The sequence below is a fragment of the Psychrobacillus sp. MER TA 171 genome, assembly GCF_023713305.1.
GTDB lineage: Bacteria > Bacillota > Bacilli > Bacillales_A > Planococcaceae > Psychrobacillus.
This window is the reverse complement of record NZ_JAMAWN010000015.1, coordinates 1-57,671: the sequence shown is the minus strand read 5'-3', so window position 1 is coordinate 57,671 and position 57,671 is coordinate 1. Positions and strand designations below refer to the sequence as shown.

Sequence of the window (57,671 nt, the reverse complement as noted above, 5' to 3'; positions counted from 1 at the left end):
GATACAGTTCTTCGAAGAGCAGCATTTGAAGCTTTTTCATCTAAATTGAAGGAATATCAGCATACCACTGCAAAAACGTATGACATTGCGCTTCAACAAGAAAAAACAACTGCTGACCTGCGAGGATACGACTCGGTATTTGAATATTTATTGTTCGACCAAGAAGTCGATCGTTCTTTATATAACCGTCAAATAGATCTAATCACAAAAGAATTAGCACCACATATGAGGAAATATGCAAAATTACTTCAAAAGGTACATGGCTTAGATAAGATGACCTTCGCTGATTTAAAGATTGCCCTAGATCCAAACTATGAGCCGACTATTACAATAGAAGAATCCAAGAAGTATATTAATGAATCATTATTAGTAATGGGTGATAAGTATTTAGAAATGGTTGATCGCTCTTATAAGGAACGCTGGGTAGACTTTGCACAAAATGAAGGAAAATCCACGGGCGCTTTCTGTTCTAGTCCATATGGTAGTCACCCATACATTTTAATATCCTGGTCGAGTCGAATGAATGAAGTATTTGTTCTCGCTCACGAGCTTGGTCATGCGGGTCATTTCTATTTTGCACACCAAGAACAAAATCTATTTAATTCTCGTCCATCTTTATATTTTATCGAGGCGCCTTCTACAATGAATGAAATGTTAGTTGCCAATCATCTTTTGAAAAGTTCGGATGACCCTAAATTTAAACGTTGGGTAATATCTTCCATTGTTGCTAGAACCTATTATCATAACTTTGTTACTCATTTACTAGAAGCAGCTTATCAACGTAAAGTTTATGAGCGTGTAGATCAAGGGCAAAATGTAAATGCTGAAATTTTAAATGCATACAAGCGAGAGGTTTTAGAAGAATTCTGGGGAGATTCTGTGGAAATAACAGATGGAGCAGAGCTTACTTGGATGAGACAGCCACATTACTATATGGGATTATATCCATACACATATAGTGCAGGTTTAACCATCTCCACGCAGGTTGCTAAACGTATACTAAACGAAGGACAGCCGGCAGTAGACGAATGGTTAGAAGTATTAAAGGCTGGTGGAACTAAATCACCAGTAGAATTAGCTAAAATGGCTGGTGTGGACATTACAACTGATGAACCACTCCGAGATACAATTGCATATATTGGTTCACTTATTGATGAACTTGAAAGCTTAACAGAGGAAATTGACAGCAAGTAAGTTAAGAACGAACAAGCTAAACGATACTGCAAAAAAATTTAAAATGCCCCAGAAATTTTACCACTCGTAAAATTTCTGGGGCTTATTATTTCATTAGTGAGTATCAGTTATTTCTTAAACAGTATTTACTTGAGCAATTAAACTGTTAGCAAATTCATTAATTTGTTCCATCCTAACTATTAAACATAAGGCGGGTCCACATTCTGTTGCCATTCGATGATTCAGCTCACCTGCATCTAAAACAAAAATTAATCTATAACGTAAATCACTTTCCTTCTCAGGCACCAATAATCCATAGTTAGGATAGTAATAAGTACCAAACTGAGGAATATGATAAATACACAACCCTGGATCTTTATGTTCTAGCATACTTAAATATGTGTTATTTAGTCGTTTTAAATCACTTAACATTTCCAGGAAATCTTCTTTTAAACAGCGTATTGATTTTGAATGTACGGCAGGGAAACTGTGACCAGAACGGAAACAAATGTTGAATTTTACGCTCATATCATTTACTGATTCTATATTTAGTTCAACTTCACAAGTTGGTTGTTCTGTATAGTCTTTTAATATTGCCATTAATACATTCCCCTTAATCTATTATTTTTTTATCAAAATACATAAATTTATAGTTAACTATTAGCAACTTGTTTTATAGTAGTATTCCAACAAACCGTTGATACACCCTCCTTCCGCTTTTAAACTACTTCTATATTTAACGAACTTTGCTATAATTATACTAATTAAATAACCAATCCTGTCTAACCACTTTTTTAAAGATATAATCAAATAAGCCATAAAATATGACTTAACAAGGAGTAAATATGAAAAACAAAGTGATTGAGCAATACGAACAAGATGAGAATATGATGATTCAATTATTTGCACAATGGTGTATTAACCATGAAGTAGACCCTTTTGCACTTTATCAAACTGCCTATCCGGAACAAGCAACGAATGAAGCTTTAGCAAAAGCAGTAGAAGAAACAGAAATAAATGCTGTAGATGTAGACACTCAAAGCGTAATTCAAGTACTACAGTTGTTTGGCAATGACCCTCTAGCCTATGTTGTTTCCGAAATTTCAATTAAAATGAAATAAAGCTATTCACGGGGAATCCTCTCTCTTCCCACCATTATGGAACAAAAAAGAGTTGTAAAATTTCAGAAATTTTTACAAACTTTGTTACAAATCATGTACAATATTATCAGACGGGAAGGGGGAAAATGATGAAAAAGTTTACAAAGGAAGAAAATAGTTGGGCTCTCTACGACTGGGGTAGCTCCGCATATTCCATCATAATTACTACTGCAATTTTTCCTATTTTTTATAAAGGGTCAGCTACTGCTGCTGGCATTGATACAGCTGATTCAACGGTTTACCTTAGTTATACGATTGCGATTTTTACGTTTATATTAGCAATGATCGGACCAATCCTTGGTACCATCGCCGATTATAAAGGCTTTAAAAAGAAATTTTTCTATTTCTTTTTCTTTTTAGGAGTAACAGCAACTGCATTGCTTGCCTTTATCCCCTATGACAAATGGTATCTATTTTTAATATGCTATACTTTTGCTGCTCTTGGTGCAACTGGAGCCAATGTTTTCTATGATGGCTTCATTGTTGATGTCACTACGAACGAGCGAATGTCTCGAGTATCATCTAGAGGTTACGGTCTAGGATATATCGGTAGTGCTATCCCATTTTTAATCAGTATAGTCATCATTCTTTTGGCCAGCAATAATATCATTCCTATTTCAGATATCACAGCAAGCCGCATTGCTTTCCTAATCACCGCAGCTTGGTGGATCATATTCGCTATTCCGATGTTTAAAAATGTAAAACAGATTCATTATATCGAGCGAGAAAAAAATCCGATTACACAAAGTTTTAAACGACTTGGAAAGACGGTTAAGGAGATTCGTCAGTACCGGGCATTGTTTCTATTTTTAATAGCATATTTCTTTTACATTGACGGTGTAGGAACCATTATTTCAATGTCTACTGCCTATGGTACGGACCTAGGCTTAAAATCTACTGATTTAATCATTGTTCTATTTGTTACCCAGGTAGTCGCAGCTCCATTTGCAATTCTATATGGTAGGCTGGCGGTTAGATTTTCTGAAAAGAAAATGTTATATGTAGGGATTATCGTCTATACCATTGTATGTACGTATGCATTTTTCTTAGAGACTATCACTGATTTTTGGATTTTAGCTATGCTAGTAGCAACCTCTCAAGGTGGGATCCAAGCATTAAGTAGATCGTATTTCGGCAAGCTAATACCAAAAGAAAATTCTAACGAGTTTTTTGGGTTCTATAATATTTTCGGTAAATTTGCTTCCATAATGGGACCTTTATTAATTGGATTTACTACACAAGTTACAGGGAATTCCTCTTACGGTGTATTTAGCTTAATCATCTTATTTATTATCGGAATAATAGTATTGACACAAGTGCCAGAACCAGAAGAAGCACCGAAGCCAGTTCCAGTAGATGCAGTCTAGCATAAACTCAGCCGAAACTAGATAAGTAATCATATATTACACAGCTGTTCTATTAGTAGAGCTACATTGGGCAAGAATGTCGAAAAGCATTCTTGCCTTTTACAGCTAGCTGAGTGTGAAAGCACTTTCTTCAAGACTAACATTGAATTGATTACTGTCCATTACCGAAAAAACAATCCAATAAAACATTGGATTGTTCTGTTGCTACAAATATATTTGAAAGTAAATGATTTATAGCTTCTCCTTTTATTTTTAATCTGAATGGAGCTTATCTTTTATTAGCCTTCTCTTAGTCCAAACTAATGTAAACAATAAAAATAACTCAAAAGCGTTAGTTACTGCCCCACTATCTACATCTATAGGAACAGCACTCCCAATAGTCATTACGACTGCACCTATAAAAAATATGACCCATTTTGTTTTCTTCCAAAGAATTGCACTTGCAACGATCAATATTAAAGTCACAAGGAGAATCATGACTGGCGGACCAGAGGACTCTTCTGCAGAAACATACCTTAGGACTCCATATTCCTCTTCCGCTTTTAATGTTAGCTGAAAGGTTTCTAGCCAAATTTCAATTCCAATTAAAATGACCGTATAAATAATAGCTACTAGGGATACCCACTTTTTCTCTGCCCAAGCTATTCCACTTTCCTTCAAAGTACCTATAGCAAACAACACAAGTAACGGTGTTAAAAACGCATGAGTCCAAAAGCGCATTAAATTCAAGGTCTCTAATAAGGGACCTTCACCAATCCACTTCCCGATACCAATAATTCCATTGTCATAGATCAGCGCTAAAATAATTAGATAAATAAAACTTGTCCACTTGGGAATATCCTTTTTATTTATGCCTATTAAGCCCCAAATAAATAAGGCTATATACGCGCCTGTAAAAAACAAGTATAAGATAGTATCCATTTCTGTTTCCCCTCCTATTTTACTTATTTTCCTTCATAACGTTAAGTGATTGCAGGTGATATATGTATTTTAATTTTCCCTAAAAATACATTTTTAACTTTACTTAACTTATTTAATAAAGGAATACCCTAATTCATTCGTTTAAAGCTTCTTCCAGACCAATTAAGTCAAAAAGCAATACGAAAACAAGGATAATTATCAATATGTCATTATCAACTTCAAGCTCAGAAAATGTATAGGACATAACAGCTAAAATAACTGCTATCAGTTCTACTTTCATTTAAACCACCTCTATTTATATTAATATGAAAAAAAGTTGGAATTTGTTTGTACAAAAATCACAACCGTCATTTCTATTCTTAGCAAAAAAAGCAAAATAGATGCCTATCTTTAGAAACGATAATCGCAAAAAAACACAGGAAAAATAATCCTGTGTTTAGCATTCTATTTATTTATTTATTTGTAAATGTTGCAGGCATGACAACAGCAATTACTTCCCCTTTAGCACAAAGGACGTCTCCAGCAAATACCTCAGAAGTCACCTTCCACTTTTTCGGATGTATTTCTTCCACCGTACCGATAGCCTTAAGCTCAACCTTTTGAGGAGTCGGCTTTAAAAAATCTACGTGAAGAGAGCCTGTCACAAATCTTGGAGGCGCTTCGCCACTTCCAGGCTCAAAACCATTTTTTCGGTGAAGAGCAAGTGAAGCTGAACCGGTTCCGTGACAATCTACCAAAGCCCCTATTAATCCACCATATACAAACCCTGGAATCGCAGTATGTTCTTCTCTAGGTTGATAAATTGTTTCTGTTTGCTCTCCATTCCAATATGTCTTTAAATGATACCCCTCTTCATTTAAACGACCACATCCATAACACCAAGCAAAATCATCCGGATACTCATCCTGTATAGCAATTTTGTGTTCTGTCATTATTTCTCCCCCTTTAACAAACCATACAAAAAAGCAAACTATCAGTCAACTTAAATATAGAGTTTTCAAAAATAAATATTATTATTTATATAATGATTCTCTCCTATCTTGAAAGACTGGAATTCTACCTCTTACTTCTTCTACGAGATTTAAATCAATATCTACTAGACCGGTAGTTTCCTCCTCATTACCTAACCATACTATTTCTCCCCAAGGGGCAATCACCATAGAGTTACCATTGAATTGATTGTTTGGATCGTCGCCGACTCTGTTTACTGCCACTATATAGCATTGATTTTCGATTGCTCTTGCCTGCAGAAGAATTTTCCAATGATCAATCCGGGCTGCTGGCCACTGTGCAGGAACAAATATTACCTTGGCTCCTAGTAAAGAATGGGCACGAAACCATTCAGGAAAGCGAAGATCATAGCATATAACACCTGCCATCGTTATATTCTCGATTTCGAATAAGTTTTTCTTGTTTCCTGCTTTTAAATACAAATGTTCATCCATTAGCTTAAATAAGTGGGCCTTATCGTACTCCGTTATGATATCTCCAGAATCATTTACAATATACATCGTATTATAAAATTGGGAATCCTTCTTTGTAGAGACAGAGCCACCGATAATATGAATATGCAATTCCTTCGCTAGCTTGGTTAATAATTTCTTTGTGTCGTTCCCCTCTTTATCAGCTATTTCTTCTAATCTAGTCAAATCATACCCTGTGTTCCACATTTCGGGTAAAATAATTAGTTTAGCTTCTTGCTTTGCAGCCTCTCTAATCTTTCTTTCAACGGTTTCAAAATTTTCTTTAGGATTACCAAATGCTATATCTAACTGAACACAAGCAATTTTCATACCGACACCACCTCTAGACATAATACTAAAAAGGTTATAAGATTTGACTAATATATGCAACTATTTAGAAAAAGAGGTATTGCCCATGGAATTTTCTGATCGTTTAAAAAATCTTCCTCCCCAGTTTTTTGCAACATTAGTACAAAAAGTTGCAAAGGCTGTGGCAGAAGGAAGAGATGTAATAAATCTTGGACAAGGTAATCCCGACCAGCCTACACCGGATCATATTGTAAAAGCATTATCAAGTGCTGCTAAAAACCCTCAATCTCACAAATATTCTCCATTCAGAGGAATAAATGAGTTGAAGCAAGCAGCAGTAGATTTTTATGCACGCGAATACAACGTAAATTTGGATTCTAATACAGAAGTCGCTATTTTATTTGGAACTAAAATTGGTTTGGTTGAACTGCCTCTAGCTTTGATGAATGATAACGAGTTAATGCTTCTTCCAGATCCTGGTTATCCAGATTACTTATCAGGTATTGGGCTAGCCAATGTACAATTTGAAACAATGCCACTATTAGAGGAAAATGGCTTTCTTCCAGATTACGAGCAGCTTTCTACAAAACAAAAAGAAGCTGCGAAACTGATGTATTTGAATTATCCTAATAACCCAACTGGAGCTTCTGCCACTGCAGAATTTTTTCAAGAAACGGTAGATTTAGCGAAGGAAAATGATATAGCCGTTGTACATGATTTTGCGTATGGAGGTATTGGGTTTGATGGAAAGAAACCAGTTAGCTTTTTAGAAGCAAAAGGCGCAAAGGAAATCGGTATTGAAATGTATACACTCTCTAAAACCTACAATATGGCTGGATGGCGTGTAGGTTTTGCAGTCGGTAATTCTCAAATCATTGAAGCTATCAATATTATACAAGACCATCTTTTTGTCAGTCTCTTTCCCGCGGTTCAGTCTGCAGCAGCCGAAGCATTAAATGGCTCTCAAGAATGTGTGGACGAATTAGTAGCACTTTATGAAAAAAGAAGAAACATTTTCATAGAGGCATGTAGAAAAATTGGTTGGAACGTAAAAGCTCCAGAAGGCTCTTTCTTCGCTTGGCTTCCAGTTCCAAATGGCTATACGAGCGAGGAATTTGCAGACCTTCTTTTAGAAAAAGCTGATGTTGCAGTCGCTGCTGGAAACGGCTTCGGTAAGCATGGAGAAGGTTATGTAAGGGTGGGGTTATTAGTGGATGAGGATCGACTCGTCGAAGCTGTAGAAAGAATAGAAAAGCTACAGCTTTTTTAATAAATCAGTTTCTCCTTTTAAAATAACCAGTATTTTATTTTGAAAGTTTACTTAAAACTTCTTGCAAAAGTTATTTAAAATGAAAATGGCTATGTTAAAGGCAAAGGTAGATTTATGTAAAATGGTATTAAATAGTTTGTGAAAGAATGTATTTAAACTAACGCTCGAGGCTAGTTTAATGAACTCAAAGCCTATATATTAATTTATTTTAAAATATGAATGTAATTTATGTTACAATTGGTTAATTATTGTAGGAGGTAAAAAATGAAAAAAAATATTTTTATAGCGATTGTATTTACTTTAGTAGCGATGTTTTCCTTCACTATCACATCAGAAGCTTCATCAACACAAGTTATGTGGGGGAAAACGGAATTAAAAAAAGGTCAGATTGGTAAAGTAACACTTTACGCAGATGTGGCAACATATAAGGCGGATGGCTCTAGAGGAAAAGTGTTACCAGCAGGTGGAGAGTATCGTGTCTATACATTCCGTACAGATATATACGGAGGAGAATACGGTCTAGGGGACGGATTGTTTGTCAATATGTACAGTGCTTTGAAGTATGAAACGCCTTCTAAAGCAAAACTTGCATTATTAGTAGATTCTTCTACAAAAGTTATGTGGGGAAAAACGGAACTTAAAGCAGGTCAAATCGGAAAGGTTACAATCCTTAAGGAAACTACTTTATTTAAAGTAATTAATAGTGTTGATGGTGGCGAACCTGGTCTTGAACCTATCCGACAATTAATGCCTAACGAAGAATTCCGTGTGTATTCAGCTAAACAACCACTTGATGGATATGTTCCCATGTATGGTCTAGGTGGTGGGTATTATATTGTACAAAACAATACCATGTTAAATGGAGTTACTGTAAAGTATGAAACTCCATCTAGAGCAAAACTTGCATTACTGAATTAAAATAGTCACCGAAGAAGCTTTTTTTGTCGGGGCTTTAATAAAAAAATGCACATAAAAAGTGAGCTTGGAGATACATTTCCAGCTCACTTTTTTTGTATTTTTAAGCTTTGTTAAAGATATGGGTTCGTTTTGACTAACCATTCTTTTTTATAGTGACTGCATAAACAAAGGTACTTTCAAATGTCTGTTAAATATAAATAGATGATGAATTTGGGGTTGGTTACCATTTTGAAGCTTTGTTTATGCGAGTAAATTTTTTGCGATTTATCGATGATAAAGCTGTTCCATTTATTGATTGGAGCGCCAGTCGGCGACTCCTACGGGATGACATAGCTATCAAGTTAAGAAAAATTTACGTCATTCACTCTCATATGAACTGGTATTTTTGAAAATTAGACCATATGAAATTAACACTTTTTAGTTTAACCAAAAAATGTAAGTTTAATTTCTTTCTATACAGGGCATAGAATACTAACTGTAGTTTACACCGAGTATAATCAATGGATCCTTTTCAGGTGGCCCTTTTGTTTTCAATGCATGTTTACAAAGAGCATCATGAAACCTTTTCAGGACCCCATTGGTAAGCTTGGTGTATTTTTTTATGCTTTCAAACATCAAGCGAATAAAGCGTAGGGCAACTGAAATACCCTTTTGAATGCTTATCTCTATTCTAGATTGCTCTAGCAAGAATAAGCGTGCCTGATACGTTGTTGTAGCTGTGATTAGAAACAATAATAAATGGGCGAAAAAATGACATAGCACACGTTCTTCCTTTATCTGTTTATAAAAGGTGGTCGGGAAATTGGATTTCCATCCCTTAAACAATAACTCGATCTGCCAGCGCAATCGGTAAAGGTCCATCACTTTCTCAGCTGGGATGATATCCGGAAGGTTTGTCATAATAATCGTAGCCCCATCTAGCGCCCTTACGTGTTCTTTTGTTTGGTAACGTGAATGTTTACGTTTATACTGACCACTTTTATCTTGTTCCTCCGTATGCCGATACAAAATCAAACGGGTAGGGAATTTATAGTCATACCCGACAAAGACTTCCTCCCATTCCCTTATGGAGCCACGCTCCATTTGTTCCAGATGCTCTGCCAAAGATTCCTTCTGATAAAAAGAGGATTTGACGACCCTGCCATCGGCATGGTATCGAGGGTTTGGATTCCCTGTATAGATAGAACAATCTGGTCGAACTCTAGAGACGAAATAGCCCCCTGTCTCATCGATTTTTTTGAATGTAGGTAGATGAAAATAACCCAAGTCCTGTATAAACAAATCGCCAGGTGAGACCGTCTCTAATCGATACTTTCCGTATAGGGAATCGTTTTCTTTTCCGTTCCTCCAGTCAGCCAACAAGAACTGTCCTGTCAGGAATTCATACTCCAGTTGGCATTTTAATTCGGCTCGATAGACGCCAGGAAAAGTCTCCTTCAAATCCGAAGGAAGGGAATGGATGGTCGCATCTATTATACGGATCCTCTCACAAAATTTTTGTAGCTCGTCACTGATCGGCAACTGATAATTTAACTTCGTTTGTATAAAATGTTCCAAACACTTTTTTAGGAATACAATTAATTCTTTATTTAAACGTTGGTTTATTGCCTCTGGAGTCATAGAAATATGGCAGGTTTCTTCTAATGATAGGCTTAGCTCGCGTAGTGAACTGCCAGCCAGGTTTCCACAATGATAAAGAAGAATGTGGAGAAATGAATACGCATCAAGCTTTCGTTTTCGTTTGATCCATCCTGATTCTTTGGCCCAACTATCCAACATATCCGGGGAAAACAGTTTATACAATTGTTCCATTAAGAGTTTCCATTCGTCTAAATCAGTTCTTTTCATATGAAGCACCTCCTGTTGGTTAGTTTTCTATACCAACCTCGAGGGTTTTTATAAACTTCTTAACTTGATAGCTATGCTACGGGATGAGTGAGACAGACCAGACATCACAACCACGCGCGTAAGCGATGGGTGATGGCTTATCGCTCACCCCGAGGAAAGCGTCCGGCTGGGGCGGAAATCAATTCTACTCTATGCTTTAAGATTTCTTGCATCATAAATCAACCCTAACCTTTAACATAGCCTATTTTTAAATCTCTCCTTACCTTTAACATCTCCATTAACATAAAGCATATAGCTAAATGTAAACCTTTTAAATGCTCCCATCTTAGTATTTCCATATAAATCACTTTTGTATAATTATTTATATAATATTCTATTTGAATTTTTCTAAACAATTATAAAAATATAAAAATATATATTGACTTCAATAGAGCAGTGTAGTAAATTTTTTCTATAGTAAAAACGAAAAACTTAATAGAAATTATCTCTTATCAAGAGTAGCTGAGGGACTGGCCCGTTGAAGCTCGGCAACCATCTATACTAAAAAAGTATAGAAAGGTGCTAAATCCTGCAAAACATTTTTGTTTTGGAAGATAAGAGAGGACCATACATATTTGTGTGCCTCTCTTTCTTTTGAAAGAGAGGCTTTTATATTTATTCGTTTTTATTAATACATATTCAGGAGGAATTACAATGAAGAAATTTAGCTTAGTGTTATCAGGAGTTTTATTAACAGGGTTGCTCTCGGCTTGTGGTAATGATGCTACATCAGGACCATTAGATGAAAATAAATTAGTTGTTGGCGTTACGTCAGGTCCACATGAACAAGTTACTGAGGTTGTTGCTGAAATTGCAGCACGTGATGGACTAGAAATTGAGATTAAGGCTTTTTCAGATTTCGTACTTCCAAACACAGCACTTGATGAAGGCAGCTTGGACGCAAACAGTTATCAAACTCTACCTTTTCTTGACTCATTTAACGAAAATAATGATACAGAGCTAGTACCAGTCGCTGAGACTATTTTACTTCCAATGGGCGTTTATTCTGAAAAGTATTCATCCTTCGATGAACTACCAGATGGAGCTACCTTTGGACTACCGAATGATCCAACACAAGGTGCACGAGCTTTAGACATATTAGAAGTAAATGGTTTTATCAAAGTGAAAGAAGGTAAAAAAGGAAATGCTTCTATTCATGACATTGAAGAAAACCCTAAAAACCTTGAATTCGTTGAATTAGAGGCAGCGCAAATAGTAAAACAGCTTAGTGAGGTCGATGCTGCAGCAATCAATTCCAATTATGCTTTAGAAGCTGGTATTAACCCTGGAGAAGAATCAATTTTGTTAGAGTCAGCTGATTCCCCATACGTTAACCATATTGTTGTTCGTAAGGAAAACGAAAATGATCCTGTCATCCAAAAATTCATTAAAGCATACCATTCCGACGAAGTTAGAGAATTTATTGAAGAAGAATTCCAAGGCTCCGCACTAGCAGGTTGGTAAATTAGAAAAGCACAGGCGCCTATCCCTGCCCCGACAGGCAAATGGGAAAATGCGAGGAGGCAGATCCACAGCCACCGGAGTATTTTCCCATTTGATCCCGAGGGGCAAGGCGCCGAAGCTAGACATCAAGAAAAACGCAGGCTTCTAGCTCTGCCGGCGTTTCTTTAGAAAGGAAGATCATTCATGATAGTTTTAGAAAATATCACAAAAGAGTTCAGCAGTAAAAGTAGTACGGTAAAGGCTGTTAATAATGTAAGCATACACGTAAAAAAAGGTGAAATTCATGGGGTTATAGGCTATAGCGGTGCAGGGAAAAGCACACTCATTCGCTGTGTAAATCTATTAGAGAAACCAACATCTGGAAAAGTATACATAAACGGCAATAACATTACCCCCCTCCCCCCGGCGAAGCTACGTATGGTACGAAATAAAATAGGAATGATCTTTCAAGGATTTAATCTTCTAAAAACAGCAACTGTTTATGATAATATTGCCATTCCATTAAAGCTACTCGGCTATGATAAAACAGAAGTAAAAAATAGAGTAGAAAAGTACTTAGAAATAGTTGGTTTATCTGATAAGTATAAAAGCTACCCAAACCAGCTTTCAGGAGGGCAAAAACAACGCGTCGCAATAGCTAGAGCCCTTGCACAGGAACCCGAAGTACTATTAAGCGATGAAGCAACAAGTGCATTGGATCCTGAAACTACTGATTCCATTTTGGATTTGCTATTAAAAATAAATAAAGAGCTGGGTATCACTATTCTACTAATTACTCATGAGATGAATGTCATTCAAAAAATTTGTGATCATGTGTATGTAATGGAAAAAGGAGAAGTTGTCGAAGCAAACACTGCGATTAACCTTTTTACAAAGCCAAAGCATCCAACAACAAAGAAGTTTTTAAGCACAATCAGTCAACGAAATCTATCCCCGTCTCTAATTTCTCAGCTCCATGTAACAGGTGCTGTTACACGTTTAACTTTCGTTGGAGAGAGCACTGGTAAGCCCTTATTAGCAGAGGTTAGCCAAAGATTTGAAGTCCAGCCTAATATATTAACCGCCAATATCATCGAGTTGAAAAATGGAATTGTGGGTAATATCGTCATCCATTTAGTCGGAGATCCGGACCAAGTACAGTCTGCAATCCAATTTCTAAACGAACGCGGTGTAGAGACAGAAAACTTGGAGGTGCACTCATGAGTGGGATTGAACAATTTACCAATCAATGGCTCCCATTAATCGGAAAAGCCACCATAGAAACGTTCCAAATGGTAGGGATTTCTTTATTAATCTCCATCCTAATCGGTATTCCCTTAGGTATACTGATTGTTTTAACGAGACCTGGGCAAGCATTACAAAATGCAATCGTATACCAGTTAAGTAACCTTCTCATAAATGTTATTCGTTCTATACCATTTATCATTCTATTATTTTTTATCCTACCATTTACGAAATTCCTTGTAGGTACGACCATCGGTGTGAAAGGTGTTATCGTTCCGCTAGTTATTTATACTGCGCCCTACATCGCCCGTCTGATGGAGTCCGCCCTTTTGGAAGTTCAAAATGGAGTAATTGAAGCTTATACAGCCATGGGGATCAAAACACGGTTCATTATATGGCATGTGCTGCTGCGAGAGGCACGACCATCTATCATATTAGGATTAACAATTGCAACGGTGGGATTAATAGGAGCAACTGCTATGGCTGGCATGGTCGGCGCTGGTGGTTTAGGAGATTTAGCTTATCGTTATGGACATTTACGTTATGAAACGGACGTTATGTATGTCATAGTGGTTATCTTAATTATTTTAGTTCAAGGCATTCAGTCTCTCGGCAACCGATTAGCTGCCAGATTAAAAAAGGACTAATTATTAAATCCATTCCTATAAAGAAAGTTTTAAACTAGCACTCCATGAGAGGTGAAAACGTTGAGTAACGCTAAAAACAATGACCTACTATTAGGCAATATAGAGAATAATGAACAGTACCCAATTGACTTTAACGAATTGGAGAAGGCTGCAAAAGAAACATTAGAGGCTGGTCCCTTTGGTTATATTCGATCATCTGCTGGTGGAGAAGAAACCTATCGAAAAAATATAAATAGTTTTTCAAAGTACTCAATCGTTCCACGATTTTTAAATGATGTATCTACCCTAAATACCGAAGTAACAATACTTGGTAAAACGTATCCTCACCCCCTCTTCATCGCTCCAGTTGGAGTAAATAAAATTGCACATGAAGATGGAGAAATTGCTGTGGCAAAGGCTGCAGCTAATTATGAGTTTCCTTACATACAAAGTACTGTGTCAAGTTTTTCTATTGAAGAGATTGCTGCCGCAACTCCCGGAAGCTCTAAATGGTTCCAGCTATACTGGTCATCTAACAAAGAGATAGCGTTTAGTATGGCTAAACGTGCAGAAGCTGCCGGCTATGAAGCAATTGTCCTGACAGTAGACACGGTGATGCTCGGTTGGCGAGAAGAAGATATTCGCAACCAGTTCTCTCCTTTAAAGCGCGGCTTTGGCCAAGGTAATTATGCTTCAGACCCTGTTTTTATGGCTGCTTTACCAGAGCATTCTCAGGAGGCTATCGTTGATAGTATTTTAGAGAATATATATCATCCTACCTTGAACTGGAATGATATTGCTGAGCTAAGGAACCACGTTTCCCTCCCAATTTTGATTAAAGGGCTCCTCCATCCAGAGGATGCCAAGCTAGCAGTTGAACAAGGAATAGACGGCATCATTGTCTCTAACCACGGTGGACGGCAACTGGATGGCGTTATTGCCAGTATTGATGCACTTCCTGGTATTGTAGAAGCTATTGATGGAAGAATTCCTGTTTTATTTGACAGTGGTATTAGACGAGGCTCTGATGCTGTAAAGGCTCTAGCTCTTGGTGCCTCTGCTGTATGTATCGGTCGCCCCTTCGTTTGGGGGCTAGCTGCTGGAGGACAACTAGGTGTAGAAAGAGTCCTAGAGAATCTCCTGCAAGAGACAAAGGTTTCTATCTCCTTGGCTGGTGTTCGTAATATGAAAGAGCTCCAGCACATGATGGTTACGAAAGAATAACGAGATTAGATGAACAATCAAACAAATAATGAAAACCCCCGTTCTATGAAAATGGGGGTTTTTGTGTCTATCAAATGATCGGTACATGGTACAAACACATTTAGGAAAAAATTAGTATTTATTTATTTTTATATAATGTTTGTTCCAGTTTTGTTCGACATACCGGTATGCTCAAGGTAGAATGCCGATACAATGTATGACACCCTTTAGCCATTTGTTTTTCTGAAGCATCCTTATTCCCTAACTGTATGTCAGTTTACATTTTAGACATTAATCGTTTGGCAATGGCTTGGAATTCCTCTGGACCGATACCAGGAGCGAATTCTTCCGGGAGAGATTCTAATTCAGGAATTTTATAGCCTTTAGGACTACCTTCCTTCACAATTAATTGGTCCCCACTTGTAGGATTCTTACCCTTCCAGATTTTATCAATGTCTTTATAATCGCCTACGTTGTTCCATGTAAAAAGTACATTCCCATATCCTAAATCCTCGTATTTTCGTGCCTGATCAAACGCACGATTATCAAGGTTAGGGATTGGCAACATTTTAGTTACATCTACACCTGTAGCTATTTCAAGGGCTTTTGCATAAGCGATAATATGCGTCCCTCCGCGAACTAATAAATATCCGATCATTTCCCTAGCAGTTGGGTGATCAGTCATTTCATATACTCTCATTTTATGGGTTCTTGCACCACATTCCAAAAAGAAATTATGCAAAAGATCTAATACTAGGTTACCACTCGAAAATACATAATCTCCTCTCCAAGGATTCCCCATGGAATCTCCGGCTAAGGAGGTTTGAGCATTGGCTATAAAAGCATAAGTGTTTCGCATATTTTTGGCATCTTGTAGTGGTGCCACATCTGGTTCTCCACTGAAGCTAGTTCCTTTATATAATAGATTTATCGTATTGGAGACGAGCTCCACATGACCAAATTCCTCCGCTGTTATACTGGCTACCAAATCATAGAATGGTTTTAGCTTAGTTTTGCCACGAAAGTTAAAGGATTGATACATATAGTTGTTAAGTGTCGACATTTCACCAAATTTTCCACCTAAGAGCTCCTGCACAGCGGAAGCCGCATTTGCATCTCCATATTCTAAATTGGGCAATTCAATCAACAATTTATCTACTCTATTAAACAATCAACCATCCTTTCATTTAGATATGTTCGGAGAAATCCAAACGATAGCTTGTATACGTACATAAAAAGGAACTCCACCTACATTTACGACAAGATGATCTGGAGCGACTGCTGTCAATTTTCCTTGAAGGATATTTTTAGTCGTTTGCACTGCAATATTAGTGCCTATTAAACTTTCTGCTGCTTGGAATACATAACCATCAAATGGACTTACAAACTCCACGCTACTTCTTTCATTCAACTTCCATCATCCCTTCTTTGCATTCATATTAGTTTATGAGAAAATGTAGTATATGGTCACATTACTCAATAACTTAAGAAAAGGAAGAGAAAATGATTAAAAGACTTTTGGTAACTGGGTATAAAGCCCATGAATTAGGGATATTTAATGATAGCCATCCTGGAATTCCTATTATAAAAAAAGCGATTGAGAATCAAATGCGTGCTCTCCTAGATGAAGGACTGGAATGGGTTATTCTTAGTGGACAGCTAGGTGTGGAGACATGGGCAGCAGAGCTAGTAGTGGAGCTAAAAAAGGAATTTCCCCAGTTAAAATATTCTATTATTACACCATTCCTGGAACAAGAGAAAAATTGGAATGAGCAAAAGCAGGAAAACTATCATAGGCTTATTGCACTTGCTGATTTTCATACGAGCGTGACAAAAAAGCCTTATGAAGCGCCGTGGCAATTTATCGAAAAAAATAAATTTCTCATTAGAAATACGGATGCCATGTTAATCATTTATGATGACGAAAATGAAGGTTCACCAAAATTTATAAAAAAACTTGCTCAAAGTTATGCAGAAAATAATAACTACCCTATAATTAGTATTGACGCATACGACTTACAAGTAATTGCAGATGAAGAAAGGAACGATTATATATGATAAAAAAGAAACTAACTCAAAAAATCACGGAAATTGCAGGAGAACATATCTCACTGACAAAAGAAGAGCATGACTATGCTCTAACTAATGAACTTTTATCGGAAACTGCCAGTATATCCATAATAGAAAGCGACAAACTATTTGAAAATGCCATCATTGAAAGATTCGTTAAAGAAACAGAGGAATTAATCTCAAAAGAATCTAACGCCTTTTTAAAAACTCCTATTACTCATTTTAAAGAAAAAATGAACGAGTTTATGTACTTAGAGACTCCTCATTTCGAAACATTAAGTGTAGACGCTATCGCCTTTGAGTACGATGAAGTATTTGAAGTATATACAGCTATGTTCGGACTATCCCTTCAAAAAAAATATGGAGATGCAGTAAAAGCATATTTGAATGAACATTTTGATGGAAAAGCAATGAATTACAGTGTCATGTTCTCTGCTGGAGATGGCTTGTGGGAAGTCAATCTACCTTTAAATTATATTGACGATTTTGACACAAATTATACAATAGAAGAAACATACCAGTTTTTATATCGTTTCCTGTTCTCATTAGTAGCTTCGACCGAAAACTAAATGCATGCATAATCGTGATCCTTAAAAATCACGGTTATTTTATTTCAAAAGTGTTACAGGTGCCTGGCACCTGTAACACTTTCTTTTAACTTAGCGTGCATACATATTTTTGTTTGTTCTGTTCACACTAATTTAGATGTTTCAATACATCTTAATGGAGGAGGAGAATAGATTGGATAACACATACAGTCAAAATCACAGTGAAACGATGAATGGGCAAACGGTTGTACCTCATTTTAATCATGGTGCGCACGAATTAATGGATGTACATGAGGTATTGTCTGCAGCAATCGGTGCATTAAACTTGAGCACCATTTTACGTCCACACGTGAAGGATCAGGAATTATTAAGCATTCTAGACCGTCAGTATGCTTTTGCTTTAGACGAGTATAATATGCTGGTGGAATGCTTTAAAACTGGGAAAGACCCTTCACATCGCACTGCATCTTATAAGATGGCCACGCAAAATGATTTTACTTATGGTCTAAAACCGTCATCACAACCTAAAAAACCTATCCAAAGTGCTTCAGAGATAAATGACGAAATGATATCCGGTTATTTGTTAAGCTCTGCTAAAGCTGGAGCTGCTGGTAAGGTTCCTGCAGCGCTAGAAGCTACTAACCCAGTTGTGCGAAGAGTCCTTCAGGATTCAATCCCTAACTGTATTGAGATGGCTTACGAGCTTTCCATTTATCAAAACAAGCATGGGTATTATCAAGTACCTCGCTTCGAAGAACAAACTATGGAGCAAATCTTAAACGCGTACGGTACTGCTCAAGGTCCAATGTACAAAATGCAATAGTAACCTAAATAGGCGCTTTCTGTTCCCCTTAAGGACAGAAAGCGTTTATTTCTTAATAGTATTTTGTCTTTCCTCACCCTTTTCCAGTATAATAAAATAAAGCTATTAATGAAAAGGTGAAGATAGATATGCAAGTTGCTATTTTTGATTTTGATGGAACGTTATATGAGGAAGAGACTTTCAAGCTGCTAATGAATCACTTAAAGGTGCACCCGACCTATCATCCGCAATATAAACGTTTTTATAGATCCATCGTCCCGCCTTATATTGCCAATAAACTTAAGCTTTATCCAACTACTAGTATGAGAAAACGGTCCATGCAATTATATCTAGAGGCTTTTGAAGGAAGAACACAAGATGAGATGTATCAATACTTTGACGAATTAAAAGAGCAAATGCAGCAAAGCTTCAATAAAAAGGTTTTAGAAAAATTGAATGCTCACCAGCAAGAAAATGTACATATTTATCTAGTCTCAGGTGCTTACACCCAATTTTTAGAACGTGTCACAGAAGGAATTACATTTACCGATATCATCGGAACGGAAATCATATATAAAGATAACTATGTGTATACAAAGTCTCCACTAGAGCATGTAAATGGCGTGATGAAGACGAAAAAGCTACTAGAAAGACTAGAAGGACAAGAAATAGATTGGGAAAACAGCTATGCATACGGAGATAGCTATTCAGATCTACCCGTCCTTGAATTAGTCGGCAATCCTGTCGCTGTAAAGCCTGAAGAAAAACTATTAAGTGTCGCACAACAACGCGGCTGGGAGATACTGAGATAGACAAGCTTCATACAACTCCAATTTATAAAAGCTATCTGACCCCATAGGGTTAGATAGCTTTTTATTGGATGAGAACCGTCCGATTATGTGGGAAAACCGTCCGATTATTGTTTGGAACCGACCGATTATACCTGGTTATCGACCGATTTTCTTTAAGAACCGACCGATTGTCAAATTTATACCAATCTAACGATATGAATATATCAAAAAAACCTGCTGAGATTTCTCTCCAGCAGGTAATCACCATTTACATTCTCACATTAATTTTCTTTTCATGTAGATAATCTTTAATCTCCGAAATAGTATAGTCTCCATAGTGGATCATCGAGGCTACTAAAGCTGCATCTGCTTTTCCATCTTTAAACACTTCTTCGATATGATCTAAAGTACCAGCTCCACCAGAAGCAATAATTGGCACATTCACTTTTTCAGATAGCAGCTTAATAAGCTCCACATCATAGCCATTTTTCATACCGTCCTTATGAATACTTGTACAAATAATCTCTCCTGCTCCAAGTTCAGTTGCTTGCTGTGCCCACTCTACTACGTCCATTCCCGTTTTCTCGTGTCCGGAATGTGTATATACTTCCCATCTGATAATTTCATTGTTATCATTATAAATTGGCATGGCATCAAGCCCTAGCACCACACATTGCTTACCGAATATATCTGCCGCTTCTCTTAAAAGCTCTGGTCGCTGTACAGCAGCGGAGTTGACCCCTACCTTATCTGCTCCAGCGCGAAGCAACCTTTTAAAGTCATCTATCGTTCTAACACCGCCAATTACCGAAAAAGGTATGTAAACTTGCTCTGCGACTCGACGAATCCAATCTATCTTTAAGTCTTGGTTTTTTAACGAAGCAGTAGTATCCAGATAGATCAACTCATCCGCGCCATCCTCTGAATATTTCTTCCCTAGCTCTGCTGGGTCACCAATTATCGTAGGATTTCTAAATTGAACATATTTTACTGCTTTATCTCCTAAAACATCTATTGCAGGAACAATTCGTTTTCTAAGCATGCTCGTCAACTCCTTGCTTGCAGTAATTGTCTAGCAATTGAATGCCGTGTTTACCGCTTTTTTCTGGATGGAATTGTACACCCATCACCTGGGAATTTCCTATCGCACATGCAAAGTCAGGTCCATAATTTGTCACACCGATTATGTGATCCTCTATGCTAGGCTGTGCATAATAGGAATGAACAAAATAGAAGTCCGCGTTATCTGGAATATCTTGAAACAAGAAATGTTTTTGCACATCCTGCACTTGATTCCAACCCATATGTGGAACTTTTTGCGCCTCTTCACCAAACAAAGGGACTGTTCCTGGTAGAAACCCTAAGCACGGAACATTACCTTCCTCACTCGTTTCTAAAAGAAGCTGCATTCCTAAGCAAATTCCTAAAAGAGGTGTCCCCTTATCAACTTCTGCCCGCAAATAGTCACTTAAGCCTGTCTCATTTAAAACATCCATGGCCACCTTGGCATTTCCCACACCAGGTAGGATTAGCTTTTCTATTTCATCATCGTGCTCGCTAGGTTTGGTGATAAGCTTAATCTGATAACCAAGGCGAGTAATTGCCTTAACCACACTATGTAAATTCCCTGCTCCATAATCTATTATGCCAATCATGCTGTTCCCCCTCTTCTATCTCTTACTTTTTATTATGCCATCAGTTGACAGAAAATAAAAGAAAAACTTTAGTATGCTAATACGATAGCACAATAGAATAAAGAAAAAACGAGAGATCTATCAAGTAGTCTCTCGCCCAATAATTAGTTTACAAACGATTTATTTATAACGAAATCATTTACTCTTTTAGCAACCTCTTGCCCTTCTTTAATCGCCCAGACAATCAAGCTTTGACCCTTCCTAGCGTCTCCTGCTGCAAATACACCTTTCACATTCGTTGTATAATCTTTAGCCGAGGCAACGATACGTTTGTTTAACACCTTTACACCAAACTGGTCCGCCAAAGGAGTTTCTGGACCTTCAAAGCCTATCGCAACAAAAACAAATTGTGCAGGCCATACTTTCTCAGATCCTGGAACTTCTTTAAAAAAGTAGAAACCATCTTCCCCTAATATTTTTTCCATTTGAACGGTATGAAGCTCTTTCAGCTTGCCATCTTTATCTTTGATCATCTTTTTTGTTTGAATTAAGTACTCCCGTGGATCCTTGCCGTATTTTGCATTGGCTTCCTCATATGCATATTCCAATTTATAAATATTTGGGTCTGTAGGCCATTGGTTATCCGCTGCTCGCACTGCAGGTAGCTGTGGATGCTTACCGAATTGTACGACACTTCTACAATTTTGACGTATAGCTGTTGCCACACAGTCTGCTCCAGTGTCACCACCACCAATCACAATGACGTCCTTCCCCTTTGTATTAATAAACTGACCGTCTGCGAAGTTTGAATCTAATAAACTTTTGGTTGTGGAAGTCAAATAGTCCATCGCCATATAAACTCCATCTGCATCACTTCCATCCATGTGGAGGGCGCGCTGTTTCTGTGCACCAATACATAAGATAATTGCGTCGTATTGAAGCTTTAGCTCATCTGCAGTGATATCCTTACCGACCTCTGTGTTTAATACGAAGTCGATACCCTCCTGCTGAAGCAGGTGAACTCTTCTCTCAACTATTTCTTTTTCCAGCTTCATATTTGGAATGCCATACATGAGGAGACCTCCTGCACGATCAGCTCTTTCATACACAGTAACCGAGTGCCCTGCTTGATTTAAATTATCTGCACTTGCCAAACCTGCTGGACCGGAACCAATAATAGCTATTTTTTTACCAGTTCGAACAGAAGGAATTCGAGGTGTAATCCATCCATTTTCAAACCCTTTGTCTATAATTGTTCTTTCTATATTCTTGATAGAAACTGCTGGATCTGTAATAGCTAACGTACACGATCCTTCACAAGGGGCTGGACAAACACGTCCAGTAAACTCCGGAAAGTTATTGGTCATTAATAATCGCTCTAAAGCTTCCTGCCACTTCCCTCGATAAACTAAATCGTTCCATTCTGGTATTAGGTTATTAATTGGGCACCCAGCTGTCGCACCTCTTATCTCAATACCCATATGGCAAAATGGAGTTCCGCAATCCATACATCTTGCACCTTGTTTACGAAGAGATTCGTCCGAAAGTTTGGATGCATATTCCTCCCAGTTTTTTATACGCTTAAGAGGAGCTACTTCCTTGGCTTTTTCTCGTTTATATTCTATAAACCCAGTTGGTTTACCCATATTGAAACTCCTCCTTTCCTTAAAATGGCTCTTATTTTTCTCCACAGGAGCAAATGTTTTATAGACTATTATCACTTCAGAAGCGTAGGTTTCTTTTCTACTTTTTTTGTAGATGTTGATAGGAATGCCTTCATCGCTGCCTCGTCTGTCGTCAGTCCTTCATTTTTAAATGTTGCAATTCTTTCTAGCATCTTTTTATAGTCGTTAGGTACAACCTTTACGAATTTGTGAACTGTATCTTCCCATTTGTCCAAGATATTCATAGCCTTTGTGCTTCTTGTATAATAATAATGATCCATGATTAGCTGCCTTACACTATGAATCTCTTCTTTAGACTGAAGTTTCTCAAAACCAATCATTTCCATATTACATTTAAACTTGAATCCTTCTATATCATCCACTAGCACGTAGGCAATACCACCAGACATACCTGCTCCAAAATTTTTGCCTACATCACCTAGAATAACTGCTCTACCACCTGTCATGTATTCACAGCCATGATCTCCGATTCCTTCAACGACAACATCGGCTCCACTATTTCTCACTGCAAAACGTTCTCCAGCACGACCGTTAATGAATACGGAACCATTAGTTGCTCCGTATAATGCAACGTTACCAGCTATAACATTTTGTTCTGCTGTTCCCGATAACGGAGAAGTAACTACAAGCTTCCCGCCTGAAATTCCTTTACCAAAATAGTCATTTACATCCCCGTTCACAAACATTGTCATTCCTTGTGGGATATATGCTCCAAAGCTTTGACCTGCCGCACCTTTAAAGCGTAGAGTAATCGAGTCATCAGGTAAGCCGCTTGCTCCGTATTTCTTAGAGATTTCACTCCCTATAATAGTTCCTACAACTCGATCAGTATTAGCAATGGTGTAGTTTAAATCTACCTTCGTTTTATGAATGATAGCTTTTTCTACTTGTGGCAGTAACTCTCTGATATCAAATGACTTTTCAAGCTGATGGTCTTGAGCTTGTTTGCAAGTACGGTCCCCACTCACTTGATAAAGCAATACAGATAGATCTAATTGCTGCGCTTTCCAATGAGCCTTCGCTCGCTCGCTAACTTCTAATAGATCCGTTCTACCAACCAATTCATCTACAGTTCGAATACCCAGTAAAGCCATATACTCTCTTACTTCCTCTGCTACAAACTTCATGAAGTTTACAACATAGTCCGCAGACCCACTAAACTTATCTCTTAGCTCTGGATTTTGTGTTGCAATTCCAACCGGACATGTATCCATATGGCAAGCACGCATCATTACACATCCAAGTACAATTAGGGGAGCTGTTGCAAAACCAAATTCTTCTGCTCCTAACAAGGCAGCCATAACGACATCCTTACCAGTCATGAGTTTGCCATCTGTTTCAAGTACTACTTTATTTCGCAGCCCATTTAGCATTAATGTTTGATGAGCTTCCGCAAGGCCTAACTCCCAAGGTAATCCTGTATGTTTAATACTTGTTTTCGGAGACGCTCCCGTTCCACCATCGTACCCACTTACTACAATTACATCCGCTGCACCTTTAGCAACACCCGCAGCAATTGTTCCTACGCCAGATTTTGCAACTAGCTTAACACTAATCCTAGCTGAGCGATTTGCATTTTTTAAGTCATGAATGAGTTGGGCCATATCCTCAATGGAATAGATATCATGATGGGGAGGTGGAGATATTAAACCTACCCCTGTCGTCGAGCCTCTGACATCTGCTACCCATGGGTATACTTTATTGCCTGGAAGCTGACCGCCTTCACCCGGCTTTGCTCCTTGAGCCATTTTAATCTGAAGCTCATCGGCTTCAACCAAGTAGTGGCTGTTTACTCCAAAACGGCCGGAAGCAATTTGTTTAATAGAGCTGCGACGATTATCTCCATTGGTATCTAACACATATCGATTCGGATCTTCTCCGCCCTCTCCACTGTTACTTTTCCCTCCAAGACGATTCATCGCGATCGCTAGCGTTTCATGAGCTTCTTGGCTTAATGAACCAAATGACATCGCACCTGTCTTAAATCTCTTTACAATGGAATCCACTGATTCTACTTCATCTAGTGGAATCTTTTTCGACCCTTTTTTAAAAGTAAGAAGATTTCTTAAAAAGCCGATTCTCTCTTCATTTGCCATTTCTGCATACTGACGATAAAGTCCATAGTCTCCTCGTCGCGTTGCCCATTGAAGGGTATGAATTGTTTTAGGATTAAACGCATGGTGCTCTCCTGTACTTCTCCATTGGAAATCACTGCCCGAATCTAAAGCATCGACAGTAGATTCTACTGCTAAAAGATGTCTTCGAATCGCTTCTTCGCGAATCGTTTCCAGGCCGATTCCACCAAGCTGGGAAATTGTGCCTGTGAAATAGTTTTCAATGACATCATGGCCAATACCTATCGCTTCAAATATTTGTGCTCCACGATAGCTTTGTACTGTGGATATTCCCATTTTAGACATTACCTTAACGACGCCTTCTGCTACACCTTTGCTATACTTAGCAACTGAATCGTCATAGGTACTTTCTAAATGGCCATCATGGATTGCCTCCGCTATAGTTGCATATGCAAGATAAGGATTAATCGCGTCCACCCCATATCCGATGAGAGCAGCAAACTGATGGACCTCTCTTGCTTCCCCGGATTCAACGATTATACTCACCTTCGTACGGTTTCCTGTTCGGAGCAAGTGCTGATGCAGGTTACTGGCTGCCAACAGAACAGGTATAGTCGGTTGTGACACATTTAATGATCTATCTGACAAAATGATAAGCGATACGTTCTTATCTATTAGCTCATCTGCTTCTTTAGAGATCCTCTCTAAATCTTTTTCCAAATCTTCAAACATATTAATATATATAGTGCCACTTCGGAAACTTTCATCCTTCAAATCCTTTATGGATTGAAGCTGTCCATTCGTTAAAACAGGTGTTTCCAAATAGATTCGACGAGCATTGAGCTCTCCAGGGTTAAGTAAGTCACCTTCTGCACCAAGCAACGTCATCGTCGAGGTAACAATATGTTCCCGGATAGAATCGATTGGTGGATTAGTTACTTGCGCAAATAACTGTTTAAAATAATTGAAAAGAGATTGCGGTCTATCGGATAGAACAGCTAACGGAGTATCGTTCCCCATTGAACCAATAGGGTCTTTTCCTTCTATAGCAATTGGCAGAATGTATTTGTGTATATCCTCATACGTATAACCAAATGCCTTTTGACGGAACAATAGGTCCTCTACATTTTCCTGTATATCTTCCTCAGCTATTACCTTGTATTGATGATCATTTAACCACTGCTGATATGGTTGTGCTCTTGCCATTTCAGATTTTATTTCCTCGTCTGAAATAATTCTTTGTTGCTCCAAATCAATTAACAGCATTCTTCCTGGGCTTAAACGTTCCTTATAAAGAATATTTTCTTCCTCAATATCAACTACTCCAACCTCAGAAGAAAAAATAATATAGTCATCTTTTGTGACATAATAACGTGCCGGCCGTAAACCATTGCGGTCTAAAATAGCCCCAATTTGCTTTCCATTTGTAAATGAAATAGCTGTTGGACCATCCCACGGTTCCATTAAAGAGCTGTGGTAAGCATAAAATGCTTTTTTCTCTTGTGAAATGTGTGGATTCTCTGTCCACGGCTCTGGGATTAGCATCATCGCCGTATGCGCTGGTGACCTGCCAGCTAAAACAAAAAATTCAAATGCATTATCGAGCATAGATGAATCACTTCCATTAGGATCAATTACAGGAAGTAGCTTTTCTAAATCATCACCAAAGGCATCCGAAACGAATTGTTGCTCACGGGCCTTCATCCAGTTGACATTACCTCGAAGCGTATTTATCTCCCCGTTATGAACGATGTAGCGATTTGGATGAGCACGCTCCCAGCTAGGAAATGTGTTTGTACTATAACGAGAATGTACTAAAGAAAATGCAGAAGTAAAAAGTTCATCTTGTAAATCTACATAAAACTCGTCTACTTCTTTAGGAGTTAACATTCCTTTAAAAACGATTGTCTGACTAGAAAGACTTGGACAGTAGAATTTTTTTGCTTCCTGCTGTGCCCAATGCTCTACTAGTTTTCTGATGACATATAGCTTGCGCTCGAACGCTAGCGAGTCTTGAAAGTCTTTAGCCTTGATGAATACTTGTCGCACTACAGGTGCAGTTTCACTAGCGGATTCACTTAACTGACTCTTATCAGTAGGAACTGTCCTCCAACCAATTAGCTCTTGACCTTCAGCAATAATCGTCTCATTTATTTTTAGTTCTATCGCCTGTCTTTCCTCATCATCCTGAGTAAAAAACAACATTCCTACTCCATATTGTCCTTTTTCTGGAAGGTCCCATTGACTGCAAACAACCCGAAAAAAAACATCAGGTATTTGCACCATGAGTCCTGCTCCATCTCCAGTTTGGCCATCACTGCCTTTTCCTGCACGATGGTCTAACCGGCATAACATTTCTAAGCCTTTTTTTACTATATCGTGTGTTGGTAAGCCTTTTATATTAGCATATAAACCTATCCCACAGGCGTCATGCTCTAATTCAGGATTATACATGCCCTGCGCTCCAGGTAATTGGTGAAATGTCATGCAATCGACCTCCATTTTCCAAAAAAGTGTGTTAGGAACATTGTATGTTTTCAAAATAATATAAACAATATATAATTTGGATATAAACAATCTACTTTTGAGATAGGTTAGGAGAAAACTATGGAAATCAGGCAATTAAGGTACTTTAAAGAAGTAGCCGAAAGAGAACATATTTCGGATGCAGCTATTCATTTACACGTCGCACAGTCTGCAGTTAGTAGACAAATCGCTAATCTAGAAAGTGAACTGGGTGTGGAATTATTCGAACGTATTGGGCGAAATGTAAAATTAACGCCAATAGGTAAGATTTTTTTAGAGCATTGCCTGTCTGCACTACAAGCAATCGATTTTGCCAAAAAACAAATTGATGAGTATCTAGATCCAGAAAAAGGAACTATTAAAATCGGTTTCCCAACTAGTTTGGCTGGCCATTTACTCCCCACGGTTATTTCTGCCTTTAAAAAGGAGCATCCTAACGTAGCATTTCAATTGAGACAAGGCTCTTATAATCATTTAATCGAGGCAGTCAAAAAACGAGATATTAATATAGCTTTTTTAGGTCCACTTCCTCCAAAGGATAATACTATTAATACCACCATTTTGTTTTCGGAAAACTTTTCTGTACTAGTACCTACGAACCATCGTTTTGCAAAAAGAGAAAAGATTCCCTTAATTGACATGAGAGAAGAAGACTTTGTTCTATTTCCAAAAGGATATATATTGCATAAACTTGTTTATGATGCTTGTCATTCCGTAGGGTTTACGCCTAAAAGTTCATCTGTTGGAGAAGATATGGTTGCCATAAAAGGTCTAGTTGCTGCCGGTGTAGGAATCACGATACTACCAGACAGTACTTTCTATGACTCTATCCCTAGATTTACAACTAAGGTTCCTCTCATATCTCCACCACTCCGAAGGACAGTAGGTATGATTAGTCCGGTGACGAGGGATTTGTCTCCATCAGAAAAGGTATTCCACGACTTTACCATACAGTTCTTCAAGCTATTGAATCAATATCAGTAAGGCCATTTAATAGGCCATTATTGCTATATTGTGGTAAAATAAATGGAAGAGAATGTAGAAATGTGAGGTAGGAAATTTGAAAACAAAGAATGAAAAAAACGAATTGCGGGAATGGGTCGGAGCAATTGGAGTTGCTGTTTTGCTTGCCTTTGGAATACGCTTCTTTTTGTTTATACCTATAGAAGTGGAAGGTGCTTCTATGCTTCCTACCTTTGAAAATGGAGATAAGGTGATGGTCAATAAAATCGGTCCTAAATTTAATGACTACGAGCGATTTGATATTATTGTTTTTAAGGTTAATAAGGAAACTAATTACATCAAGCGAGTTATAGGTTTACCAGGCGACCATATTACCTATAAAGATGATGAGCTTTTAATAAATGGAAAAAAATATGATGAGCCTTATTTAGATGAATTGAAAAAGGAATTAATTGATCATGGCACGCTAACCCAGGACTTTACCCTTGAAGAATACTTAGGTGAATTAGTAGTACCGGAGGGTTCGTTATTTGTACTTGGAGACAATAGACGCTTTAGTAATGACAGCCGAGAGCCTAGTGTTGGGTTCATATCTATGGATATAGTACTCGGTACCGTGAACATGACGTATTATCCCTTAAATAACTTCGGTTTTATTAAGTAGTATAGGCTGCGTTAGAATAAACTAGTAGTTCTTTAATTTTTAATTTTGTTAGCATAAGACTAGTTCCCATTCAGATTAATTAAGTGATATAATATTCCATTCTTAAGACTATCCCTTCTTATTAGTAGAGATCCACAAATCCATTATAAATATTAAAAGCTTCGGAAATTTACATTTGTAAAATTTCGAAGCTTTTTTGTATATAATTCTTATGGAGAAAAAGCAACCTCTACATGGTGCATTTTTTATTCTATGTCTAATTTAAACTGTATACTATCATCATTATATAAGGAACATTTACAAACTATTGTAGAATAACACAAATATTATTTTAATATTTTCTATATATTTGTCTAGTATATTACAGGTGCCAGGCACCTGTAATATACCAAAATAATCATTGATCTTTAATAATGTCTCTTTCCTTCGTCTCCCCCTTTAATAACGTAGATTTCCTTTGAAAAATGTCTTCTTCCTCTTTGGAAATAGTGCTATCTGTGATAATACCTGTAATTGAGTCAAAATCAGCTATTTTGGAAAAGGCTTTTTTGCCAAATTTATGAGCATCAACGATTAAGTAGACAGCCTCACTGATGTGAAGCATCGCTCTTTTTATGGACGCTTTCTCAAAGCTTGCAGATGTTACACCGTGAACAGCATCTACTGCATCAGCGCTAAGAAATAAAATATCTACAAACATATTTTCCAACATATTTTCTGCAAAAGACCCTACTATAACACCGTCTTCAGTCTGTACCTTACCACCAAGTAGAATTACTTCTAATTTTGAATTAGTTAATTCTGTAGCGATTTTTATATCATTCGTAACTATCGTTAGATTGCAACGTACTTTTAAAATTTTAGCAATCTCTAATGTAGTAGTACCAGAATCTAAAAGAACACTCATTCCGTCTTGTACTAATGTAACAGCAATTTTGGCGATTTCTTTTTTCCTCAGATCTGTTTCCGAAAGATTTTGTTCAAATAATTGCTCTCTTCCGATAACCTGCGGGAGTGCCGCTCCACCATGAGTTCTAATTAATTTTTTGTTTTTTTCTAGTTCGTCTAGGTCTCTCCTTATAGTCATTGCAGAAACATCTAAAAGATCTACAAGCTCTAGTATTTCAACCTTACCCTTAATAGAAAGCTCATCCATTATTATCTTTTTTCTGTTATCAGGAAGCAAATTTATCTCCTCCATATAGCATATTGTTAGCTTTGAACATATTATGTTCTAAATTAACAGAAAAATCAAAAATCTTTGAGCGTAATTAACAATGATCGAAATATTACATTGTTTTGAATTATCAAAAATATATTAGGGGTTTACTGCTGTAGTGTGTTAAAATATACGAATAATTAAAATTAGGAGGGTCATCTAATGCAACTGGCGGAGACAAAATTACTTCAAATTGAAGATGTGTTAAGAGCGCATCAATTTTTAAAAGAGGTTGTGTTACATACACCTTTACAAAAAAACGACTATCTGTCGGAGAAATACGAGGCTAATATATATTTTAAACGTGAAGATCTTCAACATGTTCGCTCATTTAAACTAAGAGGAGCTTACTATAAAATAAAAACTATTGAAGAGGCTGCCTGTAAAAAAGGAGTGGTCTGTGCAAGTGCAGGAAATCATGCCCAAGGAGTGGCTTATGCCTGTGCCCATTTAGGAATATCCGCAAAAATATTTATGCCATTGACTACTCCGAGTCAAAAAATTGAACAGGTAAGAATGTTTGGACGTGAGTTTGTCGAAATTATTCTAGCTGGTGATACTTTTGATGATTCAGCTAGCAGTGCCGTTGCCTACGCAAATGAGAATGATCGACTCTTTATCCACCCTTTTGACGATTTAGATATCATTGCAGGTCAAGGTACAGTCGCAGTTGAAATTATGAATGATATTGATGAAAAGCTAGATTATGTTTTTAGTAGCATTGGTGGAGGTGGTCTAGTGTCAGGCGTTTCTTCCTATATAAAGAATCTATCTCCTAGCACACAAATTATTGGTGTAGAGCCTGCTGGAGCAGCAAGTATGAAGGCAGCAATAGCAAACAGCGGGCCAATCGTACTTGAAACGATAGATAAATTTGTAGATGGGGCAGCGGTTAAGTGCGTCGGAAAGCTAACGCATCAAGTGGTAGCCAAATACGTGGATGATATTACACTTGTTCCAGAAGGAAAGGTATGTACTACCATTTTAGACCTGTACAATAAACACGCTATTATCGCAGAGCCTGCTGGAGCATTATCAGTAGCAGCGCTTGACTCTTATAAGGAACAAATTAAAGGAAAATCTGTAGTTTGTATTATTAGTGGTGGTAACAATGATATTGGAAGAATGCAAGAAATTAAAGAAAAGTCATTGATTCATGAAGGTCTACTCTACTACTTTATCGTGAGCTTCCCACAAAGAGCTGGAGCTTTACGACAATTCCTAGATAAAGTACTCGGTCCGAATGATGACATTACAACCTTTGAATATACGAAAAAAAACAATAAAGAAAGCGGACCTGCATTAGTAGGTATTGAATTGAAAACTAGTAATGATTATTCAGGACTCTTAATGAGAATGAATGAAAATGGATTTTCTTATAAGGAAGTGAATAAAGATAGCACGCTTTTTGAGTTATTAATATAGAAGAATAGCTTTATATCAACATTTATATTAGTTTAATGGCGCCAAAAATTGTTCACAAACTATGTACAGATAAAAATTATTATAATCTAATTCTAGCATTATCACTTTCCCTTTGATATAATAATTCTTGTATTATAAAGATTCTAATCTAGGGGGAAATTAAATGTCTGAAAATCAAAACAACAAAATGACAACTGCAGCTGGAGCACCAGTAGTAGATAACCAAAACTCACAATCAGCTGGTCGAAGAGGTCCTCTTCTACTTCAAGACGTTTGGTTATTAGAGAAACTAGCACACTTTGATAGAGAAGTAATTCCAGAGCGTCGTATGCATGCGAAAGGCTCAGGTGCTTACGGTAAATTTACTGTAACTCATGATATTACTCAATATACTTGCGCTAGTCTATTCTCAGAAATCGGAAAAGAAACAGAAATGTTCGTACGTTTCTCAACTGTTGCTGGAGAACGTGGTGCAGCGGATGCTGAGCGTGATATTCGTGGATTTGCAATGCGTTTCTATACAGAACAAGGTAACTGGGATTTAGTTGGGAACAACACACCAGTATTCTTCTTCCGTGATCCACTAAAATTCCCAGATTTAAACCATGCCATTAAGCGTGACCCACGCACAAATATGCGTAGCGCTAATAGCAACTGGGATTTCTGGACTTCTCTTCCGGAAGCACTTCACCAAATTACTATCGTAATGAGTGAGCGTGGATTACCAAAATCCTACCGTACGATGGACGGGTTTGGAAGCCATACATTCTCAATGATCAACGCGGAAGGCCAACGTGTTTGGGTTAAATTCCACATGAAATCAGTGCAAGGAATTGAAAACCTTACTGACCAAGAAGCTGTTGACATCGTAGGTGTAGACCGCGAAAGTCACCAACGTGACCTAATGGAAGCAATTGATGCAGGTAACTTCCCTAAATGGAAAATGTATATCCAAGTAATGACGGAAGAACAAGCTAACAATATGCCTTACAATCCATTTGATTTAACAAAAGTTTGGTATAAAAAAGATTTCCCACTAATTCCAGTTGGAGAATTCGAATTAAACCGCAACCCAGATAACTATTTTGCAGAAGTAGAGCAAGCTGCATTTACACCAGCTAACGTAGTACCTGGTATCAGCTTCTCTCCAGATAGAATGCTACAAGGTCGCCTATTCTCTTATGGAGATGCAGCACGTTACCGTTTAGGTGTTAACCATCATCAAATTCCAGTTAACCAACCTAAATGCCCATTCCACTCTTACCACCGCGATGGTGCTATGCGTGTAGATGGCAATAAAGGAAGCACCATGACTTACGAGCCAAACAGCTATGGTCAATGGAAAGATCAACCTCAATATAAAGAACCTGCTTTATCTCTTGATGGGGCAGCAACTCAATGGGATTTCCGTGAAGATGACGACAACTACTTTGAGCAACCAGGTAAATTGTTCAATCTTATGAACCCTGAGCAACAGCAAGTCCTTTTTGAAAATACTGCTCGTAATATGAATGGCGTAGAAGATTTCATTAAAATCCGTCACATCATTCACTGCTACAAAGCAGACCCTGCTTATGGTCAAGGCGTTGCTGCGGCAATGGAACTTCCATGGGAAAGAATTGAAGAAGTTATGAACGTAACTGCAACTGTATAAGTTTAGTAAGGCTATCCTCTTGAAGAGGATAGCCTTTTTATGAGCTTCCATATCTCGCTTTTCCTATATAAGTTGCCACTTTTTAGACTCAGATTGACTAAAGCCATTTGTGCTATGATGTAACTATAATGCGTGAATTAGGAGGATATCTTTTTATGGGTACTGTCATAATAAAAGTATTATTATATTCGTCATAGTTCTAGCTTTAACGATTTTCACTATTAACAAGGGCTATGCTTATAAGCATACGATTGATGAACATCCTGACAAAATGGATAAGAAACAAAAAACGCATCCGCCTGAATGAGGCAGATGCGTTTTCTAATATATTATTTTGTTCCCGCTTTTTCTTTTTTAATTTGTTTACTACGTAATTGACCACAGGCTGCATCGATATCAGTACCCTGTTCCATACGTACTCCACAGTTTATTCCTTTATTCTTTAATGTTTGGAAGAAAGCACTAATGGATTTTTCAGTACTACGTTGGTACTGTCCATGCTCATCTACCGGATTATAAGGAATTAGGTTAACATATGAAAGATGACGCTTATTTTCCAATAGCTTAGCCAACTGCTGAGCTTCTTCCACATGATCATTAACGTCTTTAAGTAGGATATACTCAAATGTAATACGACGGTTTGTTTTTTCTAAATAATAGTCAACAGCAGCCATTACTTTCTCAATTGGGAAGGCTTTATTGATAACCATGATTTGAGAACGAAGCTCGTCATTTGGAGCATGTAAAGAAACAGCAAGATTTACTTGAATATTTTCATTAGCAAAGTCAATAATTTTCTTAGCTAGCCCACTTGTAGAAACAGTGATATGACGTGCACCAATTGCAAGTCCTTTTTGATCATTAACTGTTCTTAAGAAGTTCATAAGGTTTTTGTAGTTGTCAAATGGCTCGCCAATACCCATTACTACGATATGACTTACACGTTCGTCTTTTTGAAGCTGATCTAAATGCTCTTGAACCTTCATAATTTGTCCAACTATCTCTCCAGCATCTAAGTCACGACTCTTCTTTAAAAGACCACTTGCACAAAAGCTACAGCCGATATTACAGCCAACTTGAGTTGTTACACATACGGACAGACCGTATTTAAAACGCATTAATACTGTTTCGATTAAATTTCCATCTTGCATTTCAAAAAGGAATTTAATCGTTCCATCTGCAGACTCCTGTTTTACACTTTCTTTTAGCGTTTGGATAACGAAATTTTCTTCTAAAAGATCCAAACAGTCTTTGTTTACATTTTTCATTTCCGCAAAGCTTTGTACTCGTTTAATATATAACCAATCCCATACTTGTTCCGCACGGAATTTCTTTTGACCATGTTCCATTAACCATTCTATTAATTGGTCTCTAGTTAGACCATAAATTGATTTTTTCATTATTTAGCCCCTCTTTTCTTACACATACAATTCGCCTATTATACACCAAATTCTCTTGCACGACAATTAATTATAAAGGAAAAATATTTAAAAAGATATCATTTAGTCTTTCCAATACTAACTTAAATACACTGGAAATTAAAGATATTAGTCCTATTTCCTTTTACTGACGATAATATCATTCATTGAAAGGAATTATGATGAATAAGCTAATAGAACGTGTATAAAAGATTGGAGATATCGATTATGAAGTTTATGAAAAGAAAAAGAGCATTTTTCCATCCTGGTAAAGCATTTTTAAAAGTAATTGTATTCATTACTTGTTTTGCAGCATTTCTACCTACAGGGATTACCAATACGCAGATGAATGATACTTTTTTAGGGAATACAATTAATACTTTTCAACACTCGATTGATAATCTCATGGTTGTCTCATATGAGGTTAATGATACGATCATAGATGAAAATACGGGTCAAGCTGAATATTCCGTGATTACTGCTTATACTCTATTTGGTATTCCATATGCTGAAGTAATTGCTACTGAAGAAAGCAGCTATATTAATAAGAAGTATCTTTTTGTACGTTAAGAAAAGCGCAAGCGCCTATGTCTGCCCCGACAGGCAAATGAAGAAAAGCGAGGAGGCAGTTCCTCAGCCACCGGAGCTTTTATCCATTTGACCCCGAGGGGCAAGGCGATGAAGCTAGACATCAAGAAAAGCATAATCGCCTGTCACTGCCCCGGCAGGCAAATGAAGAAAAGCGAGGAGGCAGTTCCTCAGCCACCGGAGCTTTTATCCATTTGACCCCGAGGGGCAAGGCGATGAAGCTAGACATCAATTTACCCACAGGTTCAGAATTTCATAATTTCCTAAACATTAAAAAAACCGTGAAATCGGCAACTTGATTTCACGGTTTTTTAAGACATTTCTCCATTTTAGTTGTTAGCAGACCCCTCAGAAAGCGTCCGCTGTATCGGAAAACAACTCTAGGTGATTAGAATAGAATCCTCGGAATCTTACCAGGTAGTAAAATTTTTAAGGTTTATAATTGGCAGCCTAGCCTCATATTTATTTTTATATTAGTTATATAGATGTTTCTATTTCGTTCTCGCGAATCCAGTCACTATAGCTACCAACATATAATTTAACATCTTCATATCCTGCTTCTTTTAAGGTTGCATATAATGGAGCTGCAGTTACCCCACTTCCGCAGTACGCGATAACTGGCTTCTTTTTGTTCGTTAGCTCACTTAGCTTTGCAGTTAATGAATCTTTGTCTAAAAAAGTACTACCCTGCTTTAATTGTTCCCAGTCAAAGTTAATTGCTGTGGGGATATGACCCGCTATCGGATCAATTGGCTCTATCTCGCCTCTGAATCGAGCAGCTGCACGTGCATCGATTAACTGACCTTTCTTGTTCCCTTTTACAACCTCACGGACATCGTCCATATTTAACAATATATTATCATTCCAACTTGGAACTACTCTCGTCTTGTCATAATAGGTTACATTTTTAGAAATGGGAAGAGCTTTCTTTATTTCTTCAAAACCTTGACGTAAAACTTTAACATTCTTAAAGCCTGCCCACTCTAGTAAAAAATATGCTCTTAAAGAAAAAGGTACTGCTCCTTGATCGTATATAACTATTTGGTCATCCAATGATAGTCCTGCGCTCTGTATGAGTTCTGTCATTTTCTCTTTCGAAATCATTGGATGTCTACCATGAACATCCTCCATATTAGAAAGATCTTTTTCTAAGTCCCAGTAAACCGCACCTTCTACATGCCCATCTTGAAACAAAACAAATCCAGCCTTAGAATCAGCTAGGTTAAAGCGTGTATCGATAAACCTTGTAGTATTAGCATCAATATCAGTTAGATCGATAAAAACCTTAGTCACTAAGCATTACCTCCACCCTGAATTTTTTGATAAATATCTTTCCAGCGGTTCAACGTCTCTTCTTGCTCCAACAGTTTTCGCTCAGCAGCAAGCTGTTGTAATGATTCGTTCAGCCATTTTATACGAGCTCGCTCTATTTCTTGCTCAGCATAATGGATGAGCCATTCAACCAGTCTTTGTTTCTCTTGTTCGATATAGGCTGTTGCTTCTACTTTTGTTTCCTCAGATAGAGTATCCCTTAACTTTTCTTTTTCATTTTTCTCGAAGAAGGACTTAGCATTTTTAAAGTATGATTTTACGTGACTATATTTATCTTTGTCTTGGAAAGGACCTACAAACTCTAATAATTCATAGTCCTCACTTTCATGAGGGCTAAAAGTTAAGCTTCCATTCCAATCCTTTAAGATTCTCATTTCTTCCTTATCCAGCTGGGTTATTTGTCTCTGGATAAATTGAAGAACTCGGAAGTTGGTTACACGTAACTCCTGCTCCAAATCAAAACGAATCATTTGAAGAATATCTTTTAGAGCGATGTCTAAAGCAACGGAAGCGCTGTGATTAGAAAACAGGGAAGGATTATAAGCTTCCTTGAAAAATTCATTAAAGCGATAATACACACGTTGTAAAACATAAAAAAGTAGTGACTCTAATTCTTGCGTCGTATCCTTTGTTAAGGATATAGCGTTGTACTGTGTGTATCGTTCTCTTATTTTTTCTTCTTGATTAGTAAGCTCCGTCAGTCTTTCTTCTTTTCGAGCTAGATTAGCCTCGGTTTGTTGGATGAGAGATAACAATTTATTTTTCTGGCGATTCGATTCCTCTTCTAAAGCAATGACAGCAATTTGCTTAAGATCCTGCTCTAAGAATTGATGGAATGATTTTTCAAACTGCTCCATACCTTTATGCAGCTGCATCTTATTTTCTTTTTCTTGCAAAGCTTGAAGACTAGAGACACCAAACACTCGAGGGAAACGAATACCAAAACGCTGTAGCTCGTCCTTGACATATTGCTTTACTAAATCTGCCTCTTCCTCATTACTTGCAAGGTCAATTGCATTCACTACAAAGAACATCTTGTCTAGCTCAAAAGAGTCCTTCACACGGCCAAGCTGAATTAGGAATTCTCTATCTGCTTTAGCAAAAGCATGGTTAAAGTACGTCACAAATAATACTGCATCTGCGTTTCTAATGTAGTCGAAAGCGACTCCTGTGTGTCTAGCATTTATGGAGTCTGCTCCCGGAGTATCAACTAAAGTTACTCCTAATCTTGTTAACTCACAATCAAAATAGAAATCAATAAAATCTACGAAGCAGCTTTTAGATTCCTGTGCGACAAAAAGAGAAAATTCCTTTTCATCTACATTTAAAACTTCTCCCAGCTTGTCCTTTACAGCAGGGTATCCGATATAAAATGCGTTAATAAAGGATTTATGAACTTCCTCAGTAGAGTTCTCTTTTACTGCAGCTGGAGCTTTTTCGAAGGCTTCTTCTAAAGAAGTAATAGTAATTCCTAACTGTTCAAAGGCAAACTTAACATCCTCCAAAAGCTGCTCTTTCGTCTTCAAGCTAACATCAGCGGTATTATGCAAGTGAGTATCTGTTACGGGATGTATTTTATTTATGGTTGCCGTAGTAGGGTTTGGGGATACAGGCAACACATTAGCTCCCATCAGTGCATTAGAAAAACTGGATTTTCCGGCACTAAAAGCTCCAAAAAGCGCAATAGTGAATTGTTGGTTTTCTACCCGCATTGCTTTCTTCTTAATAACGGAAGCAGCTTCCTGAAAGTCAGGGAGCTCTTTTAAAATCTCTCCAATCTTATTTGCACGGTGAATAATTTCATCAAATGCTAATATTGGAGCTTCCTCAGATCTCTCCTCTTCAGTAGCGACAGCATTAACTGCCTCTTCTTCCTCTTCAGTTGTCTCTACATATTCCACAATAGAACGTTCGAACAATTGACGTTCTTCGTTCCACTCACTTAAAAGATCGACACTATCCTTTCGAATTTGAAGAGTAGGAGCTATTACTAACTTGCTAAGATCCTCTACCCTTTTCTCTATTTCTGTCACTTTTAAAATAGCTTCTTGTTTTTCTCTTAAAGTATCCGTTTTCTTATTAAACTGCTCGTCTTCAGTAGAAGAATGCTCTTCAATATATTGAATATTTTCTTCTTTCCAAGCTTCCGTTTCTTTTACAAAGTATCGGCTAACTGCATCGTTTACACGATTTGCGTAATTTAATATCGCATCACCTGTTGTACTAGCCCCATTATGCATCGTATCTACGATAATTTCGGATGGCAATGAAAATGACATATTATTTATTTCACTTGTCTTACTGTCATTTAATAAACCAACATCTTTTAGCATCCGCTTCATTAAGTTTTTAATATGTGCCGTAATATGAGTGGAAACAATTGTCTCTAGTAGCTCAATTGTCTCTGTTAACCTATTATTTCTTTCTTGTTCCGTCTTTTTCTTACTCGATAAGAAGCCAACTTTGAAGTTATCCTGCCTGCTTTCCGCATAACTCTTTAGCTTCTCCCGAATTTCATACGTCATTATCGAGGCATTGCTTAAAATTTCTTTTCTGTTAGATTCAAATACCTTTTTCCAAGCGTCGCTTTCTTGAAGCTTTTTTTGTTTCTCAGAGACTTCAAACTGTTCCAAGATTTCTTCGACATTAATCCAATCTTCCTCGGTTAATAAATAACTTAGCTCATGCTGTAGACCTTTTTTTTCCTCTTCTAAAAATTCCAGATGCTCATCTTTTAGTTTTTCTAATGTAGCTGTAGCTGAAAGTAAAAAAAGTTCTTCTTTATGAAGGATGGAATCATTTACAATTTGTTTTACTTGCTCAAAGTCATTATGTAGCATCTCTCTGTTTTTTAAAGAGGTATAGTAAATATCCTTTGGAATTACATTCCACGCGGTAAAAGCAGATGACACAGATTCTTTATAAGCAGTAAAAGACAACTCTTCTTCTCGGTGCTTATCAATCTGGTTAACGATTAAGTATATGTTTTCATTGTAATGCAGCAATTGTTTTGTAAACTGAAAGTTCAATTCAGACTGTACATGGTTATAGTCCATCACATAAAATACGATGTCTGCGAGATGGAGCGCCGACTCTGTTGACACTCGGTGAGCGTCATCTGTAGAATCAACACCAGGCGTATCCATAACGGTAATACCTTTTGGAAGCCCAGATGTTTTATGACCAATTTCTATTTGAGAAACCTTACTACCATCCTTTGAATATTTTTTTACATGCTGTATATCATATTCTCCTGAGAATTTAACAGGAGACTGATCCACAAAGTGGACAATCGCATAATTTTCATCTGCTTTATTTACCGTTACAATATTAGCCGACGTAGGTATGGGACTAGTCGGTAGCAGTTGTTCATTTACGAGTGCATTAATCATACTAGATTTACCTGCTGAGAAGTGACCAGCAAAAGCAATGGTAAATGTTTGTTTTTCTAATTTATCTGCAAATAGCTTTGACTTGGCATATCTTTCATTATCCTTATTTTGCTTAAAGATAGCTGCAAGCAAAGCGTTTTTCTGTTTAATATTCTGTAGTTCTTCTAATTGATCCATTTGAAATTTTTCCCCTTTTTATCTAATAAACAATATGTATATCATATCAGAAAATATAAAAAAAGATGACTTTATTGTCATAAAGTCATCACATAAATAATTCTTATTTTGAATGAGGTGTTATTGAACTTAATACATGCTTTGTAACTACGCTATAAATAACAACTGTTGAGCCAATTAAAATATATAACATGACTATCTCCCTCTCAACTGAACTTGATATTCATTCTCATTTAAATGATAACATAACAATTCACAAATGACTATAAAATATATTCTTTTTGACTAGATATTATGCTAAAATTGATTCAACTTTACTACTTGGAGGAAAAAGATGACTCTTTCTAGGAACATACAAACTATATTGAATGGGACGATTCAATCTATAAAAGCAGTCATCCCTTTAAACCTTAGTTATACCCCACCTACTCTCTTGTCTCAACCATATGAGGTAGTGGAAATGGCTGTACTGATCGGTATTGTAGGCGATATGAAAGCAAGAATTATAATAGATGCATCTTCTCATTATTTTTCATCTGTTGGTGCCTCTATGTTTGGTATGCCTTTAGAGGGAGAAATGCTTGAATCTTTTACAGGCGAACTAGGAAACATGATTGCAGGTAATTTATGTACGGTTGTTGCACAACAAGGATTAGAAATAGATATAACCCCTCCTACTGTAATTGTAGGACAAAGTAAGTTATATGGTTTCCAACAGGCTTTCTTTCTACCCGTTGAAGTTACAGACATAGGTCCCATGGCTATTATTCTGACTGTTGATGAAGATTAGATAGTTATACATAATTCTTAATACTTTGTACGCATCGAAGAGAATGGAAAAAAATCCTCCTTTAAGTTAAAAGTCCTGAAATTTTACAAATCGTAAAATTTTCAGGGCTTTTTTTGTTACATCATAGCAGTTGTTCAAGCGGATAGAGACAATAGTCTTTCTAATAATTATCCCTTAAAAATCGCTGTCATGCCCCATGATATAAGTGTTGCCCTCATTATCAAATTTTCTAAAATATAAAAGCTATATTTATGCGAATAAATTTATTAGCGCTTTATCGATGCTAAAGCTGTTCCCATTTATTGATTGGAGCGCCAGACGGCGACTCCTACGGGATGAGTGAGACAGATAAGACATCACAACCACGCGCGTAAGCGATGGGTGGTGGCTTATCGCTCACCCCGAGGAAAGCGTCCGGCTGGGGCGGAAATCAATTCTACTCTCTGATTTAAAGTTTGCTTTGCTTCATAAAATTAACCTTACTCTTTAACAAAGCCAACATAAAAATGCGTTAATCCTTCCATACACTTATATTTCCCCACTAAAAATTAATATATAACTTTTATAACAATTCCTATTTACTTTTTTGTTACTTTCAAATTATTTCACAGTATCTTCACATATAACCTTTGTATGTGTGATAAATATCACATCAACTTTGTTTTTTTAAATTTATGATGTACCTATAGAAAAAGAAGGAAAGTTTTGGAGGTGTAAGACAGATGTCCAAAAAACAAAATAAAGAACCAGAACTAAAAGGGACGCTTATATCAGTTAGCGTTGTCGGTATATTTATTTTAGTCACTTGGTTTTTCGCATTCTATTTATTTATTGACAGATTTTAAACTAATGGAGGTTAAAGGTTATGCATATTCACAAGTATGAAAAATGGTGGATAACATTTGGTGTTAGTTCACTAGTTTTATTTTTAATAATAGTTGGTTTTAGCGCCTTCCACTATGGTTCACATCCACCAAGTGCAAAAGTATATATTGATCATGAGCGAGTAGACGAGATTGCTCCATTCAATAACCCAGGAGTTCACAAAGTAGAAGGTAAAGAATGGGATTATGAGATAGTAGTAGTTGCATCCGCATTCTTCTATAACCCACAAGAATTTGAAGTTCCACTAGGTTCTACGGTTAAATTTATAGCTACAACGAAAGACGTTATACATGGCTTTCAGATAGTAGATACAAATATTAATATGATGCTTGAACCAGGTTACGTTTCAGAATATGTAACAACTGTAGATAAAGCTGGAGAGTATTTAGTTTTATGTAACGAATATTGCGGTGTAGGACACACGTCTATGACATCGAAGTTAAAGGTGGTTGAGTAACATGGCAACAATAACAGAAAAAGCCCAAAGCTTTGTGAAAGTTGACCGTCGTGATGGCAAGCTTGCAATGGCTCATATTCATGTAGCTTTTATTGCACTATTAATTGGAGGACTTTGCGGACTCTTACAAACCCTTGTACGTTCTGGGCAATTCACCCTTCCTTGGGGTATAGGTTACTATCAATTATTAACTGTTCATGGTGTTTTATTAGGACTTATTTTAACTACTTACTTTATATTTGGTTTTCAAATTGCTGCTGTTAGCCGTACTTCCGGCACATTAACAGATAAACAGAGAACACTAGGTTGGATTGGTTTTTGGACAATGACAACCGGGACTACTGCTGCTGCAGTAATGGTTTTATTAAACGAAGCATCTGTGTTGTATACTTTTTATGCACCACTTCAAGCGCATTGGATTTTTTATGTTGGGATGGCATTAGTTGTAGTAGGCTCATGGATTGGCGGAGCTGGCTTGATCATGAAATATATGGAATGGCGTAAAGCAAATCCAAAGCAACCTAGCCCATTATTAACTTTTATGGTTATTGTAAATTTAACTATGTGGATTATTTGTTCACTTGGTGTAGCAGTCGAGGTAGTATTCCAATTAATCCCATGGTCTTTAGGCTGGGTAGATAAAATCGATGTTTTACTCTCTCGTACACTTTTCTGGTATTTCGGTCACCCATTAGTATACTTCTGGTTATTGCCAGCTTATATGGTATGGTATGTGATCATCCCGAAAATTATTGGAGGTAAAATTTATTCGGACGCACTAGCAAGATTATCCTTTATGCTGTTCTTAATCTTCTCTATCCCAGTTGGATTCCATCATCAATTGACAGAGCCAGGTATTGATTCATTTTGGAAGTACTTGCAAGTTGTTTTAACAATGATGGTAGTTATACCTTCCCTTCTGACTGCTTTCTCTATGTTTGCTTCATTTGAGATTCGTGGAAGACAGCTTGGAGGAAAAGGCGTATTTGGATGGTTTAAAAAGCTACCTTGGAAGGATGCGCGATTCCTAGTACCATTTATCGGAATGGCTGCCTTCATCCCTGCTGGGGCTGGTGGTATTATCAATGCATCTAACCAAATGAACCAAGTAGTACATAATACTATCTGGGTTACAGGTCATTTCCATCTTACTTTAGCAACAACTGTCGTTTTAACATTCTTTGGAGCAGCCTATTGGTTAATCCCTCACCTTACTGGGAGAGTGTTGACTAAACAAATGAATAAGCTAGCTATTATACAAGGTATTGTTTGGGCAGTAGGTATGTCCATCATGTCTGGGGCAATGCATATTGCTGGATTATTGGGAGCCCCCCGCCGATCAGATTTCTCAACCTATGGTGAATCTGCCCAGGCAGCCGAGTGGGTTCCGTACCAAATCGCACAAGCAGTTGGCGGTACAATTTTATTCATCGGTATCATCTTAGTCTTATATATAGTAGCTCAATTAGTATGGTTTGCTCCTAAAGGTGATACAGAATTTCCAATTGGAGAAGTATCCGAAAATGCAGAAAAAACACCGATGGCACTCGAAAACTGGAAAATATGGTTAACGATTTGTATTTTCTTAATTTTATTTGCTTATACGGTTCCGGTGTTTGATATGATTCAAAATGCTCCTCCAGGTTCAAAAGGTTATAAATTCTGGTAACTATCATTCTTTTAAATATATACGATGGAAGAGAGACTATTCATATAAACAGTCTCTCTTTTTGTTTTTATAATCTTGCACTTGTTAATCATCTCGCCGTTTACAAACTTTAGTAGTTTCTATGTATGGACAAGGCGTTAGAGGGACTACCCGTAAAAGCCAAATTTCTGACTTTTAGAGCACTCCCTTTTAAAAATGTATTTATCATTATACATATTTAAGCACACGCCCACCCAAATAGGGCTTTGCCTATTTAAATTTTTACCCCTCTGACCGTACTCTTACTTGTCTAATTTGTAGTACTTTTAAAGTTAGATCTACTACCATTTTCTCTGTAAGCGTATCAAAAGTATCGCGCATATCCACTAAGCACGGAGAGTAGTCAAGCTCGAAAAACTCAGCTCTCACCAATTCACAATAAGGCTGCTCATTATAGAAAGTACTGTTCTCAAAGAAATACTTATCTAAACGAGGCATTTCACTGTTTTTCGGATTAATGAAACGGGATTGACTTTCAGAAGACTTAGTAATGATAGGGTATAGAATAAAATCAGACCCATTTAGGTCAGCAAAGCCTGTGAAAGGTACGGAAGCAATACGATCGTAAATTACACCGTTACAATCATCAGTTGCGTATTCGATGTCCTTTCTAATAAATCCTTCAACAAATAATTTAGCTCTAGTAACTCTGCGAGAGCCATCGCAAGAATCCATCGGATCAAACCTTACCGGTACAAGCTTACATTGTGTTAAGAATACATCCTTGTGTACTCTTTTGATTTCGCTTGCAGGTGGATCTAATGATATATCCGCTTCTACTACTATTTGAATTGTAGTTTCCGCTAATACAGCTGGCACCTTAATAATCGGGTAAAAATTATCGGGTACTACGCAAGGATCAACAGGATCATCCTGTAATTGTGGTAGAGACCTTGCATTATCTACCGGACATGGGTAAACATTGGACAAATCGCCATTGTTTAAACCGTTCTCTTCATTCATTTAAAATTTCCTCCATTCATTTTTTGCGAAATTAATTCATTTCTGTTTTAAGTTATGTAAAATCACCGATGGATGTATAAGCAATAGACACAGAAACGTAAATTATGTCGATATTATTTATCTATTTCACTGTTTAAATAACTCTTTTGTGTAATATAGCTTAGAGATTTCCTCTAACTATTCACAACCACTAATTTAAATTTTACTAGCTCTATGGAATTCATGATCACCATTCTCTTGAAGGAGCTAGGAACCGTGTATAGCATTGATCCCACTGGACTCGTCGCCTACTGCTTAAAAGATTTATATAAATAATGAGCAATTAAATAAGCCATCACCAACGAACTCATTCGTTAGAGATGGCTACATTAAAAAAGATACTTGCACTAACAAAATTACAGTACAAGTGGAGTTTATTTTTTTGTAGATGGATAATACACTTTCTGAACTTGTAAAAGCTGCAAAACTAATTCAATTACAGCATTTTGTTGCACTTTAGGCGATTCAGACGGTAAATCTTTTTTCCTTAGCTTTTCCTCGCTTTCCGACAACACGGTATATTCAATTCTTTGTATAATAGTCCCTTCTATTAACAGCTTTCCTCTCGTTGCCTGTTGGACACCTTCTTCGTTGGATTGCTCGAAAGAGGAAGGTATGAATTTACAAGAAGCCAATTGAATATCCTTTGATAGTTCTTTAATATTAACTACTCTTTCTTCTAAATCTAAGGCTCTTTTTAAGCTTATTTCAACATCATACTCCCCTATAATTACAGGTACTTTAATATGCACCGCTAACGGGAGCTTATTTTCCTTTTGCCCTGAATTATGTCTAACTTTAACTTGGGACTTATATAGGTTATTTTCTGCTACAGATAGTTTTTGTGAGTCATTGTTATGAGCAGAAAAGAGAATTTCATGCACTTTATAACCTAACAGATGGCAATAGAGTTCTTCTTGAAAAAAGTACATACTATCAAAAAATACTGTATCTAAAAGTGGAAAATGATCGTTGTTTGTAGGTAAAAAATTATACCCTTCCTGCTTTGCACTACCATAAAGTGCAGGGTTCATAAAATCTTCAATATCTACGTAGGTAGAAAACGGAATATATATGGTTTTTATTTTTATATTAGAAGTGGGTCCCTTTACTCTATAAATTACTTCCTCTAAATTTTGAGAATTTTCTTCTGCAACTAAGTTAGTGAGTAATATTTCCTCTTCCTCTATAAGAGATTCTTTTACTATAGTAGGTATGTTTTCCTCTTGATGATGAGTATTATCTGGTAAAGTGTTGAAGTCATCACTTTCACCCGCTTCTTTACTAGCAATAATTTTTTTCAGACTACTAATCATTTCAGACAAATACGTGTCTCGAAGACTTTCTTCCATAAATCTTATATTATCTTCATTTTTAATTTCTAATTCTTTAGTTATGGAATCTAATGGATCTATTTCATGAGCAATTTCTATGGAAGAATAATCTACATCATTTCCTAAAACTAACATTTCCTCTTTACTGTCGTAGGAAGGTATTGTAGGCATGTTTGTTTCTTCTATAGATTCCCCTTGTTTTGAATCTTCTTGTAGGGAAGGGATCTCGATTGCTTGCGCCTCAATAAAGAAGGAAGAATCCTGGAGCGGTGTTTGTTCTGTGGCATTCCATTCTGTTGGTTCTTCTTCTGACTCAATGTAAGCCATCACTTCTAATTCATGATTATAATCTGCATTTTCATACTCTAATACAGGATTTATTTTACGTCTCGGTTTTGGCAAATAAGCCCTAATATATTTTAGTTGATTAGGCTGTTTAATATTCTTTTTATTATTTGATAGCAGATAGTATGGCTTAAGTGAATTTTTTTCTTCCCTTAAAAAATTGAATAAACTATTTTCCTTTGTATTTTCTTGAGGGCCATTTATCATAATGTTATCTTCAGATGGTACTGTGGCTATAAATCGTCTGCGCCGTTTTCTTTTGAAAGTACGTCTGTTTACTTTTTTAATATCAGACGCATATACTTCTTCTATCTCAGTTAAGCTATCATCTTCAAATACTTCTTCATCACTTTTCACTTCAGCCGATTCAAATAGTTGTGAAACTGAAAAACATATACATTTCTTTTGATTGTTATTAATTTCAACGAACGCACCATAATCAAACCATGGAACAGTCAATTTTCCCTCTGAATTGTTATAGTGAAAGTCACTAGCAATACTAAATGTCACAGCCTCTTCTTTCGTAAAGACAACTCCATCCTCTATATTTTGTATGATTAACCCCACCTTTCTCTTATTACTTGAGACGTTTGCCCTGTATTATTTATATTATTCAGTTAGAAGGAATTCGTTCAAAAAAAAACCTTTTACTTCAAAGATCGTCATATGACTTCACAAATTCCTTATAATTAGGAGGAATTCGAGGAATTTAATGGCGATTCTATAAAGTAAAAGGTTAAATTTTAGTATTATTCATTTGAAATGGTGGTAGGTAAGACACGCGCAAAACGATCTTCTATTAATGCTTCTGACTCATTTAGAAGAAGGTGAATTTCACCGTGATCCTCAGACGTACGGATAAGACGACCTATTCCCTGTTGAAGTCGAAGAAGCATAAACGGTAATTCTACTTCTTCAAAGGGATTGTTAGAAAACGAACGTTTTGCATCGAATAATGGATCTACTGGTGGGAATGGCAGATCATAGATAATTACTCGAGTTAAAGCTTCTTTAGGCAAGTCTAAGCCTTCCCACAAATGATAAGAACAAAGGGTAGAGAATTCTCCATTTTGAAATTCCTTCACAATTGTTGAAAGCTCACGATCCCCTTCAAAAGCAATGTCCTTAGCTTGAGTCGATGCTCTAAAATGATCCATCGCAGCTTTAGACTTAAACAAAATGAGTGTTTGACTAGTAGATTCCAATATCTTATCGGTTTCATGAACTTTTTCTACTTGACTAACATGATGAGCTGTTACTTTCATAACCTCATCATAGTCGAATGGTGATGGTACAGAAAATGATTGATACTTCTCAATTCCTAAAGAATCTGCCAAATAAGTAAAATCTTTTTCTATGGATAAAGTTGCAGAAGAAAAAATGACAGGCAGTTTAGTACTAAATAGCTTTTCATTTAAAATATCCGTTACTAGCATTGGCATAATAATAAGTGTTTCATAGCCATCGATTATTTCTAGCCATTCAACGCCATCACCTTTTTCTGTAAACAGCCTTAGCGAGAATGAATACTGCTCTAAAAATTCTTCTACCATTCTTAGCTCATATTCTGGAATTGTAAACAGTTCCGATTCAAATACAAATTCCTCAAGCAAGTCGTCTGTAATTTTAATCGCCTGCTTACATAGCTGCATTAGTTGAGGTGATTTATCAATTTTCATACGTTCGGTTTCCTCAGTAACACTACCAACTCTTAAAACACTAAAAATCTTCTCATGTGTATTTTGAAGTATTTCCATAAGATTTAACGTTTTTTCTCGGACACCGTCAACCATCACCCGTTCTAGTAAACGGATCAGTGTTTCACTCTGCACTTCATATGTAAGTGCTTTTTGAGCTGCAAATTCTAATAGATGTCCTTCATCCAGTACAATCATAGAGACTTCAGGTAAAAAAGGTAGCTGCCCTTCACGAATGCGAGAGTCTTTTGTCCAAAGATGCTCCATTAAAAAGTCATGTGAGCAGATGATTAAATCAGATGATTCCCGGTAATGTTGACGGTGAATAGTTTGCCCACATCGATTGCGCAAATCACAAACTGTACATTGTTGAGTAGGATGGAAGTTAACTTTTTGCCAATCTACATCCGAAACTCCAGGAAACTGGCTTCTTTCACCAAAAGGAAATATGCTTTGTAGAGAAGCAGAACCATAAACGAAATCAGGAACACCATCTTCAATTTCTTCTATGAAGAAGTCATTCTCTCCACTTTTTTGAGCCTCTTCTAGTCTTTTTAGACACAAATACTGATTGCGTGATTTAGCTAATCTCACATCTATTTTTATATCTAAATAATTTTGTAACTTAAAAATATCACCAGCCTCTTTTACTAGCTGCTCTATTAGTGTTTCATCAGCGCAGGCGATAAGTGCTGGTTTTCCAGTATATCTCGCATAAGAAATAGCAGGTAGCAGATAAGCTATCGTCTTTCCTGTACCTACTCCAGCCTCTGCAAACAAGACATTTTTCTCTTTTAAAGCTTTTTCAATTTGATAAGCCATGAAAATTTGCTCATCACGACATTCAAATCCTTTTTCGGGTAATTCATCGTATAAAACGTCTCCCATCCAGTCTCCTAATGATTCAAAGAAAGAACGGTCCTTAGATAATTTAAATGGTAAAGCTTGCTTCATTTTCTAACTCCCTTAAATATAATATAACAGCAAGGGAGAGCTTAATCTCCCCTACTGTTATGAACGTTTACCCCAAAACTGATAGTAATCTGTTCTTATAAACCCATTGAACAATTTACGTTTCTTCGTTGCTCTACGACCATACAGATTTTCAAAATTCTCCATGGAAGATAACATATAAACTGACCAAGAAGGATATTTTTCCATCATATGCCCTAAGTCACTAATAGCTTTCTCAATTTCTTCAATTTCACCTATACGCTCTCCGTACGGTGGATTACCAATCATTACGCCATCCATTAAGTCCGTAGAGAAGTCGCTTGCTTGCATTTGTTTAAAGCTGATTAAATCAGCAAAGCCTGATTCAAAAGAGTTCTGCTCTGCAATTTGAATCATTTTATGATCAATATCTGAACCAATTATTTCTAAAGGTTGGTCATAGTCGGCTAAATCTTCAGCTTCATTTCTTACATCATCCCAAATTTTTTGAGGCATCCAAGCCCAAGCCTCACTATGAAAATCACGGTTAAATCCTGGAGCAATATTTTGCCCAATCATGGCTGCCTCAATTGGAATTGTACCGGAACCACAAAAAGGATCAACAAAAGGTCTATTGGGACTCCATTTAGAGATTTTTACTAAAGCTGCTGCTAAGGTTTCTTTTAAAGGTGCTTCCCCTTGACCATGTCGGTAACCGCGCTTGTGCAGTCCAGCTCCGCTAGTATCAATGGTAATAGTCGCTACATCCTTCAATATACTAATTTCTATCTTGTATGTAGCCCCTGACTCATCTAAAAACCCAATTCGTTTATAGGCTAGCTTTAATCTTTCTACAATCGCTTTTTTAACAATAGCCTGACAATCAGGAACACTAAATAATGTTGATTTGACTGATTTGCCTTGTACAGGAAAAGCAGCATCTACAGGGAGGAACTTCTCCCATTGAATCGCTTTAGTATTCTCAAACAGTTGATCAAAGGTTCTGGCAGGAAACTGAGCAGCTACAATCTTTACACGGTCTGCAACTCGTAGCCATGTATTAGCTCTTGCAATTGCTCTTTCATCTCCTTCAAAATATACCTTTCCGTTTTCAGTTGTTGTTTCATATCCTAGTGCTTTTACTTCTTCTGCAACGATTGCCTCTAGCCCCATTGCAGCAGTAGCTACTAATTTAAATGTTGTCATTATACCTTCCCTTCTTGCTTATGGATCTCCCATAACTCTAAGAAATCCATTAGCCCTTTACTTGGAACTGGCTTGCTATAATAGTATCCTTGGATAATATCGCAATTCATTTCCCTTAGAATTTCTACTTGTTCCTTAGTTTCTACACCTTCAGCTACAACCTTAATATTCAAACGATGTGACATTAAAATAATAGATTCCACTATTGCTTGTTTATCCTTTAAGGTAGTTATGTGCTGAATAAAGCTTCTATCAATTTTTAAATAGTTTATAGGAAATTGGTTTAAATAACTCAAGGACGAGTATCCTGTCCCAAAATCATCAATAGAAATTTTAAATCCATTACTTTTAAGCTTTATAAGCTTAGAGATAATATTATTCGAATCCTTCATAATAGTGCGCTCAGTTAATTCTAATTCAAGCTGCTGTGGACTACAATTATATTGCATTACCAAGTTGTTTATTCTTTCAATAAAATTATCTTGTTGAAAATGTATAGATGCAATATTAATGGATACTGAAATATTACTAATATCAAGTGTTCTCCATTCAAGGATATCTAAACATACTTTTTTAATAATTAACTCACTTAATGGGATGATTAGGCCAGTTTCTTCAGCAAGCGGGATAAACTCTGCTGGAGATACAGTACCTACCTGATCATTTTCCCACCTTACTAAAGCCTCTACTCCAATAATGGTTTTTGTTTCCAAGGAAACTTTAGGCTGGTAATGGACCGAGAAATCATTTGCTTGTATCGCCTTTCTCAGTTCAGCCTCCAATAACAGCAGCCTTTTCGAATCTCTCTTCAAATCTTCAAAGTAAAATGCATATTGATTACGGCCATTATGCTTAGCAAAGTACATGGCCTTATCTGCCTTGTGAATAAGTTCATCTATTTCTTGTCCGTCTTGAGGAAAAAAGCTGATTCCTATACTAGCGGTTAAATAAATTTCCAAATCATCTATTATAAATGGCTTGCTTAGCATTTTAATAATTTCAATAGCAATTTGGCCAGCATCTATATGTGATTTAATATGTGAAAGTGCAAGTAAGAACTCGTCTCCACCATACCTTGCCAAGATTCTATCCTTTGGTGTTATATGCCTGACACGTTTCGTAAATTCAACTAGAATTCTATCTCCTATTTCATTTCCAAGTGATGCATTCACTTGCTTGAAACGATCTAAATCGATAAACAAAAGTGCACTGAAGCTATTTGGAGTCGAGTTTTCAATTAACTGTAAAAACAATTCATTAAAAGAGAACCTGTTAGGTAAACCTGTGAGATAATCCGTTGAAGTCAATGTCTTTATTTCTTTTTCTGCACTTTTTTTTATGGAAATATCAGAAAACACTCCAAAATAATGTGTAGTTTCGCCTAGTTCGTTTTGAATTCTAGTAATTTTTAAGTGCTCAGGGTATACTTCACTATTCTTCCTTCTGTTCCAAATTTCACCTTGCCAAGTTCCTTTTTTGTCTAACTCTTTCCACATGGACTCGTAAAATGATTTGTCCTGCTTTCCGGATTTTAATATGCTAGGAGTTTTATCTCTAACCTCCTCCAAGCTATATCCAGTAACCGCTTGAAAGGCAGCATTCACTAAAGTAATTTTTAAATGTTCATCCGTAATCATAATACCCTCAGTAGTGGAATTAAATACTTTCTCTACTAGCTCTTTTGGGTACAAAGAAAAGCTTTCGGGATGTTGCTCTTTTTTCACTTTCTATGACCTGCTTCCCCTCAGTACTCACTCGATGATAAAATACAATTCTATTAAAGCATTAATAACCTGCCTTTAAGACATCAATCAAGCAACCTGAGATAAATAATAGTATAAGGTGAGGTTTTACTCTCTCTCATGATAAAATATGTAGTCAAGAAAAGAAAAGCTCTCCGTGATTGGAGAGCTTTTCGTATTATTAATTATAGCCACTCATAAACTCAATAAGCCATGTTTTGTTTCCACGGTACTCAAACGGTGAACTACCTCGTACGTATGTGGACGGCAATCATCTATCTACAGATTAATATCTGTTTTTCTATCCGTTCAATTCCTTCAAGAAAATGCCCCTACCATAATTTGGGTTTCTCACTCGTGGGGTTTACCTCGTTCCACCTGTATAGTTTCCTATCCAGCTTCGTCACTGTGGCACTTTCAGAGATTGTTAGCCATATCCGAAGACTTAGGCCTTCATCCCGCCGTCAGCCAAAAGGCTGCCTTAGTTTATTTTTTCACTAAGCACGAACACTACATTCATCGCAGAATTGTGTGAGCATGGACTTTCCTCTACAATGTCTAAGCATTGCAGCGATTGCCCGAATAAATAAGTGGTAATTACATTGTATATGATTTGACATGAAAACACAAATTTTCTTTTTTGATATAATATTATTCGTACAATTTAGCTCCAAATACATGTTTTTCTAAATGAGATAATCTTTTTAGAATATCAAAATTAGTTGCACCTGCTGCTGGTTGTACGGGAGCAGATCTACGTGGTGCTTCCTCTAGCTCCTCTCTAAGTTGCTTGTTTTCTTGCTGCAGTTGAATGATTTTCTTTTCAAACGCTTCGTAGTCTTGAATAATATCGTCTAAAAACATATCTACTTCTTCTTGGTTATAGCCTCTAAGACCCGTTTTAAATTCTTTTTCTAATATATCAGAAGCTTTAAGTTTAAATTCCATGTAGCATCTTCCTTCCGTCTACAATTAGCTACTCGTATTATAGCATAATGGTGTCGAATAATGGAGTAATTTCGCGTGATTATGTGCGTTTTTTGTTAGGTTGTGCGCTTTCCCGGGAAATATCTATTTTTCTTTTTATTCTTATTTCCCGCTTAAGAAGCTCACCTTCAAAACCTTTAGGAGAATCCATCCTAGTCTTACTCCAATAATCTAAGCATTCCTGCGTTTTTTCTAATGCTTTTTGATAATCTTTCTTCTGATGTTCATAAAGCTTTGCAAGTTCCACCAAAACCTTTAGACGATATTTCCCGTCAATTTCCTTTAAAGCTATTTCGAATGCTTCTACACTTTCTTCTATTAGATTTTGTCTTTTTAAATGTAACCCAATATAAAAGTATGCGACGCTTGTTTCACTTTCTGAAAATTGGTCTACAACGAATTCAAACCATTTATTGCTCGCATCTTTTGATTTTAGGTCTTTAAACCATTTACCGATATTCGTGTAAGTGTTAGCAGTTTCTAGTGATTCTTCTTTTTTTAAAAGATCTATCGATAAAGTATAGAGAGTTGCAAGTGATAAGATATCCCATTCATTATGCTTTAAAATTCTCATAAGATTAGTAGGATCACCTTGTTTTACTGCATCAAAATAAATAATGGGTGCTAAGTGTCCTGGAAGATCATTTTTTCTTGTAAAGCCCAGTTTGCTCTCTTCTAGTTGCTTTAGTTTAAATCTCTCTAAATCACCTTTCCATATTCTTTTGGAGGAATGCATTAAATCAATTTGCTCATGTTCTTTTAATGGCGGAAGATTATTGCGATTCATCGTCCAGCGAGTATTTAACTGTGGAATATCGAAACTCTTACCATTATAAGTGATAATAGTTTGTGTATCTTTCCAAAATTCAGTAGCTAACAGAAACGCTGCTTCCTGCCCAGGCTCTACTAACACATATTGAGATAGCAAGTATCCACCGGGCGCTTTTTTTAATATACCATTTAAAAAAATGAGCACACCTGTCCCTTTTAACCCAGTTGTTTCTGTATCATAGAAGCAAAAAGGATTACCTGGTGAAACCGTAAGTGGATGATTTGGGTATCTCTCTTGCATGAAGGAAATTGCCTCCTCCAGCTTATCCAAACCAATAGTTCCATGTATATGCTTCTTACGATAAAATGTTTCTTTTAAAAAGAAAAAACCCTTCTCGTTTTTTATAAGCTTTAAACCAGCTTGTTTCCATTGTTCTGTATAAAAAGGAAGTGCAATTTCTGGCACTTCCTTTTTGGGCTGTTTCTCGGGAACATTCTTCTTCAGAAGTCCCTTCATCTCTAATAGTTTTTTCTCATATGACATAACGATCCACCTGTAGCATATGCAGTAATTTTATAACTTCTTTCTTTAAGTTATTTTCAGCATCTTGTGCTCCAATACAAGCTGGACACCCACCAGTACATGGACAGCTCGCAACTTGCTCTGTAACTTTTGGAACTAAGTCATTCCATAGGTCAAACATTCTCTCGGATAAACCAATACCGCCAGGATAGCTATCGTACATAAAGAAAGTAGGCTTCTCCACGTTTACTGATTTTACCTGTGGGACTACATGAATGTCCTTAGAATCACAATGAATAAATAATGGTATAAATGAATGCAAAGCATATGCTACACCCGTCATCGCATCTGAAAGCAAGGTTTCCGACCAGTCATTTGGCTTATCAAAGCTAAACCAAGTGGATGTAGTGTGAAGCTCTAAAGGCGGTAAATGTATTTTACCTGATCCAATATTATCGTGCGTATCAAACTTAATCTTTTTGAAGATGGTCGGCTGAGCAAGAACAATAATGTCTCCAAAACGTAGTGTTCCAATATCAGCTTCTTTTTCCTTATCCTCACTTAGCACCTTTAGCTCGATTGCAATATTAGCATCTGTAAAATAATCCACGTCCACTTCTTTAACAAATGCCTTTTTCTCTTCCCAATCTAATTTCTCTACTTGAAACTGTGTTCCTTGATGAAGGTATATAGCTTCCTCGTGAAGCAGGGTCATCGCACTATAAAGATCCATCTCTCCTATGACTCGAGTTTTAGTAGGTACTGACTGATCAATTATAATGACATTGTCTTGGGAGGCAGAACGAAGACTAACATTACTAGCAGGAAAGCTTTCGGACATCCAATGCCATTTATCTGCTGTTTTTAACAGAACCCCTTCACTTTCTAAGAACTCTAGCAATTCCTGAATTGAAAATTCACCATAATTGTCGCTAGTCGTAAAAGGAAGCTCAAAAGCGGCACATTTAAGATGATCCATCAAAATAATCATGTTATCAGGATGGATTCGAACCTCTTCCGGTGATTGTCCAAGAAAATAGTCTGGATGCTTAACTACGTATTGATCTAGGGCAGTAGATTGTGCCACAAAAATTATGAGCGCTTCATCCTGCCTACGCCCAGCTCGTCCTGCCTGCTGCCATGCACTAGCTATATTGCCAGGGTATCCAGTCATAATGCATGCTTGGAGCTGGCCAATATCTACACCTAGTTCTAATGCATTCGTGCTTACTACAGTACGAATTACTCCATCCCGGAGTCCTTTTTCAATATCTCGTCGTTCAGAAGGTAAATAACCGCCTCTATAACCACGAATAGATTGGTCATTTATTTTTTTACTTACTAGAGCCTGCAAATAAGTCACTAGCATTTCTACTCTTACTCTGCTTTTAGCAAAAACAATCGTTTGAATTCCATTGACATATAACTCTTGTGCAAGGTCTCTCACTTCTAATACTGCACTACGTCTCACATTAAAAACGGGATGTACAATCGGAGGATTATAAAAAACAAAATGTTTTTTCCCAGCAGGTGCACCGTTCTCATTTATAAGTAAATGTGATTCGTTTGTTAAGTTCTCAGCAAGCTCCTTAGGATTTTTAATCGTGGCAGATGTACAAATAAACTGAGGGCTACTACCATAAAATTCACAGATTCTTTTTAATCTACGAATGACATGTGCAACATGGCTTCCAAATACACCTTTATATGTATGAATTTCATCTATAATAATATATTTAAGGTTTTCAAATAGTGAAACCCATTTTGTATGGTGCGGCAAAATGCCTGAGTGCAGCATATCTGGATTGGTCAGCACTATATGTCCTGATTTCCTAATCTTTTGGCGTATTCCCGGCTCGGTATCACCATCATAGGTATAACTTAAAATCTCCTCCCCGCTTTCCCGAATCAATTCATTTAAATCACTTTTCTGATCCTGTGCTAACGCTTTAGTCGGAAATAAGTAAATTGCTCGAGAGGTGGGATCTTCCATAATAGATTGCAATACGGGAAGATGATAACAAAGAGATTTTCCAGAGGCGGTGGGGGTAATTGCAGTAAACGATTTCCCTAAGGAAGCAGCATCGAAGGCTTGTCTTTGATGAATATAGAGTTGTTCCACCCCTCGATTTTTTAAAGCATTTGTGATGGATGGATGCATGTGATGTGGAAAAGGAGCATATACGGCTTCTTTCTCCTCCACAGTATGGATATGCTCTATTTGTGGAAATCGATTATTATCAATTCTCCAATCATCTAATAGCTCAGCTATACTTTTGTTTTTTAGCATGTTACTCCCCGACCTCCTGTAACGCTTGAAGAATGGTTTCTAAAGTATATTTGGAAGAATGTACAGACTTTAAAAAACGTTTTTTACTAGTGGCTTTATAAAAGGACTGTACGACAAATTGTCTCATTGATTCAAGTAACGAATCAATTTGACTCGGATGTACATATTTGGGACGCTTCATTTGGATCCAAGGACGTACTAGTTGCTCCCATTCGTTCAGTAATTCATCTATATCATACGCATATGGCTTTACTTCTTCAAAAAAATCCGGTTCACGGTCTTCTTCACGAAAACGGTGAAACCTTTCTATACAACTATCACATTCAATTAGCAGCTGTTTATTTACGTTTGTTAATGACAAAGTAATCCCTCTCATTCTAGTAATAGTTTATCAAAAAGCATAGCATATTACCAGCTTCGAACGAACATACATTCCTTACAGATTACTTTCTAATTTTTCCATCTTCCCTAGCAAGCGAAAAGATGATTTACTAAAATCTTCTTCAAATTGATCCTGTTCTTCGTTTAAACGGTTCTCCAATAGATATTCCAAAAGCTCTAGTTGATCAATAAGACGTTCAATTTTATTCATGTTAACACTCTCCTTTTACTGTTTAGTTCCTTCCTTCCTGATAAATCCCTTCCTACTCGACAAAGGTTCTATACATAAGACAAAACTAGCGGCACATCGACAGTGGTTAATATGAAAAGCTTTGTTAAATTTATAGGTTGATTTTGACTAACAATTCTTTGTTATAGTGACTTAATGAGTGTAAACATTATAAAAAGGACATTCAAATAAAAATCATAAATAGATGACGAAATTGGTGTTGGTGACAGTTTTTCAACTTTGCTGCTTATGCGAGTAAATTTTTAGCACTTATCGATACATTAAAGCTGTTCCCATTCATTGATTGGAGCACCAGACGGCGACTCCTACGGGATGACATAGCTATCAAGTTAAGAAAAATTTACGTCATTCACTCTCATATGAACTGGTATTTTTGAAAATTAGACCATATGAAATTAACACTTTTTGGTTTAACCAAAAAA

At 36.9% G+C, this 57,671-nt stretch carries 49 protein-coding genes, 1 other RNA gene and 1 riboswitch (1 of these 51 running past the window's edge); of the genes, 23 read left to right on the top strand and 27 right to left on the bottom strand.

Features of this window, described 5'->3' with window-relative positions; all coding sequences use genetic code 11:
• Nucleotides 1-1,194 carry the 3' portion of an oligoendopeptidase F gene (pepF, locus tag M3627_RS14070; RefSeq protein WP_251556173.1) on the top strand. It extends 618 nt beyond the left edge of the window, so only the last 1,194 of its 1,812 coding nucleotides appear in the window; the start codon falls outside the window, past its left edge; it ends in the stop codon at nucleotides 1,192-1,194.
• Between the two features lie 114 nt (nucleotides 1,195-1,308).
• On the opposite strand, the gene M3627_RS14065 is transcribed toward pepF, so the two are convergent.
• Complete coding sequence (locus M3627_RS14065) at nucleotides 1,309-1,773, bottom strand: hypothetical protein (protein WP_169360149.1); 465 nt, start codon at nucleotides 1,771-1,773, stop codon at nucleotides 1,309-1,311.
• Nucleotides 1,774-2,018: 245 nt separating this feature from the next.
• Here M3627_RS14065 and M3627_RS14060 point away from each other — a divergent pair, with 245 nt between their 5' ends.
• Entirely contained in the window at nucleotides 2,019-2,294 is a 276-nt protein-coding gene (locus tag M3627_RS14060) for a hypothetical protein (RefSeq protein WP_251556172.1), read from the top strand.
• Nucleotides 2,295-2,422: 128 nt separating this feature from the next.
• The gene (locus M3627_RS14055) at nucleotides 2,423-3,700 is read left to right on the top strand and encodes an MFS transporter (RefSeq protein WP_251556171.1); all 1,278 of its coding nucleotides are present in this window, start codon (nucleotides 2,423-2,425) and stop codon (nucleotides 3,698-3,700) included.
• 252 nt (nucleotides 3,701-3,952) lie between these two features.
• Here M3627_RS14055 and M3627_RS14050 read toward each other — a convergent pair whose 3' ends face one another.
• From M3627_RS14050 to M3627_RS14035, 4 genes are all read right to left on the bottom strand, one after another.
• Nucleotides 3,953-4,621, bottom strand: coding sequence for a hypothetical protein (locus M3627_RS14050; protein ID WP_251556170.1), 669 nt, complete (start codon nucleotides 4,619-4,621; stop codon nucleotides 3,953-3,955).
• A 133-nt stretch (nucleotides 4,622-4,754) separates the two neighbouring features.
• Complete coding sequence (locus M3627_RS14045; protein ID WP_251556169.1) at nucleotides 4,755-4,901, bottom strand: hypothetical protein; 147 nt, start codon at nucleotides 4,899-4,901, stop codon at nucleotides 4,755-4,757.
• A gap of 172 nt (nucleotides 4,902-5,073) precedes the next feature.
• Nucleotides 5,074-5,553 (bottom strand): PaaI family thioesterase, encoded by a 480-nt coding sequence (locus M3627_RS14040; RefSeq protein ID WP_251556168.1) that lies wholly within the window; start codon nucleotides 5,551-5,553, stop codon nucleotides 5,074-5,076.
• Nucleotides 5,554-5,634: 81 nt separating this feature from the next.
• Nucleotides 5,635-6,414, bottom strand: a complete 780-nt coding sequence (locus M3627_RS14035) for a carbon-nitrogen family hydrolase (protein ID WP_251556167.1) — start codon at nucleotides 6,412-6,414, stop codon at nucleotides 5,635-5,637.
• Nucleotides 6,415-6,499: 85 nt separating this feature from the next.
• Here M3627_RS14035 and M3627_RS14030 point away from each other — a divergent pair, with 85 nt between their 5' ends.
• Nucleotides 6,500-7,663 carry a pyridoxal phosphate-dependent aminotransferase gene (locus M3627_RS14030; RefSeq protein WP_251556165.1) on the top strand — a complete coding sequence of 388 codons (1,164 nt, stop codon included), beginning with the start codon at nucleotides 6,500-6,502 and terminating at the stop codon, nucleotides 7,661-7,663.
• Between the two features lie 264 nt (nucleotides 7,664-7,927).
• Complete coding sequence (locus tag M3627_RS14025; protein WP_251556164.1) at nucleotides 7,928-8,581, top strand: hypothetical protein; 654 nt, start codon at nucleotides 7,928-7,930, stop codon at nucleotides 8,579-8,581.
• Between the two features lie 471 nt (nucleotides 8,582-9,052).
• Here the strand turns inward: M3627_RS14025 and M3627_RS14020 are convergent, their stop codons facing one another.
• Nucleotides 9,053-10,429: an IS4 family transposase gene (locus M3627_RS14020; protein WP_251556163.1), complete on the bottom strand. Its 1,377-nt coding sequence runs from the start codon at nucleotides 10,427-10,429 to the stop codon at nucleotides 9,053-9,055.
• 485 nt (nucleotides 10,430-10,914) lie between these two features.
• Nucleotides 10,915-11,029, top strand: a riboswitch (SAM riboswitch).
• A 93-nt stretch (nucleotides 11,030-11,122) separates the two neighbouring features.
• Between M3627_RS14020 and M3627_RS14015 the strand changes: the two genes are divergently transcribed.
• From M3627_RS14015 to M3627_RS14000, 4 genes are all read left to right on the top strand, one after another.
• Entirely contained in the window at nucleotides 11,123-11,932 is an 810-nt protein-coding gene (locus tag M3627_RS14015; RefSeq protein WP_251556162.1) for a MetQ/NlpA family ABC transporter substrate-binding protein, read from the top strand.
• 183 nt (nucleotides 11,933-12,115) lie between these two features.
• Entirely contained in the window at nucleotides 12,116-13,135 is a 1,020-nt protein-coding gene (locus tag M3627_RS14010) for a methionine ABC transporter ATP-binding protein (protein ID WP_251556161.1), read from the top strand.
• Nucleotides 13,132-13,803, top strand: coding sequence for a methionine ABC transporter permease (locus tag M3627_RS14005; RefSeq protein WP_169361491.1), 672 nt, complete (start codon nucleotides 13,132-13,134; stop codon nucleotides 13,801-13,803). The genes M3627_RS14010 and M3627_RS14005 overlap by 4 nt, the downstream gene beginning before the upstream one ends.
• A gap of 60 nt (nucleotides 13,804-13,863) precedes the next feature.
• Nucleotides 13,864-15,006 (top strand): alpha-hydroxy-acid oxidizing protein, encoded by a 1,143-nt coding sequence (locus tag M3627_RS14000; protein WP_169361492.1) that lies wholly within the window; start codon nucleotides 13,864-13,866, stop codon nucleotides 15,004-15,006.
• 256 nt (nucleotides 15,007-15,262) lie between these two features.
• Here M3627_RS14000 and M3627_RS13995 read toward each other — a convergent pair whose 3' ends face one another.
• Nucleotides 15,263-16,156, bottom strand: coding sequence for a manganese catalase family protein (locus M3627_RS13995; RefSeq protein ID WP_169361493.1), 894 nt, complete (start codon nucleotides 16,154-16,156; stop codon nucleotides 15,263-15,265).
• A gap of 12 nt (nucleotides 16,157-16,168) precedes the next feature.
• Nucleotides 16,169-16,396, bottom strand: a complete 228-nt coding sequence (locus M3627_RS13990) for a YuzF family protein (protein ID WP_169361494.1) — start codon at nucleotides 16,394-16,396, stop codon at nucleotides 16,169-16,171.
• Between the two features lie 92 nt (nucleotides 16,397-16,488).
• Between M3627_RS13990 and M3627_RS13985 the strand changes: the two genes are divergently transcribed.
• From M3627_RS13985 to M3627_RS13970, 4 genes are all read left to right on the top strand, one after another.
• Entirely contained in the window at nucleotides 16,489-17,043 is a 555-nt protein-coding gene (locus tag M3627_RS13985) for an SLOG family protein (RefSeq protein WP_169361495.1), read from the top strand.
• Entirely contained in the window at nucleotides 17,040-17,624 is a 585-nt protein-coding gene (locus M3627_RS13980; RefSeq protein WP_169361496.1) for a branched-chain amino acid aminotransferase, read from the top strand. The genes M3627_RS13985 and M3627_RS13980 overlap by 4 nt, the downstream gene beginning before the upstream one ends.
• A gap of 208 nt (nucleotides 17,625-17,832) precedes the next feature.
• A complete protein-coding gene (locus M3627_RS13975; protein WP_205964174.1) occupies nucleotides 17,833-18,426 on the top strand; it encodes a spore coat protein in 594 nt (197 codons plus the stop codon).
• A gap of 116 nt (nucleotides 18,427-18,542) precedes the next feature.
• The gene (locus M3627_RS13970; protein WP_251556160.1) at nucleotides 18,543-19,217 is read left to right on the top strand and encodes an HAD family hydrolase; all 675 of its coding nucleotides are present in this window, start codon (nucleotides 18,543-18,545) and stop codon (nucleotides 19,215-19,217) included.
• 247 nt (nucleotides 19,218-19,464) lie between these two features.
• Here the strand turns inward: M3627_RS13970 and hisF are convergent, their stop codons facing one another.
• From hisF to gltB, 4 genes are all read right to left on the bottom strand, one after another.
• Nucleotides 19,465-20,238, bottom strand: coding sequence for an imidazole glycerol phosphate synthase subunit HisF (hisF, locus tag M3627_RS13965; RefSeq protein ID WP_169361499.1), 774 nt, complete (start codon nucleotides 20,236-20,238; stop codon nucleotides 19,465-19,467).
• Nucleotides 20,231-20,851 (bottom strand): imidazole glycerol phosphate synthase subunit HisH, encoded by a 621-nt coding sequence (gene hisH, locus M3627_RS13960; protein WP_169361500.1) that lies wholly within the window; start codon nucleotides 20,849-20,851, stop codon nucleotides 20,231-20,233. The genes hisF and hisH overlap by 8 nt, the downstream gene beginning before the upstream one ends.
• 143 nt (nucleotides 20,852-20,994) lie before the next feature.
• Nucleotides 20,995-22,476 (bottom strand): glutamate synthase small subunit, encoded by a 1,482-nt coding sequence (gene gltD / locus M3627_RS13955; RefSeq protein ID WP_169359521.1) that lies wholly within the window; start codon nucleotides 22,474-22,476, stop codon nucleotides 20,995-20,997.
• 71 nt (nucleotides 22,477-22,547) lie between these two features.
• Nucleotides 22,548-27,077, bottom strand: coding sequence for a glutamate synthase large subunit (gene gltB, locus M3627_RS13950; protein WP_251556157.1), 4,530 nt, complete (start codon nucleotides 27,075-27,077; stop codon nucleotides 22,548-22,550).
• Nucleotides 27,078-27,197: 120 nt separating this feature from the next.
• Between gltB and gltC the strand changes: the two genes are divergently transcribed.
• Together gltC and lepB are read left to right on the top strand one after the other, a co-directional pair.
• Nucleotides 27,198-28,100, top strand: a complete 903-nt coding sequence (gene gltC / locus M3627_RS13945; protein WP_251556156.1) for a glutamate biosynthesis transcriptional regulator GltC — start codon at nucleotides 27,198-27,200, stop codon at nucleotides 28,098-28,100.
• Nucleotides 28,101-28,176: 76 nt separating this feature from the next.
• Nucleotides 28,177-28,743, top strand: a complete 567-nt coding sequence (gene lepB, locus M3627_RS13940) for a signal peptidase I (protein ID WP_169359524.1) — start codon at nucleotides 28,177-28,179, stop codon at nucleotides 28,741-28,743.
• A gap of 397 nt (nucleotides 28,744-29,140) precedes the next feature.
• Here the strand turns inward: lepB and M3627_RS13935 are convergent, their stop codons facing one another.
• Nucleotides 29,141-29,929 (bottom strand): DeoR/GlpR family DNA-binding transcription regulator, encoded by a 789-nt coding sequence (locus M3627_RS13935; RefSeq protein WP_169359525.1) that lies wholly within the window; start codon nucleotides 29,927-29,929, stop codon nucleotides 29,141-29,143.
• A gap of 195 nt (nucleotides 29,930-30,124) precedes the next feature.
• Here M3627_RS13935 and ilvA point away from each other — a divergent pair, with 195 nt between their 5' ends.
• The 3 genes from ilvA to ytzI all read left to right on the top strand — a co-directional run bounded on the left by ilvA (nucleotide 30,125) and on the right by ytzI (nucleotide 33,348).
• The gene (gene ilvA, locus M3627_RS13930) at nucleotides 30,125-31,387 is read left to right on the top strand and encodes a threonine ammonia-lyase IlvA (RefSeq protein ID WP_169359526.1); all 1,263 of its coding nucleotides are present in this window, start codon (nucleotides 30,125-30,127) and stop codon (nucleotides 31,385-31,387) included.
• 163 nt (nucleotides 31,388-31,550) lie between these two features.
• A complete protein-coding gene (locus M3627_RS13925) occupies nucleotides 31,551-33,041 on the top strand; it encodes a catalase (RefSeq protein WP_169359527.1) in 1,491 nt (496 codons plus the stop codon).
• Nucleotides 33,042-33,177: 136 nt separating this feature from the next.
• The gene (gene ytzI, locus M3627_RS13920; RefSeq protein ID WP_353056471.1) at nucleotides 33,178-33,348 is read left to right on the top strand and encodes a YtzI protein; all 171 of its coding nucleotides are present in this window, start codon (nucleotides 33,178-33,180) and stop codon (nucleotides 33,346-33,348) included.
• Nucleotides 33,349-33,370: 22 nt separating this feature from the next.
• Here ytzI and rlmN read toward each other — a convergent pair whose 3' ends face one another.
• A complete protein-coding gene (gene rlmN, locus M3627_RS13915) occupies nucleotides 33,371-34,441 on the bottom strand; it encodes a dual-specificity RNA methyltransferase RlmN (protein ID WP_169359529.1) in 1,071 nt (356 codons plus the stop codon).
• Between the two features lie 246 nt (nucleotides 34,442-34,687).
• Here rlmN and M3627_RS13910 point away from each other — a divergent pair, with 246 nt between their 5' ends.
• Nucleotides 34,688-35,029, top strand: a complete 342-nt coding sequence (locus M3627_RS13910; RefSeq protein WP_169359530.1) for a hypothetical protein — start codon at nucleotides 34,688-34,690, stop codon at nucleotides 35,027-35,029.
• 495 nt (nucleotides 35,030-35,524) lie between these two features.
• Here the strand turns inward: M3627_RS13910 and M3627_RS21095 are convergent, their stop codons facing one another.
• Together M3627_RS21095 and M3627_RS13900 are read right to left on the bottom strand one after the other, a co-directional pair.
• Nucleotides 35,525-36,340 carry a sulfurtransferase gene (locus M3627_RS21095; protein WP_251556155.1) on the bottom strand — a complete coding sequence of 272 codons (816 nt, stop codon included), beginning with the start codon at nucleotides 36,338-36,340 and terminating at the stop codon, nucleotides 35,525-35,527.
• Nucleotides 36,340-39,948 carry a dynamin family protein gene (locus M3627_RS13900; protein WP_251556154.1) on the bottom strand — a complete coding sequence of 1,203 codons (3,609 nt, stop codon included), beginning with the start codon at nucleotides 39,946-39,948 and terminating at the stop codon, nucleotides 36,340-36,342. Before M3627_RS13900 ends, M3627_RS21095 begins: the two co-directional genes overlap by 1 nt.
• 334 nt (nucleotides 39,949-40,282) lie before the next feature.
• Here M3627_RS13900 and M3627_RS13895 point away from each other — a divergent pair, with 334 nt between their 5' ends.
• From M3627_RS13895 to M3627_RS13880, 4 genes are all read left to right on the top strand, one after another.
• Nucleotides 40,283-40,738, top strand: coding sequence for a chemotaxis protein CheX (locus M3627_RS13895; RefSeq protein ID WP_251556153.1), 456 nt, complete (start codon nucleotides 40,283-40,285; stop codon nucleotides 40,736-40,738).
• Nucleotides 40,739-41,460: 722 nt separating this feature from the next.
• Nucleotides 41,461-41,583, top strand: coding sequence for a cytochrome c oxidase subunit 2A (locus tag M3627_RS13890; RefSeq protein WP_169359534.1), 123 nt, complete (start codon nucleotides 41,461-41,463; stop codon nucleotides 41,581-41,583).
• Nucleotides 41,584-41,603: 20 nt separating this feature from the next.
• Nucleotides 41,604-42,080 (top strand): cupredoxin domain-containing protein, encoded by a 477-nt coding sequence (locus M3627_RS13885; RefSeq protein WP_169359535.1) that lies wholly within the window; start codon nucleotides 41,604-41,606, stop codon nucleotides 42,078-42,080.
• Nucleotide 42,081: 1 nt separating this feature from the next.
• Nucleotides 42,082-43,749, top strand: coding sequence for a b(o/a)3-type cytochrome-c oxidase subunit 1 (locus M3627_RS13880; protein ID WP_169359536.1), 1,668 nt, complete (start codon nucleotides 42,082-42,084; stop codon nucleotides 43,747-43,749).
• A 261-nt stretch (nucleotides 43,750-44,010) separates the two neighbouring features.
• Here the strand turns inward: M3627_RS13880 and M3627_RS13875 are convergent, their stop codons facing one another.
• The 11 genes from M3627_RS13875 to M3627_RS13825 form a co-directional block, all read right to left on the bottom strand.
• The gene (locus M3627_RS13875) at nucleotides 44,011-44,751 is read right to left on the bottom strand and encodes a CsxC family protein (RefSeq protein ID WP_169359537.1); all 741 of its coding nucleotides are present in this window, start codon (nucleotides 44,749-44,751) and stop codon (nucleotides 44,011-44,013) included.
• A 413-nt stretch (nucleotides 44,752-45,164) separates the two neighbouring features.
• A complete protein-coding gene (locus tag M3627_RS13870; RefSeq protein WP_251556151.1) occupies nucleotides 45,165-47,036 on the bottom strand; it encodes a DUF7852 domain-containing protein in 1,872 nt (623 codons plus the stop codon).
• A 182-nt stretch (nucleotides 47,037-47,218) separates the two neighbouring features.
• A complete protein-coding gene (locus tag M3627_RS13865; RefSeq protein WP_251556149.1) occupies nucleotides 47,219-49,120 on the bottom strand; it encodes an ATP-dependent DNA helicase in 1,902 nt (633 codons plus the stop codon).
• A gap of 57 nt (nucleotides 49,121-49,177) precedes the next feature.
• The gene (locus M3627_RS13860) at nucleotides 49,178-50,305 is read right to left on the bottom strand and encodes a THUMP domain-containing class I SAM-dependent RNA methyltransferase (protein ID WP_169359540.1); all 1,128 of its coding nucleotides are present in this window, start codon (nucleotides 50,303-50,305) and stop codon (nucleotides 49,178-49,180) included.
• The gene (locus M3627_RS13855) at nucleotides 50,305-52,029 is read right to left on the bottom strand and encodes a putative bifunctional diguanylate cyclase/phosphodiesterase (RefSeq protein WP_251556147.1); all 1,725 of its coding nucleotides are present in this window, start codon (nucleotides 52,027-52,029) and stop codon (nucleotides 50,305-50,307) included. Before M3627_RS13855 ends, M3627_RS13860 begins: the two co-directional genes overlap by 1 nt.
• A 220-nt stretch (nucleotides 52,030-52,249) precedes the next feature.
• An RNA gene (gene rnpB, locus M3627_RS13850) (RNase P RNA component class B) lies at nucleotides 52,250-52,633 on the bottom strand.
• A gap of 65 nt (nucleotides 52,634-52,698) precedes the next feature.
• Complete coding sequence (gene gpsB, locus M3627_RS13845) at nucleotides 52,699-52,995, bottom strand: cell division regulator GpsB (protein ID WP_169359541.1); 297 nt, start codon at nucleotides 52,993-52,995, stop codon at nucleotides 52,699-52,701.
• A gap of 79 nt (nucleotides 52,996-53,074) precedes the next feature.
• On the bottom strand, nucleotides 53,075-54,349 hold the full coding sequence (locus tag M3627_RS13840) for a ribonuclease H-like domain-containing protein (protein ID WP_169359542.1): 1,275 nt from the start codon (nucleotides 54,347-54,349) through the stop codon (nucleotides 53,075-53,077).
• Nucleotides 54,339-56,618: a DEAD/DEAH box helicase gene (locus M3627_RS13835; protein WP_251556145.1), complete on the bottom strand. Its 2,280-nt coding sequence runs from the start codon at nucleotides 56,616-56,618 to the stop codon at nucleotides 54,339-54,341. The genes M3627_RS13840 and M3627_RS13835 overlap by 11 nt, the downstream gene beginning before the upstream one ends.
• A gap of 1 nt (nucleotide 56,619) precedes the next feature.
• Complete coding sequence (locus M3627_RS13830) at nucleotides 56,620-56,979, bottom strand: YppE family protein (RefSeq protein ID WP_240949699.1); 360 nt, start codon at nucleotides 56,977-56,979, stop codon at nucleotides 56,620-56,622.
• A 75-nt stretch (nucleotides 56,980-57,054) separates the two neighbouring features.
• Nucleotides 57,055-57,210, bottom strand: coding sequence for a hypothetical protein (locus M3627_RS13825; protein ID WP_169359545.1), 156 nt, complete (start codon nucleotides 57,208-57,210; stop codon nucleotides 57,055-57,057).
• Nucleotides 57,211-57,671 lie beyond the last annotated feature (461 nt).

Excerpts from the sequence above, each read along its gene's own strand:
- M3627_RS13980 (WP_169361496.1), top strand. The coding sequence starts at position 17,040 with ATGATAAAAAAGAAACTAACTCAAAAAATCACGGAAATTGCAGGAGAA.
- M3627_RS13900 (WP_251556154.1), bottom strand. The coding sequence starts at position 39,948 with ATGGATCAATTAGAAGAACTACAGAATATTAAACAGAAAAACGCTTTG.
- M3627_RS13880 (WP_169359536.1), top strand. The coding sequence starts at position 42,082 with ATGGCAACAATAACAGAAAAAGCCCAAAGCTTTGTGAAAGTTGACCGT.
- M3627_RS13860 (WP_169359540.1), bottom strand. The coding sequence starts at position 50,305 with ATGACAACATTTAAATTAGTAGCTACTGCTGCAATGGGGCTAGAGGCA.
- M3627_RS14025 (WP_251556164.1), top strand. The coding sequence starts at position 7,928 with ATGAAAAAAAATATTTTTATAGCGATTGTATTTACTTTAGTAGCGATG.
- gltB (WP_251556157.1), bottom strand. The coding sequence starts at position 27,077 with ATGACATTTCACCAATTACCTGGAGCGCAGGGCATGTATAATCCTGAA.
- M3627_RS13910 (WP_169359530.1), top strand. The coding sequence starts at position 34,688 with ATGAAGTTTATGAAAAGAAAAAGAGCATTTTTCCATCCTGGTAAAGCA.
- gltD (WP_169359521.1), bottom strand. The coding sequence starts at position 22,476 with ATGGGTAAACCAACTGGGTTTATAGAATATAAACGAGAAAAAGCCAAG.
- M3627_RS13925 (WP_169359527.1), top strand. The coding sequence starts at position 31,551 with ATGTCTGAAAATCAAAACAACAAAATGACAACTGCAGCTGGAGCACCA.
- M3627_RS14050 (WP_251556170.1), bottom strand. The coding sequence starts at position 4,621 with ATGGATACTATCTTATACTTGTTTTTTACAGGCGCGTATATAGCCTTA.
- M3627_RS14020 (WP_251556163.1), bottom strand. The coding sequence starts at position 10,429 with ATGAAAAGAACTGATTTAGACGAATGGAAACTCTTAATGGAACAATTG.
- M3627_RS14005 (WP_169361491.1), top strand. The coding sequence starts at position 13,132 with ATGAGTGGGATTGAACAATTTACCAATCAATGGCTCCCATTAATCGGA.
- M3627_RS13835 (WP_251556145.1), bottom strand. The coding sequence starts at position 56,618 with ATGCTAAAAAACAAAAGTATAGCTGAGCTATTAGATGATTGGAGAATT.
- M3627_RS14065 (WP_169360149.1), bottom strand. The coding sequence starts at position 1,773 with ATGGCAATATTAAAAGACTATACAGAACAACCAACTTGTGAAGTTGAA.
- M3627_RS14060 (WP_251556172.1), top strand. The coding sequence starts at position 2,019 with ATGAAAAACAAAGTGATTGAGCAATACGAACAAGATGAGAATATGATG.
- M3627_RS13840 (WP_169359542.1), bottom strand. The coding sequence starts at position 54,349 with ATGTCATATGAGAAAAAACTATTAGAGATGAAGGGACTTCTGAAGAAG.
- M3627_RS14040 (WP_251556168.1), bottom strand. The coding sequence starts at position 5,553 with ATGACAGAACACAAAATTGCTATACAGGATGAGTATCCGGATGATTTT.
- M3627_RS13985 (WP_169361495.1), top strand. The coding sequence starts at position 16,489 with ATGATTAAAAGACTTTTGGTAACTGGGTATAAAGCCCATGAATTAGGG.
- gpsB (WP_169359541.1), bottom strand. The coding sequence starts at position 52,995 with ATGGAATTTAAACTTAAAGCTTCTGATATATTAGAAAAAGAATTTAAA.
- gltC (WP_251556156.1), top strand. The coding sequence starts at position 27,198 with ATGGAAATCAGGCAATTAAGGTACTTTAAAGAAGTAGCCGAAAGAGAA.
- ilvA (WP_169359526.1), top strand. The coding sequence starts at position 30,125 with ATGCAACTGGCGGAGACAAAATTACTTCAAATTGAAGATGTGTTAAGA.
- M3627_RS13885 (WP_169359535.1), top strand. The coding sequence starts at position 41,604 with ATGCATATTCACAAGTATGAAAAATGGTGGATAACATTTGGTGTTAGT.
- hisH (WP_169361500.1), bottom strand. The coding sequence starts at position 20,851 with ATGATTGGCATAATAGATTATGGAGCAGGGAATTTACATAGTGTGGTT.
- M3627_RS14030 (WP_251556165.1), top strand. The coding sequence starts at position 6,500 with ATGGAATTTTCTGATCGTTTAAAAAATCTTCCTCCCCAGTTTTTTGCA.
- M3627_RS14055 (WP_251556171.1), top strand. The coding sequence starts at position 2,423 with ATGAAAAAGTTTACAAAGGAAGAAAATAGTTGGGCTCTCTACGACTGG.
- M3627_RS13895 (WP_251556153.1), top strand. The coding sequence starts at position 40,283 with ATGACTCTTTCTAGGAACATACAAACTATATTGAATGGGACGATTCAA.
- M3627_RS13825 (WP_169359545.1), bottom strand. The coding sequence starts at position 57,210 with ATGAATAAAATTGAACGTCTTATTGATCAACTAGAGCTTTTGGAATAT.
- M3627_RS14010 (WP_251556161.1), top strand. The coding sequence starts at position 12,116 with ATGATAGTTTTAGAAAATATCACAAAAGAGTTCAGCAGTAAAAGTAGT.
- M3627_RS13890 (WP_169359534.1), top strand. The coding sequence starts at position 41,461 with ATGTCCAAAAAACAAAATAAAGAACCAGAACTAAAAGGGACGCTTATA.
- M3627_RS14015 (WP_251556162.1), top strand. The coding sequence starts at position 11,123 with ATGAAGAAATTTAGCTTAGTGTTATCAGGAGTTTTATTAACAGGGTTG.
- M3627_RS14045 (WP_251556169.1), bottom strand. The coding sequence starts at position 4,901 with ATGAAAGTAGAACTGATAGCAGTTATTTTAGCTGTTATGTCCTATACA.
- M3627_RS13865 (WP_251556149.1), bottom strand. The coding sequence starts at position 49,120 with ATGAAGCAAGCTTTACCATTTAAATTATCTAAGGACCGTTCTTTCTTT.
- M3627_RS13875 (WP_169359537.1), bottom strand. The coding sequence starts at position 44,751 with ATGAATGAAGAGAACGGTTTAAACAATGGCGATTTGTCCAATGTTTAC.
- M3627_RS13975 (WP_205964174.1), top strand. The coding sequence starts at position 17,833 with ATGAATGGGCAAACGGTTGTACCTCATTTTAATCATGGTGCGCACGAA.
- rlmN (WP_169359529.1), bottom strand. The coding sequence starts at position 34,441 with ATGAAAAAATCAATTTATGGTCTAACTAGAGACCAATTAATAGAATGG.
- M3627_RS14035 (WP_251556167.1), bottom strand. The coding sequence starts at position 6,414 with ATGAAAATTGCTTGTGTTCAGTTAGATATAGCATTTGGTAATCCTAAA.
- hisF (WP_169361499.1), bottom strand. The coding sequence starts at position 20,238 with ATGCTTAGAAAACGAATTGTTCCTGCAATAGATGTTTTAGGAGATAAA.